This window comes from Chryseomicrobium excrementi (genome assembly GCF_002798305.1).
GTDB classification, from domain to species: domain Bacteria; phylum Bacillota; class Bacilli; order Bacillales_A; family Planococcaceae; genus Chryseomicrobium; species Chryseomicrobium excrementi.
The window spans coordinates 398,170-455,840 of the sequence record NZ_PCGR01000002.1 but is presented as its reverse complement, the minus strand read 5'-3'; the positions used below and the strand labels follow the sequence as shown (position 1 = coordinate 455,840).

60 protein-coding genes (2 of these 60 only partly in view) are annotated in these 57,671 nt (G+C 46.4%); 6 read left to right on the top strand and 54 right to left on the bottom strand.

The window, feature by feature from the left end; translation table 11 throughout:
• A protein-coding gene (locus CQS04_RS06915) for a LysM peptidoglycan-binding and 3D domain-containing protein (RefSeq protein WP_100353426.1) crosses the window boundary here: on the bottom strand, positions 1–230 show its 5' portion. It extends 529 nt beyond the left edge of the window; only the first 230 of its 759 coding nucleotides appear in the window; the start codon lies at positions 228–230; its stop codon lies off the left edge, out of view.
• A 316-nt stretch (positions 231–546) separates the two neighbouring features.
• Between CQS04_RS06915 and CQS04_RS06910 the strand changes: the two genes are divergently transcribed.
• Entirely contained in the window at positions 547–1,008 is a 462-nt protein-coding gene (locus CQS04_RS06910) for a hypothetical protein (RefSeq protein WP_100353425.1), read from the top strand.
• Here CQS04_RS06910 and CQS04_RS06905 read toward each other — a convergent pair.
• From CQS04_RS06905 to CQS04_RS06835, 14 genes are all read right to left on the bottom strand, one after another.
• On the bottom strand, positions 1,005–2,129 hold the full coding sequence (locus tag CQS04_RS06905; protein WP_100353424.1) for an NADH-dependent flavin oxidoreductase: 1,125 nt from the start codon (positions 2,127–2,129) through the stop codon (positions 1,005–1,007). The genes CQS04_RS06910 and CQS04_RS06905 overlap by 4 nt on opposite strands.
• Positions 2,130–2,295: 166 nt before the next feature.
• Positions 2,296–3,417 carry an acetylornithine transaminase gene (locus tag CQS04_RS06900; protein WP_100353423.1) on the bottom strand — a complete coding sequence of 374 codons (1,122 nt, stop codon included), beginning with the start codon at positions 3,415–3,417 and terminating at the stop codon, positions 2,296–2,298.
• Positions 3,410–4,219 (bottom strand): acetylglutamate kinase, encoded by an 810-nt coding sequence (argB, locus tag CQS04_RS06895; protein ID WP_100353422.1) that lies wholly within the window; start codon positions 4,217–4,219, stop codon positions 3,410–3,412. The genes CQS04_RS06900 and argB overlap by 8 nt, the downstream gene beginning before the upstream one ends.
• A complete protein-coding gene (gene argJ / locus CQS04_RS06890; RefSeq protein ID WP_100353817.1) occupies positions 4,182–5,405 on the bottom strand; it encodes a bifunctional glutamate N-acetyltransferase/amino-acid acetyltransferase ArgJ in 1,224 nt (407 codons plus the stop codon). Before argJ ends, argB begins: the two co-directional genes overlap by 38 nt.
• Before the next feature lie 27 nt (positions 5,406–5,432).
• Positions 5,433–6,467: an N-acetyl-gamma-glutamyl-phosphate reductase gene (gene argC / locus CQS04_RS06885; RefSeq protein WP_100353421.1), complete on the bottom strand. Its 1,035-nt coding sequence runs from the start codon at positions 6,465–6,467 to the stop codon at positions 5,433–5,435.
• 418 nt (positions 6,468–6,885) lie between these two features.
• Entirely contained in the window at positions 6,886–7,791 is a 906-nt protein-coding gene (locus CQS04_RS06880; protein ID WP_100353420.1) for an anti-sigma factor domain-containing protein, read from the bottom strand.
• Positions 7,788–8,498: an RNA polymerase sigma-I factor gene (gene sigI, locus CQS04_RS06875; protein ID WP_100353419.1), complete on the bottom strand. Its 711-nt coding sequence runs from the start codon at positions 8,496–8,498 to the stop codon at positions 7,788–7,790. Before sigI ends, CQS04_RS06880 begins: the two co-directional genes overlap by 4 nt.
• Before the next feature lie 458 nt (positions 8,499–8,956).
• Positions 8,957–9,919, bottom strand: a complete 963-nt coding sequence (locus tag CQS04_RS06865) for a hypothetical protein (protein WP_100353417.1) — start codon at positions 9,917–9,919, stop codon at positions 8,957–8,959.
• A 473-nt stretch (positions 9,920–10,392) separates the two neighbouring features.
• Complete coding sequence (locus tag CQS04_RS06860; RefSeq protein WP_100353416.1) at positions 10,393–11,313, bottom strand: DMT family transporter; 921 nt, start codon at positions 11,311–11,313, stop codon at positions 10,393–10,395.
• Between the two features lie 16 nt (positions 11,314–11,329).
• On the bottom strand, positions 11,330–12,772 hold the full coding sequence (panF, locus tag CQS04_RS06855; protein WP_100353415.1) for a sodium/pantothenate symporter: 1,443 nt from the start codon (positions 12,770–12,772) through the stop codon (positions 11,330–11,332).
• Positions 12,769–13,032 (bottom strand): YhdT family protein, encoded by a 264-nt coding sequence (locus CQS04_RS06850; protein WP_100353414.1) that lies wholly within the window; start codon positions 13,030–13,032, stop codon positions 12,769–12,771. The genes panF and CQS04_RS06850 overlap by 4 nt, the downstream gene beginning before the upstream one ends.
• Before the next feature lie 242 nt (positions 13,033–13,274).
• Positions 13,275–14,591: an efflux RND transporter periplasmic adaptor subunit gene (locus CQS04_RS06845; protein WP_100353413.1), complete on the bottom strand. Its 1,317-nt coding sequence runs from the start codon at positions 14,589–14,591 to the stop codon at positions 13,275–13,277.
• Complete coding sequence (locus tag CQS04_RS06840; protein WP_100353412.1) at positions 14,588–15,265, bottom strand: hypothetical protein; 678 nt, start codon at positions 15,263–15,265, stop codon at positions 14,588–14,590. Before CQS04_RS06840 ends, CQS04_RS06845 begins: the two co-directional genes overlap by 4 nt.
• Before the next feature lie 306 nt (positions 15,266–15,571).
• Positions 15,572–16,015: a transcriptional regulator gene (locus CQS04_RS06835; protein WP_100353411.1), complete on the bottom strand. Its 444-nt coding sequence runs from the start codon at positions 16,013–16,015 to the stop codon at positions 15,572–15,574.
• A 566-nt stretch (positions 16,016–16,581) separates the two neighbouring features.
• Between CQS04_RS06835 and CQS04_RS06825 the strand changes: the two genes are divergently transcribed.
• The 3 genes from CQS04_RS06825 (at position 16,582) to CQS04_RS06815 (ending at position 21,319) form a co-directional block, all read left to right on the top strand.
• Positions 16,582–16,992, top strand: coding sequence for a helix-turn-helix domain-containing protein (locus CQS04_RS06825; RefSeq protein ID WP_165775477.1), 411 nt, complete (start codon positions 16,582–16,584; stop codon positions 16,990–16,992).
• Between the two features lie 92 nt (positions 16,993–17,084).
• Entirely contained in the window at positions 17,085–18,653 is a 1,569-nt protein-coding gene (locus CQS04_RS06820; RefSeq protein ID WP_100353408.1) for a hypothetical protein, read from the top strand.
• An 11-nt stretch (positions 18,654–18,664) separates the two neighbouring features.
• The gene (locus tag CQS04_RS06815) at positions 18,665–21,319 is read left to right on the top strand and encodes a DEAD/DEAH box helicase (RefSeq protein WP_100353816.1); all 2,655 of its coding nucleotides are present in this window, start codon (positions 18,665–18,667) and stop codon (positions 21,317–21,319) included.
• Positions 21,320–21,401: 82 nt separating this feature from the next.
• Here the strand turns inward: CQS04_RS06815 and CQS04_RS06810 are convergent, their stop codons facing one another.
• Positions 21,402–21,794: a single-stranded DNA-binding protein gene (locus tag CQS04_RS06810; RefSeq protein WP_100353407.1), complete on the bottom strand. Its 393-nt coding sequence runs from the start codon at positions 21,792–21,794 to the stop codon at positions 21,402–21,404.
• 208 nt (positions 21,795–22,002) lie between these two features.
• Here CQS04_RS06810 and CQS04_RS06805 point away from each other — a divergent pair, with 208 nt between their 5' ends.
• The gene (locus CQS04_RS06805; protein WP_100353406.1) at positions 22,003–22,434 is read left to right on the top strand and encodes a YwpF family protein; all 432 of its coding nucleotides are present in this window, start codon (positions 22,003–22,005) and stop codon (positions 22,432–22,434) included.
• A gap of 175 nt (positions 22,435–22,609) precedes the next feature.
• Here the strand turns inward: CQS04_RS06805 and CQS04_RS06800 are convergent, their stop codons facing one another.
• The 36 genes from CQS04_RS06800 to CQS04_RS06625 all read right to left on the bottom strand — a co-directional run bounded on the left by CQS04_RS06800 (position 22,610) and on the right by CQS04_RS06625 (position 54,627).
• The gene (locus CQS04_RS06800; RefSeq protein ID WP_100353405.1) at positions 22,610–22,972 is read right to left on the bottom strand and encodes a hypothetical protein; all 363 of its coding nucleotides are present in this window, start codon (positions 22,970–22,972) and stop codon (positions 22,610–22,612) included.
• An 89-nt stretch (positions 22,973–23,061) separates the two neighbouring features.
• Positions 23,062–23,508, bottom strand: a complete 447-nt coding sequence (gene fabZ / locus CQS04_RS06795) for a 3-hydroxyacyl-ACP dehydratase FabZ (RefSeq protein ID WP_100353404.1) — start codon at positions 23,506–23,508, stop codon at positions 23,062–23,064.
• A 12-nt stretch (positions 23,509–23,520) separates the two neighbouring features.
• Positions 23,521–23,814 carry a DNA-directed RNA polymerase subunit beta gene (locus CQS04_RS06790; protein ID WP_100353403.1) on the bottom strand — a complete coding sequence of 98 codons (294 nt, stop codon included), beginning with the start codon at positions 23,812–23,814 and terminating at the stop codon, positions 23,521–23,523.
• 15 nt (positions 23,815–23,829) lie between these two features.
• The gene (mreB, locus tag CQS04_RS06785) at positions 23,830–24,822 is read right to left on the bottom strand and encodes a rod shape-determining protein (RefSeq protein ID WP_100353402.1); all 993 of its coding nucleotides are present in this window, start codon (positions 24,820–24,822) and stop codon (positions 23,830–23,832) included.
• 298 nt (positions 24,823–25,120) lie between these two features.
• A complete protein-coding gene (gene murA / locus CQS04_RS06780) occupies positions 25,121–26,416 on the bottom strand; it encodes a UDP-N-acetylglucosamine 1-carboxyvinyltransferase (RefSeq protein WP_100353401.1) in 1,296 nt (431 codons plus the stop codon).
• Positions 26,417–26,705: 289 nt separating this feature from the next.
• A complete protein-coding gene (locus tag CQS04_RS06775) occupies positions 26,706–26,942 on the bottom strand; it encodes a DUF1146 family protein (protein WP_100353400.1) in 237 nt (78 codons plus the stop codon).
• A 167-nt stretch (positions 26,943–27,109) separates the two neighbouring features.
• Positions 27,110–28,087: a nuclease-related domain-containing protein gene (locus CQS04_RS06770; RefSeq protein ID WP_100353399.1), complete on the bottom strand. Its 978-nt coding sequence runs from the start codon at positions 28,085–28,087 to the stop codon at positions 27,110–27,112.
• A 565-nt stretch (positions 28,088–28,652) separates the two neighbouring features.
• Positions 28,653–29,057 (bottom strand): F0F1 ATP synthase subunit epsilon, encoded by a 405-nt coding sequence (locus tag CQS04_RS06765; RefSeq protein ID WP_100353398.1) that lies wholly within the window; start codon positions 29,055–29,057, stop codon positions 28,653–28,655.
• Between the two features lie 24 nt (positions 29,058–29,081).
• Positions 29,082–30,497: a F0F1 ATP synthase subunit beta gene (gene atpD, locus CQS04_RS06760; protein WP_094943640.1), complete on the bottom strand. Its 1,416-nt coding sequence runs from the start codon at positions 30,495–30,497 to the stop codon at positions 29,082–29,084.
• 22 nt (positions 30,498–30,519) lie between these two features.
• Complete coding sequence (gene atpG, locus CQS04_RS06755) at positions 30,520–31,377, bottom strand: ATP synthase F1 subunit gamma (RefSeq protein ID WP_094943638.1); 858 nt, start codon at positions 31,375–31,377, stop codon at positions 30,520–30,522.
• Between the two features lie 36 nt (positions 31,378–31,413).
• Entirely contained in the window at positions 31,414–32,922 is a 1,509-nt protein-coding gene (atpA, locus tag CQS04_RS06750) for a F0F1 ATP synthase subunit alpha (RefSeq protein WP_100353397.1), read from the bottom strand.
• Between the two features lie 28 nt (positions 32,923–32,950).
• Positions 32,951–33,487, bottom strand: coding sequence for a F0F1 ATP synthase subunit delta (locus CQS04_RS06745; RefSeq protein WP_100353396.1), 537 nt, complete (start codon positions 33,485–33,487; stop codon positions 32,951–32,953).
• The gene (gene atpF / locus CQS04_RS06740) at positions 33,484–34,005 is read right to left on the bottom strand and encodes a F0F1 ATP synthase subunit B (RefSeq protein WP_100353395.1); all 522 of its coding nucleotides are present in this window, start codon (positions 34,003–34,005) and stop codon (positions 33,484–33,486) included. The genes CQS04_RS06745 and atpF overlap by 4 nt, the downstream gene beginning before the upstream one ends.
• Positions 34,006–34,155: 150 nt before the next feature.
• On the bottom strand, positions 34,156–34,380 hold the full coding sequence (atpE, locus tag CQS04_RS06735; protein ID WP_094943632.1) for a F0F1 ATP synthase subunit C: 225 nt from the start codon (positions 34,378–34,380) through the stop codon (positions 34,156–34,158).
• Between the two features lie 63 nt (positions 34,381–34,443).
• Positions 34,444–35,178: a F0F1 ATP synthase subunit A gene (gene atpB, locus CQS04_RS06730; RefSeq protein WP_174688392.1), complete on the bottom strand. Its 735-nt coding sequence runs from the start codon at positions 35,176–35,178 to the stop codon at positions 34,444–34,446.
• The gene (locus tag CQS04_RS06725) at positions 35,162–35,554 is read right to left on the bottom strand and encodes an ATP synthase subunit I (protein ID WP_100353393.1); all 393 of its coding nucleotides are present in this window, start codon (positions 35,552–35,554) and stop codon (positions 35,162–35,164) included. Before CQS04_RS06725 ends, atpB begins: the two co-directional genes overlap by 17 nt.
• 494 nt (positions 35,555–36,048) lie before the next feature.
• A complete protein-coding gene (gene wecB, locus CQS04_RS06715; protein WP_100353391.1) occupies positions 36,049–37,161 on the bottom strand; it encodes a non-hydrolyzing UDP-N-acetylglucosamine 2-epimerase in 1,113 nt (370 codons plus the stop codon).
• A 75-nt stretch (positions 37,162–37,236) separates the two neighbouring features.
• On the bottom strand, positions 37,237–37,467 hold the full coding sequence (locus CQS04_RS13760) for a hypothetical protein (protein ID WP_165775476.1): 231 nt from the start codon (positions 37,465–37,467) through the stop codon (positions 37,237–37,239).
• A gap of 7 nt (positions 37,468–37,474) precedes the next feature.
• The gene (gene upp, locus CQS04_RS06710; RefSeq protein ID WP_100353390.1) at positions 37,475–38,104 is read right to left on the bottom strand and encodes a uracil phosphoribosyltransferase; all 630 of its coding nucleotides are present in this window, start codon (positions 38,102–38,104) and stop codon (positions 37,475–37,477) included.
• Between the two features lie 59 nt (positions 38,105–38,163).
• Positions 38,164–40,353, bottom strand: a complete 2,190-nt coding sequence (locus CQS04_RS06705) for a bifunctional diguanylate cyclase/phosphodiesterase (protein WP_100353389.1) — start codon at positions 40,351–40,353, stop codon at positions 38,164–38,166.
• A gap of 117 nt (positions 40,354–40,470) precedes the next feature.
• Positions 40,471–41,706, bottom strand: coding sequence for a serine hydroxymethyltransferase (glyA, locus tag CQS04_RS06700; RefSeq protein ID WP_100353388.1), 1,236 nt, complete (start codon positions 41,704–41,706; stop codon positions 40,471–40,473).
• 12 nt (positions 41,707–41,718) lie between these two features.
• Positions 41,719–42,267 carry a TIGR01440 family protein gene (locus CQS04_RS06695; RefSeq protein WP_100353387.1) on the bottom strand — a complete coding sequence of 183 codons (549 nt, stop codon included), beginning with the start codon at positions 42,265–42,267 and terminating at the stop codon, positions 41,719–41,721.
• 31 nt (positions 42,268–42,298) lie between these two features.
• Positions 42,299–42,742 (bottom strand): ribose 5-phosphate isomerase B, encoded by a 444-nt coding sequence (rpiB, locus tag CQS04_RS06690; RefSeq protein WP_100353386.1) that lies wholly within the window; start codon positions 42,740–42,742, stop codon positions 42,299–42,301.
• A 43-nt stretch (positions 42,743–42,785) separates the two neighbouring features.
• Complete coding sequence (locus tag CQS04_RS06685; RefSeq protein ID WP_100353815.1) at positions 42,786–43,217, bottom strand: low molecular weight protein arginine phosphatase; 432 nt, start codon at positions 43,215–43,217, stop codon at positions 42,786–42,788.
• 496 nt (positions 43,218–43,713) lie between these two features.
• Complete coding sequence (locus tag CQS04_RS06680; RefSeq protein ID WP_100353385.1) at positions 43,714–44,733, bottom strand: L-threonylcarbamoyladenylate synthase; 1,020 nt, start codon at positions 44,731–44,733, stop codon at positions 43,714–43,716.
• Between the two features lie 6 nt (positions 44,734–44,739).
• A complete protein-coding gene (locus CQS04_RS06675) occupies positions 44,740–45,216 on the bottom strand; it encodes a stage II sporulation protein R (protein ID WP_165775475.1) in 477 nt (158 codons plus the stop codon).
• 49 nt (positions 45,217–45,265) lie between these two features.
• Positions 45,266–46,123, bottom strand: coding sequence for a peptide chain release factor N(5)-glutamine methyltransferase (gene prmC / locus CQS04_RS06670; protein WP_100353383.1), 858 nt, complete (start codon positions 46,121–46,123; stop codon positions 45,266–45,268).
• Positions 46,107–47,186, bottom strand: a complete 1,080-nt coding sequence (gene prfA / locus CQS04_RS06665; protein ID WP_094943612.1) for a peptide chain release factor 1 — start codon at positions 47,184–47,186, stop codon at positions 46,107–46,109. The genes prmC and prfA overlap by 17 nt, the downstream gene beginning before the upstream one ends.
• Before the next feature lie 404 nt (positions 47,187–47,590).
• Entirely contained in the window at positions 47,591–48,163 is a 573-nt protein-coding gene (locus tag CQS04_RS06660; protein WP_094943610.1) for a thymidine kinase, read from the bottom strand.
• A gap of 282 nt (positions 48,164–48,445) precedes the next feature.
• Entirely contained in the window at positions 48,446–48,661 is a 216-nt protein-coding gene (gene rpmE / locus CQS04_RS06655; RefSeq protein ID WP_100353382.1) for a 50S ribosomal protein L31, read from the bottom strand.
• A gap of 174 nt (positions 48,662–48,835) precedes the next feature.
• Entirely contained in the window at positions 48,836–50,119 is a 1,284-nt protein-coding gene (rho, locus tag CQS04_RS06650) for a transcription termination factor Rho (RefSeq protein WP_100353381.1), read from the bottom strand.
• A 157-nt stretch (positions 50,120–50,276) separates the two neighbouring features.
• Positions 50,277–51,239: a class II fructose-bisphosphatase gene (gene glpX, locus CQS04_RS06645; protein WP_100353380.1), complete on the bottom strand. Its 963-nt coding sequence runs from the start codon at positions 51,237–51,239 to the stop codon at positions 50,277–50,279.
• A 47-nt stretch (positions 51,240–51,286) separates the two neighbouring features.
• Positions 51,287–52,576, bottom strand: coding sequence for a UDP-N-acetylglucosamine 1-carboxyvinyltransferase (locus CQS04_RS06640; RefSeq protein ID WP_100353379.1), 1,290 nt, complete (start codon positions 52,574–52,576; stop codon positions 51,287–51,289).
• Positions 52,577–52,584: 8 nt separating this feature from the next.
• Entirely contained in the window at positions 52,585–53,232 is a 648-nt protein-coding gene (gene fsa / locus CQS04_RS06635; RefSeq protein WP_100353378.1) for a fructose-6-phosphate aldolase, read from the bottom strand.
• A 63-nt stretch (positions 53,233–53,295) separates the two neighbouring features.
• A complete protein-coding gene (locus CQS04_RS06630) occupies positions 53,296–54,153 on the bottom strand; it encodes a class II fructose-bisphosphate aldolase (protein ID WP_100353377.1) in 858 nt (285 codons plus the stop codon).
• Between the two features lie 111 nt (positions 54,154–54,264).
• Positions 54,265–54,627, bottom strand: a complete 363-nt coding sequence (locus tag CQS04_RS06625) for a response regulator (protein WP_100353376.1) — start codon at positions 54,625–54,627, stop codon at positions 54,265–54,267.
• A gap of 158 nt (positions 54,628–54,785) precedes the next feature.
• Between CQS04_RS06625 and CQS04_RS06620 the strand changes: the two genes are divergently transcribed.
• Positions 54,786–55,310, top strand: a complete 525-nt coding sequence (locus CQS04_RS06620; protein WP_100353375.1) for a DUF2529 family protein — start codon at positions 54,786–54,788, stop codon at positions 55,308–55,310.
• Between the two features lie 566 nt (positions 55,311–55,876).
• Here CQS04_RS06620 and CQS04_RS06615 read toward each other — a convergent pair.
• Both CQS04_RS06615 and rpoE read right to left on the bottom strand, forming a co-directional pair.
• Complete coding sequence (locus CQS04_RS06615) at positions 55,877–57,484, bottom strand: CTP synthase (protein WP_100353374.1); 1,608 nt, start codon at positions 57,482–57,484, stop codon at positions 55,877–55,879.
• A gap of 171 nt (positions 57,485–57,655) precedes the next feature.
• Positions 57,656–57,671, bottom strand: partial view of a DNA-directed RNA polymerase subunit delta gene (rpoE, locus tag CQS04_RS06610; protein WP_100353373.1) — the 3' end only. The gene runs 545 nt beyond the window's last position; 16 of the gene's 561 nt are visible here — the last part of the coding sequence; its start codon lies off the right edge, out of view; the stop codon is at positions 57,656–57,658.

Genomic DNA, 57,671 nt, shown 5'->3' with positions numbered 1-57,671 from the left:
GCTTTCGCTGCTGATGCTTCAATCGCTAACTTTTGGTTAGGATAGATTAGATCAGACGAAAGGTTATTCCAGTCTTGTAAGTTTTGAACTGTTACATTGTATTTTTGAGAAATAGACCAAAGTGTGTCTCCGCTTTTAATTGTGTACGTTTCTTCTGCTGCTGATGCTGATGTCGCGGCTCCGAATAGTAAGCCTGCGAAAGCGGTTAGTGCAACGATTTGTTTTTTCATAGTATGAATTTCCTCCTTTTCACTAACGAGTACTATCGTACCACGTTACTATTTCAGGAGAATAACAGAATCATTGCAGTAAACTTTCAATTTACGTGCTATTTTATGTGAAATAGGTCACACAGTTATCTAATATTACAAGAGTGTTACAGAAAACGAGTTTCATAGACTCCATTTAATGTTTTGTAACACAAAGTTAGGGTAAGTTACGACTTTTGAGCGGGATAGGATGTTCGGTTTCTCTTTTTGAGATGTTGCTGTGGTTAGGTTGTGTTGTGTTTGAAATGCCATTTTCTTTCTGCTTGAAGTCCTTGGGATGTTCTTTGAGGTCCGCGGAGCAACCTTTGAAGTCCGCGCAAACCCTCGCGGAGTCCGAGGAACACTCCTTAAAGTCCTGGTAAAGCTCGAAGTCCGAGGAACAACCTTTGAAGTCCGCGCAAACCCTTGCGGAGTCCGCGGAACATTCTTTAAAGTCCTGGTAAAGCTCGATGTCCGCGGAACAGCCTTTGAAGTCCGCGCAAACCCTTGCGGAGTCCGAGGAACACTCCTTAAAGTCCTGGTAAAGCTTGAAGTCCGCGGAACAGCCTTTGATGTCCGCGCAATCCCTCGCGAAGTCCGAGGAACATTCTTTAAAGTCCTGGTAAAGCTCGAAGTCCGCAGAACAGCCTTTGATGTCCGCGCAAACCCTCGCGGAGTCCGAAGAACACAACCTCTTGTCCTCGCAAGTACGGATTTCATAGAAAAAAGACAAGCGCGCAGGCTTGTCTCCTCCAATTAATACTTTTCAGTTGGTTGCTTGACCGGGAACCAGCCCGTTACGTTTAAAATCTTCTCCCATAGAGCGTCTGGAATATCAAGTGCATCTTGGTTGGTTGGGTCGATTTCTGTCAGCAACAAGTCTTCTTTGCCTTCGACTAGTTTTGGATACCATTCTGGGTCCGTCACGATCGGTCGTCCGATGGCGAACAGCTCTGCGTAGCCGGAAGCAGCCGCTTGGTCGATTTCGCTCTTCGTATTGAGAGAGCCGACGCCTACTAGTGGAGTTCGGCCAGCAATGATTTCAGCAAATCGTGCGATTCGAGGTGTGCCCGTTTCGTCCGTATAAGATTGATCGAAGAACTCTCCAAGCGAGATATGAAGATAATCTAAGTTTTCGTCAGCTAGCTTGTCGATCAGCGCGAGCTTTTCTTCTATTGTAAAGCCCGGGTCCGTGTTCTCTTCTGGCGAGAAGCGATAACCAATAATGAAGTTGCTTGGCGCGAGCTCTTTTGCAACGCGTTTCACTTCTGCAACGACTGCAAGCGGGAATGCCGAGCGGTCTTCGCCCCATTTGTCAGTGCGACGATTCGAATGTGGCGAGAAAAACTGGTGGATCAAGTAGGTGTTGGCACCATGGATTTCGACGCCATCAAATCCTGCTTCGATGGCACGACGAGTGGCTTCACCAAACGCACGGATCGTTTCTTCGACTTCGTCTGCTGTTAGTTCGCGCGGTGTTTCTGCCCCGTCTCGAGGATATGCGACTGCACTTGCCGATACAGGCGTGCCCCCATTTAGCACTTTGCTGTTTGACTGGCGACCCGCGTGGAAAATTTGCAGGATGGCTGTGCTTCCGTTGTCTTTGATTGCAGAAGCGAGTCTTTTCAAGCTTGGAAGGCGGTCGTCGGATTCTGCACCGATCGAATAGATGAAGCCCGCTCCTTGTGGCTGAACGTAAGCGCATGCTGTGATGACAGCACCGATTCCGCTTTTCGCACGGCGAGCATAATAAGCTAGTTCTTGGTCAGAGACATCTCCGTTAATTTCTGAAGAATAGGTCGTCATCGGAGCCATCATAATGCGGTTTTTAAGTGTCGCTCCGTTTGGTAATGTGAGGGGGTGTTGCCAATTGGTAGTCATGTGCGTCTCTCCTTCATAGATGTTGTTGATTTTAGCGTACTGAAGTGAGGCACGGAGTTCAAGTGAGGCGACTCGAATTATTCGGATTTCGAAGGAATTGAAAAAGGCGCCCCGAAAGGCACCTCCTGGTGGATAGCGGTTCACAGAGCGCTTTAATCCAAAATTATTAAGCTAACAAGATGGCAGCTGCTTGATCGAGCTCTTCGTACGATACGTTTAGTGGTGGCAGCAAGCGGACGACAGCTGGTCCTGCTGGCACGACCAGCAAGCCCTTAGCCTGCATTTCCGCTGCGAACGCTGCGCTATCCCCGACGACGAGCCCCATGAGTAGGCCCATACCGCGCACTTCGTATTTAGCTGAGAGCTTGTCAGCAAGGTACGCTGCTTTTTCTTTTACTTCTTGTAAGAAAGCTGGTTCAAAGACTGTAGATACGACAGTGTGTGAGACAGCCACACCTAGAGCGTTTCCGCCATATGTTGTTCCATGCGAACCAGGTGTCAGCGAGACGCCGACTTCTGCTGTCCCAAGGATGCCTCCGATTGGGAAGCCGCCTCCTAGACCTTTCGCAAGAGACACGATGTCCGGTTTCAAAACGGTTTGCTCGTACGCGTAACGCGTGCCAGTGCGGCCGATTCCTGTCTGCACTTCATCGACGATCAGCAAGATGCCATTGTCGTCGCAGAGCTGTTGGATGGTCGCCGCGAATTCTGGGGTCGCCGGGTTGACGCCCCCTTCGCCTTGAACGATTTCCAGCATGATGGCGGCCGTGTCTTCCGTGACTGCAGCTTTCAAGGCTTCTGCATCGTTGAAAGGCACATGTGTGAACTTCGAAACAAGCGGTCCGAAGCCATTTTGAATTTTATCTTGCCCAGTTGCGGACATTGCACCGAATGTGCGACCGTGGAATGAGTTGTTGAATGTGATAATGTGGTGCTTGCCAGTATGGCGGCGCGCGAGTTTGATGGCCGCTTCGTTCGCTTCTGCTCCACTGTTACAAAAGAAGGCGTGTTCGAAGTGTGTGCCTTCTGTAAGAACCTCCGCTAAACGTTCTTGCCCACTACTTTCGAACAGGTTCGAGACGTGCCACAGCTTTTCAGACTGTTCATGAAGTGTGGCGTTGATTTTTGGATTCGCGTGACCTAGTGCGAGCACTGCGATTCCAGCGATAAAATCTAAGTATTCGTTGCCGTCTGCATCCCAGACTTTCGTGCCTTGTCCTTTGACTAGTTCAATCGGACGGCGCGCGTAGTTTTGGAACAGGCGGCTTTTGGTTGTTGTTTCAGGCATTCGTGTGAACCTCCTTGATAGGTCGCGTGAGTAGTGGGTTGACGGCCTTTACAGTGGTGCCCATGAGCGTGTCGTCGGTGATCTGCACCGCACGAACCCCTGCTTCTAAGCAATCGAGTGCAGCTTGCACTTTCGGGATCATCCCCCCATAAATTATACCATTCGCTATCCACTTTCGAATTTCCTGCTCACTCACGGAACGAACGGTTTCCCCGTCTTTCTTGATTCCTGGGGTGTCGGTGACGAGTAATAACGATTCCGCTTGAACGCCTGCTGCGATGCCGGATGCGAGAGTGTCTGCGTTGATATTGAGTGGAGTTCCTTCTATTGTAGTACCTACACACGCGACGACCGGAATGATGCCGGCTTTCAGAAGCAACTGGAACTTCTTCGCGTTGACTTCTGTGACGACACCTACCTCGCCGTACGTCTGGTGGTCGAGGTAGTTTGAAGCAAAGACTCCGTCAAAACCGCTGAGACCTGCCGACGAGATACCCGATGCATTCATCTTCCCAACGAGACGCGCATTGACGTCCCCGATCAAGATGTTGCGAATGGTGTGGATCATCTCAGGAGTCGTGACGCGGATGCCGTTCACAATTTCAGAGACGATGCCTTGTTCAGCAAGCGCACTGTTGATGTCGGGCCCGCCCCCATGGACGATAATCAGGTTTTGTCCGGCATCTACGCGTCGTTTCAAGCTCTTGATAAAGGCTTGCGACAGATTGGCGAGCGTGCTACCACCAATTTTGATTACGTGGCAATTAGGAACGATAGCTTGCGTTGATTTGGACGTAGTCATACGTTAAATCGCACCCCCATGCACGACCTTCGCCTGACCCGTGGTGCAAGTCGACGGAAATCGAGATCTCGTGCTGCTTCAAGTAGTTCATCGCTTGGTCTTCTGAGAACTTCACCGGTTCGCTGTCTTCGACGACCAAGATGTCTCCGAGCTTGATGGTGATGGTATCCGGATTGATCTGCATGCCGCTATAGCCGACTGCAGCGATGATGCGACCCCAGTTCGCGTCGCAGCCAAAGACGGCTGTCTTCACGAGTGGTGACCCGACAACGGTCTTCGCAATCTTGCGTGCTTCTTCGTCTGAGACCGCACCGGTCACGTTCACTTCAATAAGTTTCGTCGCGCCTTCCCCGTCTTTCGCAATGAGTTTCGCTAGGTCTTGTGAGACCATTTCAAGGGCATCTACAAAAGTCGACCATTCTGGATGAGTTGGTGTTAGTGTATTGTTGCCAGCTAAACCGTTCGCGAGAACCAGGACCATGTCGTTCGTCGATGTGTCCCCGTCGACCGTGATGGAGTTGAACGTTTTTTCTGTGACGCTAGAGAGTGCTGCTTGCAGGTCTTCCGATTCGATTGCAGCGTCTGTCGTGATGAACCCGAGCATCGTCGCCATATTCGGCTCGATCATGCCGGAGCCTTTTGCGACACCTGCGATAACGATTTCTTTACCGTCGATAGTTGTTGCATAAGACGTACTCTTCATGACCGTGTCCGTCGTCATGATGGCTTGCGCGAAATCAAGCGCTCCTGTCAGTTCATCGTTTGCTTTCAACTTCGAAACACCGTGGATGATCGGTGCCATTGGAAGCGGTTCGCCGATGACTCCCGTTGATGCGACGCCAATCAAGTTTGCCGCGATGTTGAACTGGTCTGAAGCGAGCTGCTGCATCGCGAGGGCATCTAGATGACCTTGCTTCCCTGTACAGGCATTGGCATTTCCCGAGTTCACAAGGATGGCTTGCATCTTTTTCGTGTTGTAGACGACGTCTTTTGTGACTTTTAATGGTGCCGCTTGAATAGCGTTCGTTGTGAAAACTCCTGCTACCGATGCCGGCACGTCACTGATGACGACGGCTAAGTCCTTTTTCTTATGCTTGATACCACAGTGTATGCCCGTTGCCGTGAAGCCTTTCGGCGAAACAAGCGATTTGCGTTCGATTTTTTTAAGTGTTGGGGTGATGGTCATTTCCATAGTAGGTGCTCCTTTTTGTAGCTAGATCATGAGAGGCACGACAGTCAGACCTGCCTTCTCATCTAGTCCACACATCAGATTCATATTTTGAACGGCTTGTCCGGCCGCGCCTTTCATCAAGTTGTCAATCACGCCGATAATTGTTGCCCGGTTCGTCCTCGGGTCGACAGCGATTTGGATGTCGCAATAGTTCGAGCCGTACACTTGTTTCGTGCTGAACACCTGCTTGTCTTCGAATACCCGGACGAAAGGTTCGTTGTCGTAAGCGACGTGCAAGGCTTCAGTCAGATGTTTCTCCGTGGTTCCTTTCGTGAGCGGTGCATAACTCGTCGCCATAATACCGCGTGTCATCGGGACGAGATGGGTGTTGAAAGAAAGAAGCGGCTCGCTTCCCGCAATCGTGCGAATCGTCTGCTCGATTTCTGGGATGTGCTGGTGCTGATTGATTTTATAGATCGAGAAGTTCTCGTTCAGTTCGCTGTAATGGGTCAGTTGGGACGGCTTGTTGCCTGCTCCGGATACGCCACTTTTCGCATCCGTATAAAGTTGCGAGGCATCAATCAAGTTTTCTTTGAGTAGCGGCAATAGACTGAGCAATGTAGCCGTCGGATAGCAACCCGGATTTGCGATGAGCTCGGCTTGCTCGATTTGTTGCCGGTTCCACTCGGGAAGTCCGTAGATGGCTTGCTGTACGGCATCTTGTGGTGCTGCAGGCTTTCCGTACCATTGTTCATATATGGATGGATCTTGAATCCGGAAATCTCCGGACAAGTCGATCAGTTTGGGTCCTGTACCGAGAAGTTTCGGGAGAATGGTGGAAGCGACTCCAGCCGGAGTGCCTGTAAAGACGACGTCTAGCTTGCTGAGCGCTCCTGTTTCGATGGCTTGAAGTGGTTGTTCGAGAATATTCGTTAGATGTGTATATTTATGCGAAATTTGTATATTTTCTCCCGAGGAGGAAAACACGTGGATTTCATCGACATGAGGGTGATTGGTGAGAAGGCGAATAAGTTCGAGCCCTCCGTATCCGGTAGCCCCTATAATTCCAATTTTCATAGCGAGATCAGCTCCGTTGTCAAACAAGTTATTTTCTAGTATACGACTGCATAATTATAAAGTCAATTGTATTTTAATCCTCAGATGTGAAGAACGCTGCTCTAGAAATCTTGTGAAAATCGGGCATGTCCGTAGAGGCGTTTTGTGCCTCTATGGATGTGATCGATTTTTGCGGGGATTTCTGGCGTTCGCAACTCGATTACTCTAGATGTGGAAACATTTCCCTATCTGGTACCTGTGCATCGCACAATTCTGATTATGAACGACAATTGCATAGAGATACAAAAACTACCTTGGTAGATCAAGGTCGCCTGGATAATTATAGAATTGTAGTGTATTGTGCGATGCACAGGTACATTACAAAAAACATTTCTCCTTCACACAAAAAAAGAAGCGCCGAGGCGCTTCTGGTATCCAATCATTTGTCGTCATTTTTATTTTGTTGCCCTGGAGCCGACTCGGACTTTCCTGGTTTATCTGTGGATCTCTCAGACTCGTCCTTGTTTTTGTGGGACTTATCTTGTGAGTTTCCAGGCTTGTCTTTTGAGTTTCCATTCTTGTCTTTTGATTGCCCCGGGTTGTCACCAGATTTGCCGGGTGTTTTTCCCGACTTTCCTGGAGCTTCCCCAGATTTTCCAGGAGGCTGCGCTCCATTTGCTGGAGTCTGTCCTGATTTACCGGGTGCTATTCCCGATTGGCCAGGTGTTTCGCCCGTTTGGCCAGGTGCTTTTTCGGAGTTGCCTGGCTTGTCCTCATCTTCAGGTTTTGTAGCTTGCTCTTCATCTGTTTCGACTGGTTCTGAAGTGACTGGCTGAATTTCTTCAGCAGGCTCCTCGTTGGTTACAATAGCTTCTTCTGCTTTTTCGATGGCTGTAGTGAGTTGACGCTCGACGGCGCCATCACGTGGTTTGTCGTAGGTGATCTTCGCTTGAGGCTTTTCCTTAACGATTTCGACTAAAACTTTAGAGAGCGCCTTGTCTTCCCACGAATGCTCCTCGACTCCTTCGACATAAATGACGGTTCCCTCTTTATCAATTCCGAGCTCGATTCGTTCACCGTTCTCGAGCTCCACAAACGCATAAGCTTCCGGAATGTCACTGAATGATGCACCAAAGATAAGGACCATGGTAGCCGCAATAGCTAGAATTGGAGTAAGTGCAGGAGATTTGGTCAATTTGAAAGGCGCTTTGTATTCTGTGAAATGCGCGTATTCTCCAACTTCAGCGTCAGAAGCTGGAATGCCCTTCATGAATTCGCCGTCTTCTGTTAAGAAAATTGAGTAGTCTTCCTTTACGTCCATTACAATTCCAAAGTGCGTCATCATTCTGTCCCTCCTTTCACGATATGCTGGATTGTGGTGAACTCGCCTGTAAGTAGGACGACCAGTGCGATAATGTATTTCCTGTGGCGCTCGAGTGTCTTCCTTGAGACATCGACGAGCTGCTCGATTTCTTTTAAAGGCAACGTCCGCTTCGCCTCTAAATGCTCGACGAATTCCGGAATATCTGCGATGATGCGGGCTACGGCAATCATCGTCCGCCTGGAGTCCTCATGCTTCGGTGCGATGCGGCTGAGCTCTTCAAAGGTTAAGTTATATGGGAAGAGCGCTAGCTGGTAGCTCGCTATATCTTCTTGGCGTTGTGTTTTCAGCTGATGTTCGCTGTAGGCGTCCATGGCTTTACGGGTGAGCTCGATATCTGCAGCTTCTCCCGATACCGCTTGGGCCACGCGCACTTCTTTGCGAATGAAATCAATGATGCGCCGCTTGATGATCAGATGGGCAAACGTCGTCAGTTTCGCTGAAGCGCCCGGCTCGTAGTTTTCAACGGCCTCATGGAAAGCTTGAAAGGCGATACTAAATTCTTCGTCTTGCTCATCGATGGTTCGTTTGCATACGAACGAAGCGGTCTTTTTAATAAAAGGGGTGTGGGTAACGAACAAGTCGTGCAGAGCCTGTTCGTCCCCTGCTTTTGCTTGTTGCACGAGGTGCAGCTCGTGTTTTTCATGGTTTGTAAACAAGGCGAAACGCATAGCACCCCTCCGTTCTGTTAAAATCACGTCTCTTCTATTTTAGCATAGAAGCTTGTGGTGAAAAGAACAGAACTGTGTTGGTTGTCAAATTGAGTCGCTCAATAGACCGCACCTTCAATGTGATATTTGAATGGATCTACATAGTACTATTCGATTAGGTTGTGGGGTTTTTGGGGGTGGTTCAAAAAAAGTGAAACAGGCTGTTTAGAAACTCTTCGGGAATCGGGCGTGCCCAGTGAGACGCTTTTTGTCTCATTGGGTGCGATCGATTTTTGAATGGGTTTCTTGCCTGCGCAACTGGATATGAAGAAAAATGGAAAGTTTTTTGCTCCCAGGGAAGCCGGAAGCATTCTTCATCATTGGAGCTATAGGTTTAGAGCGAGTAAGAGGAAAGGGTTCCCAGGGAACGTAAAAAGAGGCGCCGAGGCGCCTCTTGGAGTAGGAGTGAGTTGGTAATTTTAATTGTTGCCTTTACCCTTTTTCTCTTCTGCTTTAGCTTTCTTTTCTTCAACTTTTGCTTTTACTTCTGTTACTTTTGCTTCTGCCTTAGCTTTTGCTTCCTCGGCTTTTGTTTGAGCCTCAGCTTTCTTTTCTTCTGCTTTCGCTATAGCTTCTGCAGCTTTTGCTTCTGCCTTCGCTACAGCTTTATCCGCTTTCGCTTGGGCTTTCGCTACTTTTTCTTCAGCTTTTGCTTGAGCAGCAGCTTTCTTTTCTTCAGCTTTCGCTTTACCTTTTTCAGCTTTTGGAGCAACTACTGCCTCAGCTTCTTCAGTTGATTCTTCAGCAACTGGCTCTTCGATTACAGGTTCTTCAACGACTGGCTCTTCTTCAACTGGAGCTTCTTCATTCAATGCATCCAGTTGCGCTTGGAACTTGTCGATGTTTTTCTGGATAGCGGCACGTGCTTGGTCGCTTCCAACTTGATCATACACTTTAGTCATGATGGCAATTTTGAATGCCAATTGTTCTTTCTTCATTTCAAGCTCTGTTTCTTCATCAACAGGCTCTTCTTCTACTGGTTCTTCGACTGGAGTTTCTTCGTCGTCACCTGGCTCTTCGACTTCAGTATCGTCGTCGCCTTCATCTGTTCCAAGCTCTTCAATCTTTGCTTCGAAACGTTCGATGGCTTGTGTCAACAATGCAGAAATTTCTTCGTCATCGATCATAGCAATCAATTCGTTCAATTTGGCAATGCGCTCTTCGTAAACTGCGATGAGTTCTTCAGAAGTTGGCGCTGTCTCTTCGTATAGGTTGTCGTTTTCAACGTCTACTGGATCCACAACTGGAGTCTCTGTTACGTCTTCTACGTCATTTACTGAAACGGATTTAAATTCGTCTGCCCATGCATACGATGCGCCTGTTACTGTCATAGTCGCGATCATAGCTGCAGCTGTCATGCGTTTCCACTTACGATTTTTCATCTTCCATCACCTCATAGAGAGAATTTCACCGCTTGAACGGTGCACGCGTATCTATTCGTGAGGTCCTAGAAAGTTTTTGGGGGTAATATTGAATTTTCAGGTAATTCGACTCACTTGGTTTGTATAATCTGCGTGTAGCGACCTATGATAATATGATTATTTTACCTTTTTGTGGAAACAAAATCCTTTTTATTCTTTTAAGTCCTTTCTAGAAAGTCTTTTGAGTCTTAAAGCCCTTACTAGTAAGACCTTAAGACATTTCTAGAGCGGCGTCCTTCACTTTTCCGATTCTATCGAGTTGCAGGCGTTAGAATGCCTTCCTCATCTAAAACTTGTCTAGTTGCGAACGCCAGAAATCCCTGCAAAAATCGTTCGCATCCATAGAGGCAGAAAGCGCCTCTACGGACACGCCCAATTTTTACAAAATTTCTAGATCGGCGTTCTTCACTTTTCTAAATAAAAACCCACCCCCATCAGACGACAGGAGTGGTGCGTTTCACTTTTTGCTTTTTGTAGAGGTCTTCAGCAGCTCCGGAGCCAAGCATGACGCCCGCTACGATGAACAAGAAGCCGATTATGTGGCGAAGTGTCAAGATTTCGCCTAGGAAAATGCTAGAAAGAATCATTGCAAATAGCGGGTTCAAGTTCATGAAGATGGCGGACTGGGTAGCCCCCGCCTGACCGATCGCATAGTTGTAGATCATGTGGCCGAGAGCAGTCGAGATCAGACCCGAAGCTAGGAACAGAAGCCAGAACAGTGGCGGTGCATCGAGAAATTCGACCATGCCTCCTGGTTCCAGAATCAGACTCGTAACGATGAGCCCAATTGACCCAACTCCCATCATATAAGCTGTCATCACGCGCGGGTCGAGAGTTCGGGCGGCTTTTACGACGACCATATAGCTCAGTACTTGCGAGAAAATCGAGATGAAGATATACAGGTCGCCGATATTGGTATCGAGCCCTGTTGAGCCGACGAGCACCGCAATCGTGACGCCTGAAATCCCAAGAAGCAAGCCCAGCCACTGCAGCTTCGATGGGAAGTACTTTAAAAAGATGGCTGCTGAGATGGCTGTTAAAATCGGCCCCATGCCAAGGATTAACCCTCCCGAAGTTGCGGAAGTGACCGCTAGCCCGAGATTTAAGAACAGGTGGTGCAGCAAAACGTTCGTCAATGAGCCCACCAAGATGTATTTCCATTCACGCTTCGTAGGAAGTCGTAATATTTTTAAGAACTTGAGAATCAAGAACACGGCTAGGCTCGCCATCAAGATTCGAATTCCCGTTACGGTGACTGGCGGCACATGGGTTCCGATGAACTTTAGCATCGGGACATTTGCGCCCCAAGCGAACATGACACCGACGAGCATCCAGTAAATTTTCGCTCTGCTCATGGTCCGCCTCCTTTCTTTAGTAGCGATAAACTTCGCGCTTAATCGCTAGACTGAACACGATGTAAGCAATGAGCGACAGCACGACCGGAATGACCACAGTGTGAATGTCGAGCAAATTCCCGTTCGCTGTATTGTAAAAGTGCAGTGCAATATAAGTACCAATACCGGTCACCATCGAAGCGATAGCTCCGTACTTGTTGCCGTACTTCCAGTAGAGACCGAGAACAATCGGCCAGATGAACGCTGCTTCTAGACCCCCGAATGCAAACAGGTTCAAGAAGATGAGTAGCTCTGGAGGGTTCACAGCTAGCAGGAAGACAATCGTACCAAGCACAGCAGTGACTCCAAAACTCATTCGCTTTACCGTTTTCATCGACGCGTTCGGTTGAATGTAGCCTAAATAGACATCTTTTACGACAGATGAACTGACAAGCAGCAGGAGCGAATCGACTGTCGACATGATCGCAGCAAGTGGTGCGGCAAGCACAATCCCAGCAAGCCACGGCGGTAAGATATCGAGTGCAATGACCGGTATAACCGTATCTGCGACTTCAATTCCTGGCTTCACGGCACGTGCGAACACACCGATCAAGTGCATGTTCAGCATAATGAAACCGGTCACGATGGTTCCGATGACAAGCGCTCGGTGCATCCCGCGAGACGTTTTATACGACATCGCTCGAACCGCAATCTGTGGTAGTCCGACTACCCCGACACCAACTAAGATCCAAAAAGAGGACACATAAGCAGCTGATAAGTTACCGTCACTTCCATATGGCGTGACGAGATTCGGATTTTCAGTCAGCAAGTCTTGCATGATGTTAGGTACTCCGCCCCCTGCGATGATGACCGCAATGAGCAAGATCGTAGTTCCGATGACCATGATAGTTCCTTGCACCGCATCCGTCAGGGCCACAGCTCGGAAACCACCTGTCGTCACATACACAAGAACAGAAATGACAAAAATAAATAAGGCCGATGTATAGCTCAGTCCAGTGACTGTCTCAATCAGACGTGCTCCCCCGACCCACTGCGCTGTCATAGCCGAGAACAAGAAAATCACGATGGCGAAGGCAGAAAGAATGGCCACAACCGGGCTGTTGTAGCGAGCTTTTAAAAAATCAATGAGCGTCACGGCTTGGTATCGTCTCGCTAGAATGGCGAACTTCTTCCCTAAAATCAGCAGAACGAAATACCCGGTCACCACTTGCGTCATCGCAAGCAGTACCCAACCAAAGCCCATCGTGTAAGCCGTTCCAGGTCCTCCTAAGAAACTCGAAGCACTACCATATGTAGCGACCATGGTCATCGCCAGGACGAAGCCACCAAGTTCACGCCCCCCAAGGAAATAATCATTTAAAAATCCTGATGACTTGTCACGTTGCCGGCTGGCAATCCAGCCTGTCGCAAAGATAGCCACTAAAAAGAAAACGAGTGGTGCAATCACTTGCCAATTCATCGATCTGCCTCCCCGTCTTCTTCAAACGACACTTCTTTCAGCACAAACTTCGTGACGAAAACAATCGTGATAGAAATTAAAATAAATCCTACGATGGCGCTATAGAAGAACCAATCTGGAAAGCCCCAGATGTAGCGGTACTGTTCGACCGGTCGGCTTCCGAGGCCATAGGCGAAACCGAACCACCACAGGAAGTGGGCTATCGCAATCCCGACACCAATCTTCGCTTCCCGGTGCGCAATTTTAAAACGCGGATCCATGACGTCCCTTCTTTCGTTTGTCTAAATTTGTATGTAATGTTGTCAGTATACTCTTTTTGCCCTAGATGTGGAAGGCGTTGTTCAGAAATGCTTCGGAAATCAGGCGCCCCAATTGAGGCGCACTTTGCCTCGGTTGGGGTGAATGATTTGTGAATGTATTTCTAACGCCTGCAACTCGATATCACCTAGATGTGAAAGGCGCCTAAAACAAAAACCACCTTCAAAAGAAGGTGGCCATCTAGTTATTCTACCGGCTCTTCGACCGGAGCGTCTTTGTATTGATGGAGAAGGAATGCCAAGTAGTCACGCCAACCCAGAGCTTTCACGCTTTCCCAGCTTGGTAGCTCAAATGGATGCGGCAAGAAAGCAGGTGCGTTATTGCGACGGAATTTGTCGTCGAGCACAAGTTGGCCGTTCACCAAACCATCGCTCACGATGATCGATTGCGTTTCAGGCATATCGAATGCAATCGTCACAGGAATGCGACCGATAGTGCCTTGTTGCGAGATCGAATAGATTTCAGCGTACTCGAGATCACGTACAATCGTCCAATCGTCTCGAAGGCGCATCGCATTAGTGGCTTCATCGATTGTGATTGTCACGTTGACATTCGCACCAAATGGCAACTCCGTAATGGTTTCACTAGGAGTAATCTGTACTTCGTAAAGTGGCAAGTCCGGTTGTTCTTCGAATTGCCCGTGGATTTCTTTCCAGCGGTTATCTGTTACGGGAACGGTGCCTTTAGCAGCCGTTTCAGCTGAATAGAATTTTGCCAGATGGGTAGAATAGGCTTGAACCGGTTGAGTGGGTTCAATCTCATGCCAGTTTTTCTCTTCGACGAAGGTCACGAGTGTCGCTTCGTTTGGAGTGATGTGAACGATGACTTGTGTTTCGTATTCTTCAACCTTTTCGACGACACCGTCAATCGGGCTGACGAACTCTGGAGCTTCCGATGTGCTTGTGAGCTGGGCATCCACGACAGCCAGTTCACGCTCCACTTCTGCAATTTTTTCTTCGATGGCTGCCATTGCACTGTCATAGGTAGCATCTTCAGAAATCTCGACGTCTACGTTGGAGGTGACGGTCACATCTACCACTTCATCAGTAGAGCTTCCGCGGCCTGTTGAAGTCCCGCGAGCTGAAGTCGTCGAGTTAGAACGGCTCTTAGCTGTTCGAAGTGTGGAGAGGACGGAATTCAACTCTCGAAGCTCTGCTTCATAAGCTCCCGAACGTGCATCCCACTCGGCACGTTGTTGGTCGATATCTGTCGTATCTAAAGTAGCGATAGGCTGCCCGTTTGTGACAGCGTCTCCTTGTTCAACGAGGACGTCTTTTAATTCTTCTCGATTTACAGCTAATGCAAATGAAGTCGTCGGCACTGCCACCGCTTCTTTTTCAAGCTCGCGCTTGTAGTCCCCTTCTGCTACTCGTACATGATCTTCTATGTAGTAGTTGCGAGACACGATGCTGTCTTCTTTAAATACCAGAATGGCATTCGCTGCGACAAAAGCCGTGATGGCAATGGAAAGACCAATTATGTACAATCGTGTCTTCATCATAGCGCACCTCCTGGCAACAAGCGGTCAATCGGAATGACACTGATGAGAGCGACGACTGCTGCAAACAGGATGGTCATCCCAATCAGAATGACTAATAAGACTTTTGTAGAAACTGTTGTGAAGCGGCGTAAAAATTGGAGTTGGATGGCAATAACAACGCCCGTAAATACTGAGAATTGATTAAAGAAATAATGGAAATAGCTATGATCTAAAAATTGGGCAGCTAATGGGCCAAAGGACAGGAACGACAAATGCGTCGTATATCCGACCAAAGCGAACACGAAAAACAGTAAGGCCTTCTCGATCACTAGAGTGGCAATCACGTAAAGCTGCATGACGGCGGCAATCCGAACTGGAATTTTCGTGAGGAGATGCAACAAATAACTGACTCCAAAGAAATGAAAACTGAAATAGACGAGTGCCCAAAGGATGACCGCAAACAGCGAGACCCAGCGCGCAATCGCGTATGTATCTGAGAAACCAAGTACGTAAATAGATGTGAGTGAAGTGGTTGTCATCCCCCACACGTCCATGAGTATGTATAACGCTATAGTACACGCCAGCAAAATGCCCACGCGTTTTTTTAAGCCTCGAATGGTTTCAGTTTCAGCGAGGTTCTCTAACAAGTAGCCTCTGGTGAAAAAATACCGCCAAAAATGAAATTCTAAAAACATGATAGACCTCCTCATCCATAAGGATAATTCTAGCATATTTTTGATTCAAGGGACGTATGTAAAAGGGTTCAAAAATGAAATTAATTTTCGTGAAACTTTTGAGTGGCTGAAACGACTACTTTACTAACAGAAAGGGGCGGATTATTATGCGGCAATGGCTCGACTTGTCGTTCAGTTGGGGGGATATCGTATTTGGAGTAGTGGGCTCCACGGTTTCGGTGATTCTCTATCACTTGTTCTCATAAAACAGTAAAAGCATCTATCTAGCGGCGGTTCGTCCAGATAGATGCTTTTTATTGAGTTAAATTACACATAGCTACCTCCATCATGTTGTGTGGCTAATAATTGGTAGAACAAATCGAGGTCTCGGTGCGACAAGGCGTCGTCCATTAGACGTTCGAAGTTTTCACGCTCGAGTGCATGGATCAATTCCATGACTTCTTCACTGTTTTCTTGTTCTGCGACGGGTTCAATCAATGTCTTTAGATGGTCATGAACGTCCGAGACTAAGAGCAGTTGATAGAGTGGCAGGCGAATGAAGCGGTTGCCTTTTTGGAACACAAACACTTCTGACAAGTTTTCCACTTGAAGCGTGTCCCGATTCAGGACGATTTCCTTTCCTTCAACCGGAATGAAGCTGAACACTTCATCGTCTTTACGCAGTGAGAAGTATTGGTAAGCAAATACGAGTCGAATCTTGTTATCCTTGACTTCAGTATGGAACGGTTTCATCATCTCAACATGTAGCATGTTCTCCCCCTCCTTTAATTTAGAATATTCTGTTTTTATTAGTGTATCATATTCCCTTATTCTTGTGCATAAAAACATCTTTGTTCACAAAATTATAATAAAACAGCCTAGGCGATCGCCTAGGCCATTGTCATTTAATGGCCTCTCTTTTAGGGGGTCGACCTTCTAAAAAGAACCCTATCCCCTTATCATGTCGAATCGACACTTTTTTATAAGGAAGGTTGTCGATCTCTTCTTTTGATAATTGTCGATTAGTTTCGAGGATGAACGTTGGAGTTTCAAGTGTGAATTGAAGTTCACTTTTATAAAGACACTCTTGTGCCTCTGCCTTGTTGCAGCGCTCAATCAGAATTTGTACGTTGGTGTGTTCGTGGTGGATGGGGTGTAGTTTGAAAAAAGTAGCATACCGTGTCATTTAGGATCTCTCACTTCATAGAAATTTTTTCCTGCAATTTGGTTATATACCAACTAAATTGGATTTTATTTCTTTTTACCATTTTGGTAATTAACAACTTCACATCGTGCCGTATCGCTATTCTGACGATAGTAGAGTAGAGGTGATTACGTTGAAGTTTCATGAGAAATTACGCGCATTTCGCGATGAACAACTGAATATTTCACAGAAAGAAGCGGCCCTTCTCTTGGAGGTCTCAAACGTCAATCTCTCTCGTTACGAAACTGCTGAACGGCAACCAAGTCTAGAGTTTTTGCACCGCATACGTACCAAATACAAGATGACAGATGAACAGTTCCTAGACTTGCTAACAGAAGATACGACTGTCAGAAAGCCGATGGAAACGTTCCTTGAACAAGCCCATGAAACGCAAAGTCGTTATTATAGTCAGTTTTCGGAATTGCTTGCTGAATTGATGGACGAAAAGAGTTTCCGCTTGCTGCTTCTTTATCTGCGAGATCTTTCAGAAAAAGAACGCAAAGAGCTCCTGGCACAAGTTGTCGAACAAATAGAACAATCGTAAACATGGATGTGAAATTGCACATCCATGTTTTTTCTTTGCTTAAAAGACGTTATAATGAAGGATAGTCTTTTAGAAATGTGTGGTGAACCCCTGTGAAAGGGATGACAGTTCAGCGTCTTTTGACGTTCTATGAAGAACCTGTTCAAGATTTTATGAAACAACTGGATCAGGACCTACTTGCAGGTGTGGCTCAAGACGATTCTCTTGTGCGAAGTGCCCAGTCCTTTGTACGTAATGGCGCTGTGCAACTGGTCGACTATGCACCTGTGCGTCACGAAGCGGATTTTGTCGTGCGAGATGTACAGGATGCCTATGTTCATGTCTCGTTTTATGAGCAGCTCTCCTGCTCTTGCAGCGGACGAAAGACGTGCCGCCACCAAGCAGCTGTACTTTTCTATTTGTATCAACATATCGATTCTCTCAGTGAGTGGGTGAAAGCTTGGCGTTCTAAAGCAGACCGTCAGTCCATCAGTGAAATCCAAAACAATCGAACCCCTCTTGCTTGGGAACAATATGCGAATACCCTACTCAACCAGCTCGTCATCCAAGATCATGCATCGAGCTTTTTCTTGATGGAGTTTGCACTTGGAGATTACAAACGCCAGATGCAGCGCATCCGTCCATTAGAACGGGAGTGGCATGTCCTGTTTGATTCAAGCGTGACACTGATGACCTTGATCAAGCTGTGGCCGACATTTAATAGCTTTAGCCGCGAAAATGAGCGAGGACGTGTTCGCTATTATTTGGATGAGACCATCCAAGACTTGAAACACCAGTTCAAACAACTGCACGGGCAACCCCGCTTCTTTGCCGCTGACCCGTTTTATGAGCGCATCGAGCGCTACGTAAAATACTTGCTGACAGATGCTGAAGGGTACTTTTCACAGCGCAGTGAGCTGTATACGCATTACTGGACAGAGCTCGGCACGCAAAAACAAGCTCGCGTTAAAGAACTCGACTTTTTAGAGAAGCATAGCGAGACGAAAGACGGCCACTCCCTGTTGCAGCTTCGTCAGCTGTTTTATTTCCAGCTCGGACAGACCGAACGTTTACTTGCGACGATGAAAGATGTTCCGGCTGAAGAGGTCAGCAGTTACTTATCTCTCATCCAGTTCGCTATCGAACAGCACGAGATTCAAATGGCAACACAGTTGTTTGAGCGCTTGCTCCCTGCTATTGAAACCTTTTTAGATACAGAAGTCCGGGCATCTCGCTTGATTTACACATTGCGAACGATGGAACGTCAGCTTGACCTGTCAGATACGGCGAAGCTTCAGTTCTACCGCATGTTGATTCCGTTCACGCTCGAACCGTATTCAGGCTATCTAATTGATAACGAGCGCTACGAGGAGTGGGCCGACTTGCATCTCTATTGTCAAAGCGGCATCACGTATGCAGAGACATGTGGCCTTGACCTTGTAAAGGAACACGCCCCATTTGTTGTGATGCCTCTTTACCATCTAAATGTAGTTCGTGAGATCAATGAAAAGAAACGCGATAGCTACAAGCAGGCGGTTCGTCATCTGAAGAAGATGAAACAGCTTGCAAAAGCTGCCAACGAGACGGTCTACTGGAATCAATACGTACAAGAGATCCGTGAAAAATTCCGTCGCTTGCGGGCCTTCCAGCAAGAAATGGAGAAAGGAAATCTAGCACTGTGAAACTTTTTTCGATGCCACTTTATGTGGAAAAACTAGATGGGGGCTTCGCTGTGTCGAGCCCTGAACGACCTGACCGTTTGAAGACCTTATTATATGGAAAACACCGTGACAGCTATTTTGGCCTACCCGTCGAAGATCAAAAGGGCAAGTTTGTCATGTCATGCCTCGATGCCATCGATTTGTTACCGAATCCTTCCAACGTCTTTGAATTTTATGGTCACGACCCGGCATCTGCCGCTCAGCTCGCGGCAATCACAGAAGCGGCTTCCATTTGGAACCGAACAGACCTTTGGGAACATGTGGAGTTTGATGTGAATAGTCTTTTTGTAACGGCAAGTCAAGATGAGGCTGTGACTTCAATTGTCGAGACAGCCATTTTACAGAAAGCACGCCAGGCTGCGTTTTCCTATGATGACTTAGTGAGCTTACAGGACTATTTCAAAAATGGTGGCTGGCCGATCCATAAAGTAAAACAACATCCAGACATTCATGTAGCACTTCGACTCATGGAGCCTGAAGACCCTTCAGACGATTGGATCCTCGAGACTGTCGTACGTGGTGTGCGCAGTTCTAGCTACTGGACACCTGCTGCGAAAAAACGATTCCTCTCTATTGAAGAAGCCTTACCACCAAAATGGGCAGACCTTGGTGACGTCATCCGGAACTTTCAGCGAGGCATCATCCCATTTGTTTCGGTCGTCGATGAAGAAACGGATTCGTTTTACTACGTTCCACTTGATGATCAGCAAGTTCGAGACTTCTTGCGTCATGACCTTGCAAAGCTTCAAGCATTCGGCTACGACGTCGTGCTCCCTGCATGGCTCAAAGAAATCAAAGAGACGAAGATGCAGGTCCGTGCTTCAGCAAGTACCGGTCGCTATAAATCAGCAGCGGGCCTCGAGCAGATCATCCAGTTCAACTGGAACTTCTCACTTGGTGACCAGGAAATCAGTGAAGAACAGTTCCGCCAGATGGTCGAAGAAAACCGTTCGTTCATTCGTTCAGGCGACCAGTGGTTCCAGATTGATGCGCAGTGGATTCAAGAGATCCGCAAGCTACTCGACCGCTCCGAAGAAGAAGAGTGGACCGTGCGGGATCTGTTGTTCCAAGAGCTACCGGAAGAATTGACGCTACCGGCTGAAGATGAGGACGACGATGATCCGTTAATCCAGTTCCAGTTGCACCAGTCTTTAGAGAGCTACCTGACACAACTTCAAGAGAAAAAGGCATTCCCGGAAGTTCCTCCTTCCCCACGCCTGTTGACAGAGCTCCGACCGTACCAGCAGCTTGGTCTGAACTGGCTCGCTTTCATGCGAAACGAATCGTTCGGCGCTATCTTAGCGGATGACATGGGACTCGGGAAGACTGTTCAATTGATTGCGTATTTGTTACACGTTCACGAACAACAACCTGGTGGCAAGCCTTCTTTAATCATCTGTCCGACGTCTGTACTCGGGAACTGGCAGAAAGAGCTTCAGAAGTTTGCTCCTTCCCTTCGCGTCTCGACTCATTACGGGTCCAACCGCGGCGAAATCACGACAGACGCTGATGTCGTATTGACGACTTACGGAATTGCCACTCAAGACGCCGAAACGCTCCAGCAGATTGCTTGGAGCTCGGTGACGCTTGATGAAGCGCAAAATATTAAAAATATGCAGACGAAGCAGTCGCGCGCGATTCGCAAGTTGCGAGGAGTGCACCATATCGCTTTGACAGGTACGCCGGTCGAGAACCGCTTATCTGAGCTATGGGCGATCTTTGATTTCATTCATAAAGGCTATCTTGGTTCGTACAAGTCATTCCAAGAGACGTATATGGCCCCGATTGAACGGGATGAGGACGAGCAGGCGAAGCACCGCTTGCGGATGAAGATCCAGCCGTTCTTGTTGCGCCGGACGAAACGAGATCCCGACCTGCAGCTCAACTTGCCTGAGAAGCTTGAACAGAAAGAGTATTGCGCTCTGACGACCGAGCAGGCGGCACTCTATGAATCGTTGATCCAAGAGTCCGTAAGCCAGCTCGGCAATCTGAGCGGGTTTCAGCGGAAGGGGTTGGTCCTCAAGATGCTGAGCAAGTTGAAGCAGTTATGTAACCATCCAGCGCTTTACTTGAAAGAACCATTTGATGATGCGGAGACCATGCTAGAGCGATCCGCGAAGCTTGCGGGTATCGTGTCGCTTGCGGGTGAAATCGCTGCGAGAGGTGAACAGTGTCTGATTTTCACGCAGTATATCGGCATGGGACATCTACTGCAACACTGTTTCAGTGAACTCTATGACATTGACAGCCCGTTCCTGACGGGTAGTATGCCAAAAGGACAGCGCGATCATTTGGTCGCATCGTTCCAGGCGGGAGAGTTTCCGATTTTCTTATTATCGCTCAAGGCTGGCGGAACGGGACTCAATCTGACAGCTGCTACTCATGTGCTTCATGCCGACCGCTGGTGGAATCCAGCAGTCGAGAATCAAGCAACAGACCGTGCGTATCGCATCGGCCAACAACAGTTTGTGCATGTGCACAAGTTCTTGACGATTGGAACAATTGAAGAAAAAATCGACACGCTCCTTGAACAGAAACAATCGTTATCGGACGAGTTGATCCATTCAAGTCAGTGGATCACGGAACTGAGTGACGATGAACTGACAGACCTGTTGACACTTTCCTGATAATCATATGACGCGGCTTGTTATCCCCATACCAAGCCGCGTCACATACGAGATGAGCAACACATGGCGACGTATTTTTTCATCAAACTGGAGTTGTATTTGGTGTAAAATCAGCAGGAATCTCAAAACGGTCTTCAGCTACTTCGACTCGGTCAGCGGGTTGTTCTTCCTTGCGTTTCGTTGCCAAGAATCGTATTTCTTCTACAATGACTTCGGTGACATAGATGCGCGTGCCTTCTTTTTCATAGAAGCGCGTATGTAGCCGCCCGGTCACGCCGACTAAGGAGCCTTTCCCGCAATATTTGACGGTCAGCTCTGCCAGCTTTCCGTAGATGGTACAATTGATGAAATCTGCTTCATCTTTTTTGTAGCCATTGGGAACTGCCATGCTGAAAGATGTCACGCTCTTCCCTTCCGATAAGGTACGGAGCACAGGGTCCTTCGTCAGTCGGCCGATTAATGCAACCTTGTTCACATGTCTCACCTCCCTTCTGCACACAGCATACGGGAAATGGATCCGGTGTGGCAAATCGGTAAAATGAAATTATCTGACGGAATTCGCTAAGATAATTTGTCAAATGGGCGTGAAAATTTCATTTTGAAGCCAAAACCGCCCACACAATTTAAAGATGACCTGATTGACCATTTTTTGAAACTTTTTTCTAGAAAGGTTGGGACAGTCTATGAAAACATTCAAAGTGATCGAGGCGTCCATCTTAAGTGAGCATGAATCCAAGCTGATTCCGCTTGAAGATGGCATCATCATCAACCAAGAAAATGAGGCTCGCTCGTGGGCCATCGAGTTGTTCACGACAAAAGACTTGAAAGCGTATTTCGATGATCTTGTAGCTTCGCAAGAACTAGTGGAAGCTCGTGTCGTCATCTCTTACCCAGAGAATGAACCTGCGCCGTTCGAAATGATGGCGTACTCTGTGAAAGCTGTGGGGGATTCCATCTCCGTCCTGCTTCGTGGAACATTGAAGCGCGCTCGACGCAAATATGCGGAAGGCTTGCTTGCAGAGTTAATCGAGGACGGCTTTGAAGGAGACGATCTTCTTGTGCGCTTCGAGAAAGCGATGAAAGAGCGTCCGACGCTGAAAAAGGGCGAGGAATAGAGCTTAGCTTTAACGACCTTGACGGCTCAATTGACTCCCTTGACGCACTGATTAACGCCTTGGGTACTTTGTTTAAAGACCCTGAAACTCCCGTTAGCGACCCAAGTCATTTTATGGAAACCAATCACACACCAAAAAACAGGACTGGCCCACATGGCCGGTCCTGTTTCTCGTTCTACTCGTCTTGGTTGTCGCGATCCTTCATGTCGATGTCGTCTTCCATCAGGTCTTCGTTTTTCGTGTTCGGATCTTTCATCATGTCTTTATACGTGTCTGTGTTCTTGTCACGCTCGGTCGGGGAGACAACGTTGCAATTCTTAGGCATCATGTCATTATCGTTGCCGTTATTGTATCCGTCATTCCCGTTCATCTGGTCTCCATTCGTTTCCGGTGGCGTGACGTCTGGCACCATCTCCTGCGCTTCTTCTCGCACATCCTCCATCGGCGTCTCATTGGCTGGTGGAATCGTTCGGTCGGTTCCGCAGGCACCAAGGACAAGGACGGAGCTGGCAATTGCTGCAACTAGTGGCTTGCGCATTAAAAAACCTCCTTTCCGCTTCGACTGATCACTACACAAGTGACTGCTGATACTCTGTTACGGAAAGGAGGCTTTATTCGTTTACAAAATCAGTTTGTCGATTCCTCGACTTTTGGCCCAATTGCAAAAAGGATGTCTGCTTCACAAGCAATTTCCCCATCAACTGTTGCAATTGCATGACCTTTACCAATTTGGCCGCGTAGACGCGTTAATTCCACTTCAAGTCGAAGTTGGTCACCTGGCTTTACTTGGCGTTTGAAGCGGCAGTTGTCGATGCCTGTGAAGAACGCAAGACGTCCTTTGTATTCTGGCATTTGAAGAACTGCAGTTGCTCCGACCTGTGCTAATGCTTCTACAATCAAGACTCCAGGCATTACTGGATACCCAGGGAAATGGCCGTTAAAATAGTCTTCATTGATTGAAACATTTTTTAAGCCTACCGCACGCTTCCCTTCTTCGATTTCTAAAATGCGATCCACAAGTAAGAATGGATAGCGGTGTGGCAAAATAGCTTGAATCTGTTCTGTCGTTAACATATCAATTTCCCCCTATTTGCTCGTGCCGTTCATGATATCTAAAATATGCTGATAGGTTTCCCATTTAAGTGCGTCTGATGCATCGCCGCCGCCTAAAATCGCATAGCCGACTGTTAAACCACCTGCTACTGCACCTGCCACAAGCAGAAGAACGAGAAGTACACGAAGCCAAATTGGGAGTAAGCGAATTTGGACCCAGCGTGTTGGTTTTTGCGGTTTGGCAGTCTCCGTATTCTCTTGTCCCTCTTCATTTTTCGCACGCACGGCTTTCACCTGTTTGCGAGTTACTACTTTTTCTTCTGTCATTCTGTGAACTCCTTTTTACCGTTTATACGATTTCGGCATATTGTCTAACATCATACCGGTCCCAACAGCCACACAGTCCATTGGGCTTTCCGATAAGAATACAGGCACTTTTAGCTCTTCTGTAAGTAAATGATCCATTCCGTGAAGAAGTGCTCCGCCACCTGTTATGATCACACCACGGTCGATGATGTCAGCTGATAGTTCTGGTGGTGTTTTTTCTAATACATTTTTACAAGCTTGAATGATGACCGAAACGGACTCACGAAGAGCTTGTTCTACTTCCTGTGACGAGATGGTCACTACGCGTGGAAGACCTGTCACCATGTCGCGCCCGCGGATATCCATCGTCTCACTGCGGCCTTCTGGATAAACCGTCCCAATCTCAAACTTGATATTTTCAGCTGTTCGTTCTCCGATCAGCAATTTGTATTCACGTTTGATATACTGCAGGATGTCTTGATCGAACACGTCTCCTGCGACTTTAATGGACTCGGAAGTTACGATATCTCCCATAGACAAGACGGCAACATCTGTTGTACCGCCACCGATATCGACGACCATGTTCCCACTTGGTTGGAAGATGTCCATACCAGCACCGATTGCTGCTACTTTTGGTTCTTCTTCTAAGAAAACTTTTTTGCCTCCAGCTTTTTCGGCTGCTTCACGAATCGCTTTTTGTTCGACACTAGTAATATTTGTCGGGCAACAAATTAATATACGAGGCTTGCTGAACATCCCTTTGACGTTCAGTTTATTGATGAAATGCTTGAGCATCGCTTCTGTTACATCAAAATCAGCAATGACGCCGTCTTTTAGTGGACGGATCGCCACAATATTTCCAGGAGTACGCCCTAGCATTTGGCGCGCTTCAGTCCCCACAGCCAGGACTCGGCGCGTTTGGCGGTCAAGTGCCACCACGGATGGTTCGTTTAACACGATTCCTTTTCCTTTGACGTGGATCAGCACGTTGGCTGTTCCTAGGTCAATGCCTATATCTTTTGAAAACATTCTCGTAGGTTCTCCCTTCCCAAACTGTCTCTCTATCATGGGTTTCTCAACTTTTAATTTTATCACAGTTTTTGTCGAAACGTACAAATTATTTTGATAAAGGACATGCAAAAAGAGCGACCGAATGGCGCTCTCTTTTAAAATGCGATGTATTTGGCTGGATTGATGTACTGACCGTTTTCTTTCACTTCGAATAGTAAGTGATTGCCAGCTGTCGTGTTTTCATAGTTCAGTGTATGAAAAAAGCAGCTGTCCTATGCATTAGGACAACTGCTTGAATGATAAATTAGGAATGGAATTAGACCGGTTGTACTTCGCGTTCTACTGTCTCTGTACCAACTCGTTCAATGTCTGCACCTAACGCTGCTAACTTCTTGTCGAAATTCACATATCCACGATCTAAGTGTTTTAATTCTGTAACTCGCGTTACGCCGTCAGCCACAAGTCCTGCAAGGATTAATGCAGCAGCTGCACGTAAGTCGGTTGCTGCAACTTCAGCACCTTGAAGATCTGATGGGTTCTCCATGATGACAGAGCGACCTTCGATTTTCAAGTTCCCGTTCATGCGGCGGAATTCTTCTACGTGCATGAAGCGGTTTTCAAATACCGTTTCAGTGATGATTCCTGTACCGTGTGCTGTCATCATGAGTGACATCATTTGTGATTGCATGTCTGTAGGGAATCCTGGGTGTGGCATTGTCTTAATATCTACGGATTTCAGTTCGCCTTCTGCTTTGATGCGAAGACCTTGTTCTGTTTCCGAGATTTCAACGCCCATTTCCTGCATTTTAGAGATCAGTGCTGTCATATGCTCAGGTACTGCGTTCTCGATAGTTACATCACCACGAGTGATCGCTGCAGCTACCATGAATGTACCAGCTTCGATACGGTCAGGAATGATTGAGTGCTCAGCACCTGTCAGTTCCGCAACCCCTTCGATTTTGATAACGTCTGTACCGGCACCTTTTACTTTACCACCCATGTTGTTGATAAAGTTTGCAAGATCCACGATCTCTGGCTCTTTTGCTGCATTTTCAATAACTGTTGTTCCTTCTGCTAATGCAGCGGCAGTCATGATGTTTTCTGTAGCACCAACGCTTGGGAAGTCGAGGTAAATTTTAGCCCCTTGTAAACGACCTTCTGTGCGAGCTTCTACGAAACCTTGTCCGAAAGTGATAGTTGCTCCCATCGCTTCGAACCCTTTTAAATGTTGATCAATCGGACGACTTCCGATTGCGCATCCACCTGGCAATGCAACCCGTGCAAATCCGTTACGAGCTAAGATTGGCCCCATGACGAGAATTGATGCACGCATCTTGCGAACATACTCGAACTGCGCTTCACTGTTAAGTGTTGCTGTCGAATCTATGATGACTTGCTTATTCTCCGGTTTGTAGTCGATTTTTGTATTCAGGCTACGAAGAACCTCATTAATTGTTTTAACATCTGCTAGAGATGGTACTTCATTGATTGTATTGATTCCTTTTGAAGCTAGAAGCGCTGCTGCAAGTACTGGTAGTACCGCATTTTTAGCCCCTTCTACTCGTACGTTTCCAGTTAAAGCGCGTCCGCCCTTGACGATAATTTTATCCACTTTAGCTACCTCCGAAAAATTGACATGACATTCATATATAGGTTCACATTCTGGTAATTGTTGAAATTAGGGTATTAAAACACAATTTACATCATACAATGAAATGAGAAGTCTGACAAGTAACTTAATCCCCTAATTTCACAAGTCTAATTGCAACTATAGTATGTGTTTTCTCTCTCTAATGTTCAGCTAATTTCTAGATACCCTAGAACGTTTGAAATAAACATCGTTTGACAAGATATTTCCCGGGAAATACTTATTTCCGAATCGTGTCGAACTATTGGTTTACCTAGAATAAATACTGCAGCTGCGAAGACCAATTCATTAGCTCCACAAAGAAGCCTCCAGCTATGGATCCTAATACAAGACTGAGTAAAATCATCATGACTTGTACTTGAAAAACATGCCCTTTTTTGAACACAACTTCTAATCTCACACTCTGCAATGCGTAAAAGGCAATGGCAATAAAGAATAGATGGACCGCAATCGCAATAACGGATTGGATGGCCAAGTCTGCTAAAAACATCGCGCTCTCTCCTTTCACATACTTCCTATTATATCGGCTGAACATAAGAAATGGATGAGCGCTATTGACTAACTTGTGAATTTTCTTCACAATCTTGTCGGTATGTGTTGTGATTCGCTTGGGTGGGTTGTTTTGAGGGGGTTGCATGGAAATAAAGTGGGATTCGGTTAGGTTTTCGGGAGGGAATAACGAGTTGCTCTTGCTTTTCCTTTTTTAGAACAGCGGAGCTGGGCGAGGGCTTTGGTGACTCTATGTTTTGTTCGTATATCTAAATAGCGTTCAATATCCGATCTCTTTAAATCATTATGGAGAATATAGAATAGACTAGTAATAGTTTTAGATAGTACCTCTTTATCTATATGATCACAACTCTTACAATGATACGCGGTTGATTTTTCTGCTGGAACCATTATCTGCTCACAGCTATGACAGAAAATACCTTGTCGAAGCGCTAAAACATCAATCGAATATCTCACTGCCAAGGGAATCCTTTTAAAATTTCTATTAATAGTATTGACCGTTTTTACTAAATGAAGGTATTCATCTTTATTGCACTTTTCGGGCAAAGAGTTTAGTTGTTCAATATAGAAGTCTACTTGGTTTTTGTACAATATCTTTGCTGTCTTAGGATAATTGGAGATATGCGCTGATGAATGACAAAATACAATTGCAGAATAAATGGGGAGTTTTTGAGTAACAGTAAATACTATATTTTCGAGAGCCTTTTTATTTCTATTAAGTTGATGAATGGGACAATCTAATTTTTCTGTAACTCCTTCATAAGTGCGTATGATTTGATCAGGATTTTCATAGAATTCAATCTGACCCCTAATATTTTTTATTTCTAGAAGTAGAATATAACGATTGGTGATGATTAGAGTATCCATTTGAAAGAATGTGCCAAACTTCGATTGTGTATGAAAATCTGGGATGATTGTATGAAGCATGGGAAAAGGAATTCTTTCCAATATCCGATCTACTTTCACTTCTCCATCATGACCGGCTTTCGCCATTGCAAACTGTTTATTAAAAAACTGTTTTTGTTTTTCATTGGATACGGGAGTCCTAATAGCTAATTCTCTCAATGCGAGAAGTTCGTTTGAGTTGTTTCTTTTAATCGTTTTTGTTTTTTGATAAAGTGACATACCAATCCTCCTTTTTACATTAGTTTACATTAGGCTATTGTTTTTAGATAGAAAATTTTCATACTCCACTTGGTTATCGGGCTTTTTTTTGAAATCGATGATTAGTAGCACCTTTTGTAGTCACTACAATCCATCGATTAGCCAATATTAGAGAGGTATCTGCTGCAGTTGTTTGAGTATCTGCCGCAGTTTGCTTTTTTGCTGCTGCAGTTCACCAAATATTGATCACTCAAATTTTTTAGCTCTTTCTAGTAAGATCTTTTATGACTCCAAGCCCTTCCTAGTAAGACCTTCACCACTCTAAGCCCTTCCTAGTAAGACCTTCACCACTCCAAGCCCTTCCTAGCAAGACCTCCCCCACTCCAAACGCCTTTCACATCTAAATGGAATCGAGTTGCAGGCGTTAGAAATACATTCGAAAACCATTCACTCCAACCGAGACAAAGAGCGCCTCAATTGGAGCGTCTGGTTTACGAAGCATTTCTGAGCAAACGCCTTCCACATCTAAACATATAAAAAACCCCGCCCACCACACAAAGTGGTGACCGGGGTTTCTAATAACGACTTACATATTACCCTCTTTAACGTTGATACGATTCATGGCACGCTGTAACGCAAGTTCTGCACGCTTGAAATCGACGTTATCTTGTTTAGACTGCAAGCGCTCTTCGGCACGACGAAGTGCTTCTTTAGCACGAGCAGCGTCAATAGATTCAGCTAGCTCTGCAGAAGGTGTCAAGATTGAAACCTGCTGAGGGCGCACTTCAACAAAGCCGCCAGTGATTGCAACGTACTCGACTTTGCCATCACGTTTAAGCTTTACTGCACCAATTTCAAGAGGAGCTACCATCGGAATGTGTCCTGGCAGGATTCCGACTTCACCAGTTACCGTTTTCGCGATAACCATATCTACTTGAGCATCGTATACTGGGCCGTCTGGAGTGACAATATTGACTGTTAATGTCGGCATTTGTTTTCCTCCTGGTCCCTCGTATTAGGCTTCTACACCCATAGCTTTTGCTTTTTCCACTACTTCTTCAATGCGTCCAACTAGACGGAATGCATCTTCAGGAAGGTGGTCGTATTTCCCTTCAAGGATTTGTTTGAACCCTTGAACAGTTTCTTTAACCGGTACGTACGATCCTTGTTGCCCTGTGAACTGCTCCGCTACGTGGAAGTTCTGAGACAGGTAGAACTGGATACGACGAGCACGGTTAACCGTTAATTTATCGTCATCAGATAACTCGTCCATACCTAAGATGGCGATGATATCTTGTAACTCACGGTAACGCTGTAACGTAGACTGAACTTGACGAGCTACAGAGTAGTGCTCTTCCCCAACGATTTCAGGAGAAAGTGCGCGTGATGTAGACGCAAGTGGATCTACCGCAGGGTAGATACCCATTTCAGAAAGTTTACGCTCTAAGTTTGTTGTTGCATCTAAGTGAGCGAACGTTGTTGCTGGAGCTGGATCCGTGTAGTCATCGGCTGGTACATAGATCGCTTGGATCGATGTTACAGAACCTGTAGACGTAGACGTGATACGCTCTTGCAATTGACCCATCTCAGTAGCAAGTGTTGGCTGGTAACCAACGGCAGATGGCATACGACCTAGAAGTGCCGATACCTCAGAACCTGCTTGTGTGAAACGGAAGATGTTATCGATGAATAGAAGTACGTCTGCACCCTGCTCATCACGGAAATACTCAGCCATTGTCAAACCAGATAGAGCTACGCGCATACGTGCTCCAGGTGGCTCGTTCATTTGACCGAATACCATTGCTGTTTGTTTGATTACGCCAGAATCGCTCATCTCGTGGAATAAGTCGTTTCCTTCACGCGTACGCTCACCAACACCTGCGAATACAGAGATACCCGCGTGCTCTTGAGCGATGTTGTTGATAAGTTCTTGGATAAGAACCGTTTTACCTACACCGGCACCACCGAAGAGACCGATTTTACCACCTTTGATGTAAGGAGCTAAAAGGTCAACTACTTTGATACCCGTTTCAAGGATTTCAACTTCAGTTGAAAGGTTTTCGAAAGTTGGTGCTAGACGGTGGATCGGGTCACGACGTTCTGAAGTCGGGATTTCTTCACCTAAGTCAATTACTTCTCCTAATACGTTGAATACGCGACCTAGAGTTGCGTTTCCAACTGGAACAGAGATAGCTGCACCCAAGTCTGTTACTTCCTCGCCACGCTTCAAACCATCGGTAGAAGCCATTGCGATTGTACGAACTGAATCGTCACCTAAATGTAACGCTACTTCTAAAGTTAGAGTAGTAGGCGCTTCATTCGGACGTTCGATCGCTACAGTTAATGCATTGTAGATTTCTGGTAGTTGGCCGTTGCTGAACTTTACGTCAACAACCGGTCCCATTACCTGTAGAACATGTCCTTTGTTCACTACTGTTCCCTCCTGTCTTACTCTATTCTAATGCTGCCGCTCCGCCGACGATCTCCGTAATTTCTTGAGTGATCGCAGCTTGACGCGCACGGTTATATACTAATGTCAAACTATTGATTAAATCGGATGCATTGTCTGTTGCACTCTTCATCGCTGTCATACGTGCAGCATGTTCACTTGCTTTTCCGTCGAGTAACGCACCGAAAATCAAGCTCTCAGCGTACTGCGGAAGCAATACTTCTAAGATGGCTTCAGGAGACGGCTCGAATTCATACGATGCCGTTCCTGCTTCCGGTGTGATATCCGTTAATGGCAGTACCTTTTTCTCAGTTACTTCTTGAGAAATGGCACTGACAAAGTGGTTGTAGTACATATAAAGTTCATCATACGTACCGTCTGTGAACATACCAACAGCTTTGCGTGCAATCTCTTTAATGTCTGAGAAGGACGGTTGGTCAGGAAGTCCAACTTCCGACTCAATCACGTTCGCTCCGCGTTTTGCAAAGAAATCACGACCCATACGTCCGATTGCAAAGATGACGTACTCATCTGCTGAAGCATGACGAGTGTTGATTGCAGTAGTTACCGCACGTAGAACGTTCGCATTGTAAGCACCTGCTAATCCACGGTCAGATGTGATGACTAGGTAAGCAGTTTTTTGAACAGGACGAGACGTTAGCATTGGGTGAGAAGCGTCAGCTGAACCGGATGCGATAGCCGCTACGACCTCTTGAATTTTCCCCATGTACGGAACGTACGCTTTCGCGTTCATTTCTGCACGGTTCAATTTCGAAGCCGAAACCATTTGCATAGCTCGTGTGATCTGACTTGTTTTCTTTGTTGACGTAATTCGATTTTTTACATCGCGTAATGATGCCACTGGTATTTCACCACCTTATCGTTTTTTTATTCGAACTTAAACGCTTGCTGCAAATGTCTTTTTGAACTCGTTGATTGCGTTCACTAGATCTTCGTCTGCAGGAAGGTCTTTAGTAGTGCGAATGTGATCTAAAACGTTTGTGTGGTTTGAATCTAACCAGCTAAGAAGTTCGCTTTCGAAACGACGAACATCCGTTAATGCTACATCGTCAAGAAGTCCACGTGTTAGAGCGTAAAGAATCACAACTTGCTTCTCTACTTTAAGTGGAGAGTTCAAGTCTTGCTTCAATACTTCAACCGTACGTTGACCACGGTTTAGTTTCGCTTGTGTAGAAGCATCTAGGTCAGAACCGAACTGAGCGAATGCTTCAAGTTCACGGAAAGCCGCTAAGTCAAGACGAAGTGTACCTGCTACCTTTTTCATTGCTTTAATCTGTGCAGATCCACCAACACGTGATACAGAAAGACCCGCGTTGATTGCTGGACGTACGCCAGAGAAGAATAGATCCGATTGTAAGAAGATCTGACCATCTGTGATTGAGATTACGTTTGTTGGAATGTAAGCTGAGATATCCCCTGCTTGTGTTTCAACGAACGGTAATGCAGTGATTGAACCTGCACCTAGAGTTTCATTCAACTTCGCAGCGCGCTCAAGAAGACGGCTGTGCAAGTAGAATACATCCCCTGGATAGGCTTCACGACCTGGAGGACGTTTTAATAGAAGTGAAAGCTCACGGTATGCCGCAGCTTGTTTAGAAAGATCATCGTACACAACAAGAACGTGCTTGCCTTGGAACATGAATTCTTCCGCCATTGTTACACCCGCATATGGAGCTAGGAATAATAATGGAGATGGTTGAGATGCAGAAGCTGTAACAACGATTGTGTAGTCTAATGCGCCTTTTTTACGTAAAGTTTCTACTACGTTACGTACAGTAGACTCTTTTTGTCCAATAGCCACATAGATACAGATCATGTTTTGGTCAGCTTGGTTAAGAATCGTATCGATTGCTACAGATGTTTTACCAGTCTGACGGTCACCGATGATAAGCTCACGCTGTCCACGGCCGATTGGCACTAGAGCATCGATTGCTTTGATTCCTGTTTGTAGTGGTTCGTGAACCGATTTACGAGCCATAACACCTTGTGCTGGGCTTTCGATCGGACGAGTTTTTGTTGTTTCGATAGGACCTTGCCCATCAAGTGGCATACCAAGTGGGTTTACAACGCGTCCAATTAGAGCGTCTCCTACTGGTACTTCCATAATACGGCCTGTACGACGTACTTCATCGCCTTCTTTGATGTCTGTGTATGGTCCAAGGATAACGATACCTACGTTGTTTTCCTCAAGGTTTTGCGCCATACCAAGTACACCTGTTGAGAACTCAAGAAGCTCTCCAGCCATGACGTTGTCGAGACCATGAGCACGAGCGATACCGTCACCGACTTGGATAACTGTACCCACATCGCTTACTTTCATTTCAGATTCGTAGTTTTGAATCTGCTGCTTAATCAAGACACTGATTTCTTCAGCTTTGATGCTCATGTATGTCACCTCTCATATTTCTGTAGTATTAACCGATCAAGTTACGTTTCAAGCGATCAAGTTTAGAACGCAATGTGTTGTCGTAAATGCGGTTTCCGATTTGAATGCGTAGTCCACCGATTAGAGATGGATCTACTACGTTGTGAATGTTAAGAGAGCCTTTGCCCACTTCTTGTGCGAATGCAGAAGAGATGTGTGCACGCTCTTCGTCTGTCAATGCGCGTGTTGAGTAAACCGTTGCTTCTGCAATTCCTTGTGCGTTGTTAGACAAAGCACTGAACTCATCCACAATGGCAGGTAATTCGTGTAGACGTTTCTTTTCTACAAGTAGCTGGATCGTGTTCACGACAGCTGGGCTTGCAGAACCGAATACTGTACGAATCAATTCTTTCTTTTTATCAAGAGAAAGTTTAGGAGAAGCGAACAAGGCTTGAACGTCTGCATCTTGTTTCCAAGCTGCTTTGATTTCCGTTAGGTCATCGCGCGTTGTCGTCAATGTATCGTTTTCTCGTGCTAGTTCGAATAAAGCGATGGCGTAACGCTTTGCTACTGCAGATTTGCTCACTTCGCTTCGCCTGCCTTCGCAATCGTAGCCTCGATCAATGCACGATTATCTTCTTCCGTAACTTCTTTCTCAAGCACCTTAGATGCAGCAAGTACTGACAAGGAAACAACTTCCTCACGTACTGCAGCAATCGCGCGTGCTTTTTCAGTTTCGATTTCACGGACAGCAGACTCTTTCAAGCGAGTTGCTTCTTCACGTGCAGTCGTCATAATCTCTTCACGAGAAACATCGCCTTGCTTCTTCGCGTTTTCCACGATTGCCAATGCTTCCGTGCGTGCTTGTTTCAATAATTCACGCTGCTCGTCAAGTAGTTTCTGAGATTCTAAACGGCTGTTTTCAGCTGCTTCGATCTCGCTCGCTACTAACTGCTCACGTTCGTTCATGATACCCATAAGTGGACCCCATGCGAATTTCTTCAGTAATACCATCAATACGATGAAGAAGAATAATGTCGCGAAGATATCCAGTGTGTTAAACCCAGAGCCACCAGCCCCAAGTGCAAGGTAATCAAAAGACACGATTGTTTCACTCCTTTCAAACGCTATTCCGTCGTTTTCTTGCTTCTATCGAGTAAACAAAAACTTTGTTGTTTTCTGTGGTTGTGTTTCATAAAGGAAATGGCGGATGCACTCCGCCATTTGCGTTAAAGTCAAATGAACGATTATCGATTATCGGTTTAAAACGATGAACGCGATAACTGCTGCGATGATTGGAAGGGCCTCAACTAATGCAACCCCGATGAACATAACTGTTTGAAGTGCGCCACGAGCTTCTGGCTGGCGAGCGATCCCTTCAACTGTTTTTGAAACGATAAGACCGTTACCGATACCTGCACCAAGTGCTCCTAAACCGATTGCGATAGCTGCTGCTAATAAACCTACTGAACCTACCATTGTGTATTTTCCTCCTAATATGTTGGTTTTAGTTTTTTATACTGAAGTCCCCTTCAGTTTATATTAATGGTCATCCGACACTTTGTGTGCCATATACACCATCGTTAACATAACGAAAATGAACGATTGGATACCCCCGATGAAGATCGAGAACCCTTGCCATGCAAGTGCTGGGATGATGGCTCCCACGAATCCGAACATGCTTGATGTTGCTAAACCTGCGATCAATGCAAGGAGTACCTCACCTGCATAGATGTTTCCGTAAAGACGAAGACCGAGTGTCAACGTATTTGCGAATTCTTCAATGACTTTCAGCGGCGCTAAGAATGGAAGCGGCTTTGCAAAATCACTGATGTACCCTTTGAACCCTTTCGCTTTGATTCCATAATAGTTTGTCATTATGATAATCATCGCAGCCAGTGTCATTGTTACAGTTGGGTCAGCTGTTGGTGATTTCCACCATAAGTAGTCGTTGTAGATGATTGCAAATGGCAACCCGAGTACGTTGGCTACGAAAATAAAGAGTAGAAGCGTAATTCCAAGAATGTGGAAGCTTCCTCCTGTTTTCCAGTCCATGTTGCTCTTGATGATGCCTTTTACGAAGTCCATAATCCACTCCATAAAGTTTTGCATACCTGTTGGTTTGAGTTTTAAATTACGTGTCGAGAAATACGCAATCAAGAAAACAATCAATGTCGTGATGGCAAGCATCATCAAGGTTGATGTGTTTCCAGTCAGACCGAACAAGTGATATTCAGGACTTAAATGTTCCACTAGTAGTTCACCTCTCTTTCGCATCTTCATTTTGTTTGCGTATCGCAAATACTAGCTGTTCTATGACCAGTAGAACATACGGTATCATTAAGCCAATTACCGTACTGATCAAATGGAAATATTCAGGTAGCGATAGGGCAATCGCCACTGCCGCAATTCCTGAAGCAAAGCGTAATCCAGTACCGAGACTGACGCGCTTTTTTCCTTGATCAAAAGCACGGTCAAACTTCAGCATCCGACGCTGCAAAATCCAGAAATTGTAGAGTCCAAACACTGCTCCGAGTCCGATGCCCGCAAAAATGGTCGGTTGCGGCGTGAACGCTGCTCCGAGGACACAGGCTGCGAGCAAAAAGAGTATGTACTTTTTCTGCCGCTTGTAGATATGAAACAAATTGAGCATTGGAATTCTCCTGAATTTAGATTCGAATGGAAGCGAATTTTCGCTGGTTCTGGGGTGCTTCTCAAATGAAGACGCTAGCTTGCAGAAAGTGGAATAGACAGTCGAATTTCATTATGAAACCCCTATCATGATTATCCTTTGTAAGCATACAATAGCGCCTATTTCATGTCAATTGCATCCTGTGAAAAACATCACAAGACGAAGGGGTTCGACAAATTACGGACATAATTTTTTTGTTATGTTTTGGGGTTGGGGAAAAGAGAGGTTTTGGGGGGTTCTTTCCGCGGATTTTGAGAATCTTTTTCCGGACTTCATTTTGTTTTCCGCGGACTTCACGACTCTTTCCGCGGACTTCAATGTGTTTTCCTCGGACTTCATCGCTCTTTCCTCGGACTTCAACACGATGGCCAAAACCACAAAAAACTCCAGCAAGCTTAGCTTTGCTGGAGTTTCTACTATTATTATTGAGTTGTGATCGGTGGTGTTCTCCACATCTAGTCTTTATTAAGGAAGCGGCGCAGTGCCTCTACGATTTGTGCCGAAGCTGTTCCGTCACCATATGGATTTGACGCTTGTGACATCGCCTCGTAGGCAGCAGGGTCTGTGAGCAGTTCGTTCGTCAGTTCGAAGATGCGGTCTTCATCAAGCCCTGCGAGCTTCAACGTTCCTGCATCGATCCCTTCAGGACGCTCTGTCGTGTCACGAAGTACGATGACCGGCTTCCCAAGCGAAGGTGCCTCTTCTTGCACGCCACCTGAATCGGTCAGAATGATGTGCGATCGAGCTGCAAGGTTATGGAAATCGATCACTTCGAGAGGTTCGATCAAGTGCACACGTGGGTTGTTGCCAAGGACCTCGTTTGCAATCTCACGGACCACTGGGTTCATGTGGACTGGATAGACGACTTGGACGTCAGCGTGTGCCTCAAGCAGACGATTGATAGCGCGGAAGAAGTTGCGCATCGGCTCGCCTAGGTTCTCGCGACGGTGTGCTGTCAGCAAGATCATGCGGTCGTCGCCAATCGTATCAAGGATTGGATGCGTGTACTCATCCCGTACTGTCGTCTTCAAGGCATCAATTGCCGTGTTCCCTGTAATGACGATCCACTCTTCTGGCTTGTTCTCTGCGCGCAAGTTCGCTGCCGATTTTTCAGTCGGTGCGAAATGGATGTCAGCAAGGACGCCCGTCAGTTGACGGTTCATCTCTTCTGGATACGGCGAATATTTGTTACCAGTACGAAGACCCGCTTCGACGTGACCGATTGCGATCTGGTTATAGAACGCAGCGAGGCTTCCAACGAATGTCGTCGATGTGTCCCCGTGCACAAGCACGATGTCTGGCTTTGCGTCTTGCATGACGTCGTTCAATCCGTGCAAGACGTTTGTTGTGATATCGAACAATGTCTGGCGGTCCTTCATGACGTTGAGGTCATAGTCCGGCGTGATACCGAACGTCGTCAACACCTGATCGAGCATCTGACGGTGCTGAGCAGAGACCGCGACGATGGATTCCATATCCTCTTGTTTTTCAAGCTCCAGTACGAGCGGGGCCATCTTGATGGCTTCCGGACGTGTACCGAAGATAGTCATAACTTTCCACTTTTTCATGTGTTTCTCCTTTTTAAGAAAGAGACCTGTTTGACCAGGTCTCTTGTGTTGTATTGGGTTGTTGATGCTGGTTTCCTACTTTAATGACGCAGGGAACTTTGAGAAGTTGCCATGCAGATAAAATCCTTTGTCATGCACAACAAAACGAGCTTGATGAAGATGAAATCTCGTTTGACGTTCACTAATTTGCTTGAATGCAGAAGAAATCCACTTGGATGCATAACAAATCGAGCTTCTTGTAGAACAAACATCACTTGATGCAGAAGAACGACCGCTCACTTTACCGACGAATGGCGTTCTCCACATCTAAAACTTACTTCGTCCCAAACAAACGGTCCCCAGCATCGCCAAGGCCTGGCACGATGTAGCCATGGTCGTTCAACTTCTCGTCAAGCGCCGCAATGTAGACGTCTACATCTGGGTGCGCTTGTTGAAGAAGCTCTACCCCTTCTGGAGCGGCAATCAAACACATAAATTTGATGCTTGTGGCTCCACGCTTTTTCAAAGAGTTGATGGCTTCGATTGCAGAACCACCCGTTGCTAGCATCGGATCGACTACGATGAAGTCACGCTCTTCGACGTCTGCTGGCAATTTCACGTAATACTCAACTGGCTGCAGTGTTTGCGGGTCACGGTAAAGACCGATATGGCCAACTTTTGCAGCTGGAATCAACTTCAAGATTCCGTCTACCATTCCGATTCCTGCGCGCAGGATTGGCACGATACCCATCTTTTTACCCGCTAGCACTTTAGATTTTGTAACCGTTACTGGAGTTTCTACTTCTGTTTCTACTAGGGGCATGTCGCGTGTGATTTCAAACGCCATTAGCGTAGCCACCTCATCGACTAGCTCACGAAATTCTTTAGTTCCCGTCTCGACGCTACGGATATACGTTAATTTATGTTGAATCAATGGGTGATCAAATACGAATACTTTTGACATCCTCTTCACTCCTCTTCGTTTCATTCTGACCTATTATAGCAAAAAAAAGAGAAGACTTTCTAGGTCTCCTCTGTTTTGATTATTTCGTCTATTTCTTTAAGGGGAAGCGGTCGGTTAAAGTAGTACCCTTGACCGACAGAACAGCTCATTCCTCGTAGTAAAATCATCTGTTCATAGGTCTCAATACCTTCTGCAACGGCTCGAATATCGAGCTTATCCGCTAAGTCGATAATCGTTTGGACGACAGCTCGCGTCCCACTTTTGTGAATCTGCGAAATAAAACTGCGGTCCAGTTTGATTTCTGAAATTGGTAGTTCATGTAGGTAGCTAAGCGACGAATAGCCAATCCCGAAGTCATCGATGGAGCACATGATGTTGGCATCTGCGAGTCGCTGTAAAATCTCTTTAGCTTTATCCATGTCTTCTAAACTGATACTTTCCGTCAGTTCGATCATGATTGATTCGGGTGGTAAATTATACTCATCCAATAGATTCAAAATGGTTTCGACAAATCGGGCTTTATAAAAATGATTCGGCGAAATATTGACCGCTACTTGGTATGGCGTACGTCCAGCACGCACATAACTAGCCTGCCAACTCAGCACTTTGTTCAATATGATGGTCTCTAAAAGATCAATTTTTCCAACCTTTTCCGTAGCATCAATGAAATCGACAGGCGAGACCCAGCCAAGCTTGCTTGAATTCCAACGTGCCAGCGCTTCAAAGCTGATGATGCGGCCACTTTCCATATCCACTTTTGGTTGCAAATAGACGTCGAACTCTTCTTCTCGCAAGCCGATTTCAATGGCACTTTGGAGCTCCATATTGCTCTTGATCGATTCGTCCATTTCAGGAGAGTAATAGCATACCTGCTCCCCGTTACGCTTTCGTGCTTCCGAGAGGGCTAGGTCTGCACGACGAATCAGTTGATGGATTTCGTCTCCCCTTTCATAGGGAACGACTCCAATCTGAAGAGGGATGAAGATCTCCATTTGATCAATCTTGATTTGAGAATGACCTGCTCGCAGGAGAATCTCGAGTATATCCCGAAAATCATCCCGTTTCGTATTCCCAGCGAGAATCAGCGTCGTGCTTGTAAAGCGACTCATGACATACGTATAGTCATCCAAAATTTCATCTAAACGACGTCCCAGTTCTTTCAGTACGAGAGAAGCGATCTCCCTACCGAACATATCCACAATATCCGAATAATTGAACGGCGAGACCACAGCCACAAAGCCATTTTCCGCATCTTCATCCAATTCTTTGACTTCCGTCAAAAAATAGTTCATATTCGACAGTCCGGTCTCTTGATCTTGATAAGCTAGATGCAAAATCTTCTCCTGGTCTGCTGCATTGCGAAATGCAAGTAAGACTAACGGTACAATTTTCTGAATAAATGACATTTCCAGCTTCGTCGGGCTTGTGTGTTCTTTGAAATAGACACCAAACGTGGCAATCGACTCGCGCTGATGGTTGACAATCGGAAAACTCCAACAAGCTTTAAAACCAAATGGGTTGGGCCCTTCACCAGTATAAGGAATCCAATTCGAAGAGGTCTCCACATCTTCTGTAATGATCACTTGTTGGTGGTAAGCCGCTGCTCCACAAGAGCCGACATTCGGTCCAATGGCGAGACCTTCAATCCGTTTAGTATACTCTCGCGGGAGTGATTTTGAGGCAAGCGAAAATATACGGCCGTTTTTGACATGCATAATGCTGCACATGGTACCTTCGCGAAAAAATTGCTCCACTTTGTAGCAGATTTCTTGAAGGAGCGAACTGATAGCATACCCTTTTTCGATTCCTTCATAAATCTCAGCCTGCATCTCGATAATCGCTTCTTGTTGTTTCTGCACTGTGATGTCAGATTGAAACGCCACTTCGAATAACGGATTACCTTGCGGATCACTGAAAGTTTGCCCGATAATATCAAACCAAATTGGAGTTCCATCTTTACAGAAGTTCAATACTTCTCGTCGCACTGAGCCAATTTGATTGAGATCCGAATCGATTAACTCTTCTTTTTCAATGAATTGTTGGTTCCCGTGCAAAATGGTCACAGTTTTCCCTACTACATCTTGCAAACTGAAACCTGTCTTCCTGGTGAACGCATCATTTACATAAACGATGGGCTTGCCTGGACGGTTAGGGTCACGTACGATATAACTCGTGTTAAACTGGCTACCAATCTTTTTGATCCAATGCAACAACTCGGTACGCATTTTATATTCGATCTGTCGGCTCATACCCGCACTCCTCTGATGAATCTGAACAGTTTATGTATAGTTAGTCTTAGTTTACGGAAAATTTCGACAAAAAGCCACTTCTATTTCAAATAGAAGTGGCTCGGAGTTCCTATACAATTAAGCGTAAAGAGGATATTTATCCGTAAGTGCTTTCACGCGCTCTTTAGCAGAAGCAAGTGCTGCTTCGTCTTCATGATTCTTCAGAAGATCTGCAATGATTTTCCCGATTTCTTTCATCTCATCTTCTTTGAATCCGCGAGACGTGACTGCTGGCGTTCCGATACGGATACCAGAAGTGACGAATGGACTTTCTTGGTCGTATGGAATCGTGTTTTTGTTGACTGTGATCCCGACTTCATCAAGAACGTGCTCTGCCACTTTTCCAGTCAAGCCAAGGCCTTTGACATCGATCAAGAACACGTGGTTGTCCGTGCCACCTGACACGACGCGAACGCCTTCTTCTGTAAGCGTTGCTGCAAGAGCTTGTGCGTTATTAATGACTTGTTGCTGGTACGCCTTGAAATCGTCTTGTAGTGCTTCGCCGAATGCAACAGCTTTCGCTGCGATGACGTGCATCAACGGACCCCCTTGGATTCCAGGGAAGATCGTCTTATCGATTTTCTTAGCCCAGTCTTCAGTTGTTAAAATCAGACCACCACGTGGACCACGAAGGGTCTTGTGAGTAGTTGAGGTAACGAAGTGTGCGTGTGGCACTGGGTTTGGATGCAAGCCAGCTGCTACAAGTCCTGCGATGTGCGCCATGTCGACCATCAAGTAGGCACCGACTTCGTCTGCGATCTCACGGAATTTCGCGAAATCAATCGTACGAGAATAGGCGCTTGCACCTGCTACGATCATCTTCGGCTTGTGCTCAAGAGCCTTCTGACGAACATCTTCGTAATCGATAAGTTCATTTTCTTTATCTACGCCGTATTCGACGAAGTTGTATTGGATTCCGCTGAAGTTAACAGGAGAACCGTGTGTTAAATGTCCCCCATGAGACAGGTTCATCCCTAAAATTGTGTCTCCTTGCTCAAGAGCTGTCATATAGACTGCCATGTTGGCCTGTGAACCAGAGTGAGGCTGTACATTGGCGTGCTCTGCACCGAATAGCTCTTTCAAGCGATCGCGTGCGATATTTTCCACAACGTCCACGTGCTCACAACCACCGTAGTAGCGTTTTGCCGGGTACCCTTCTGCATATTTGTTTGTCAGAACGGACCCTTGAGCTTCCATTACGGCTTGCGATACGAAGTTTTCTGAGGCAATCAACTCGATGTTTGCCTGCTGACGTTTTTTCTCGTTTTCCATTGCTTCAAATACTGCCTGATCTTGCGCTTGAATGTTTTTCACTACACGTTCCTCCTAATTTCCATAAAATGCACGTCGGCCACCGATCAGCTTTGGACGTGTGGTTGCCGTGGTGACGATGGCGTCCCCAATCATCTTCACGGATGTTCGAACAGGTACAGCGACTTCTTTCAAATGCATCCCTATCAGCGTCTGGCCGATGTCAATTCCGGCATGAGCGCGGATACGTTCTACGACGACAGGTTCATGGAACTGTTCATAAGCGTACGCTGCCATAGAACCGCCTGCAGTTGGGACTGGTATGACAGAGACTTCTTCGAGCTGAAATTTTTCAGCGGTCTCGCGGCACATAGTGAGTGCGCGATTAATATGTTCACAGCCTTGAAATGCAAGATAAACACCTTTTCGTCTTGCAAATTCTTCGAGGGGCTCAAAAAGGGCCTCTGCCACTTCTCGTGCCCCGGCTGTTCCAATTTTCTTCCCTATGACTTCGGAGGTCGAGCACCCTACGACAAAAAGTGTAGCGGGTTTGATTTCGATGACTTGTTCCAGTTCACTAAGTAGCTGTTCTAATTCGGCTTGCCACTGTTTCGTTGGTTCCATCAAAACGCCTCCTCAAAGTGTGAAGTCTTGTTTAGTTTGAAGCTTCAATATCAGCGATTTTTTTGACGCGGTTTTCATGACGTCCGCCTTCAAACTCGCTTGCCAGCCATGTCGTCACGATTTCACGAGCAAGGCCCGCTCCGATGACACGTTCGCCCATTGCGATGATGTTCGAGTTGTTGTGGCATTTTGTCATTTTTGCTGAGAATACGTCATGCACTAGCGCACAACGAATGCCTTTGTATTTGTTTGCAGCAATCGACATGCCGATCCCTGTTCCACAAATCAAGATACCCGCTTCAAATTCTCCACCTGCGACTCCTTCACAGACCGGTTTTGCGTAGTCTGGGTAGTCAACAGAGTCTTTTGTCTGTGGTCCGAAGTCTGTCACTTGATGGCCAAGTTCTTCAAGAAGTGAACCGATCTCTTTTCGTAAGGTATTGCCGCCATGGTCAGATGAAATGGCTATGTTCACGTGTATTCCCTCATTTCTATAGCTTGTATTCTTCTTTATCATATCATTTGTTGAGGCGATTGAGTAGATTGTCCTTCAGTTGTTCTAGTTGATAAAGAGTAAATTGATAGTCTTGTAAAGTGCCCCCGAACGGGTCTGCAATCTCAAACGGTTGCTCCGGTTGTGCATACTCTGCGTAGGTGTGGATCTTTGTAGCTTGATCCGGGAATGCCTGGAGCAGTGCCTGTTTGTGACTCGTCGTCATCGTCAGCACTAAGTCGGCCCATTCTAACAATTCTCTAGTAACGGGTTGCGAGACGTGATCGGCATCGATGCCTTTTTCTGCGAGCGCACGCTGCGCATGAAGCGACATTTCCGAACCAAAGCTTGCATAGACTCCAGCGGATTGGATCTCGACTCCTTCGACCTGCTTCCAAATGGCTGCTGCCATAGGACTGCGACATGTGTTGCCTGTACATACGAATACGATGTTCATTCGGCTTGCTCCTTTCTTATTCGAATTGCGAACTTTATCTGAGAAGCCTTTTAGCTGAGAGCGCTTGGAAAAGAAACGCTTATCTTTTCCTTCACCCTCTCCCATATTAGTACCTGCAAAGAATGTTGCGAAGAAGCGTGCCGTAGATCTTGGTGCTGTTTCCCGAAGGATTAGGTCGATGCCGGATATCATCCGTGTCGCTTCACCCGTGAAGCGATTGGGAAGATTCGGCGCGGCCCTTCTGGAAGCAGTGCCAAGTCAGGCTCGATTCGAGCACTCTCTGCATACCTCTCAAAGATTTATTTGGCTTATTATAGAAGTTCCGAGGTTCTCCCCTTGGAAAACAGGTTTCTCAGGTGAAATTAGCATTACACAAAAGTCAGGCACGATTCTAGCATTAGAGCAGCGCTCTTCACATTTAAAGTAATCGAGTTGCGAACGTCTTCCACATCTATGTGAAATCAGCACTAAACAAAAGTTAGGCCCGATTCTATCATTAAAGCCAATTTCCACCCGCCGCTTTTTCAAGTCGGTTCATTAACGCTTTTCCGACACCTTCTGCTGGGTAAGCTGCCGCTACGATGACGTCGATTGGGAGTTGGTTGCACTCTCGAAGAGCGGCAAACAATCGACTACTCACCGCCTCGATTTCATCAGAGGCACCGAGTGAAACGAATGCATCATGAGGCAGGTGGCGGTAGCTGTCCGTTGCGACGAGTGCTACCCGCTTTCCCTGGCTTCGCAGTTGCTCGATCTTAGCAGCCACTTCTTCGTCATCTAGAAACGTGAGTAGCACCGGGGCTTCCGGTGCGTAGTGGGTATATTTCATTCCAGGTGCTTTCGGCGCTTGTTCTTCTCGTATGCGTCCTGCCCCTTGTAGGTCTCCTATGACAGCGACCAACATCTCTTCCGTGATAGAACCGGGTCTTAGTAATGCCGGTGGTTCTACCGTAAAGTCAACAATTGTCGATTCCAGTCCTGCTGTAGCTGGGCCGCCATCCAGTACATACGGGATGCGTCCCTCTAAATCTTCTAATACGTGCGAAGCAGCTGTTGGACTCGGTTTCCCGCTTCGATTTGCGCTCGGTGCTGCAATCGGCATATTGGCTAGCGTTAACAGATCTCTTGCTACAGGGTGCGATGGCATGCGAACTCCGACTGTGGATAACCCAGCCGAAACATTTTCTGCAAGCGCTGCTGGTTTAAGTGGCAAGATCGCCGTGAGAGGCCCTGGCCAAAACGCTTTAATTGCAAGCATTGCTTTCTCAGGCACATAGTCGATGAACCCTTGCAGTTGCTCGATTTGTCCGATGTGGACGATTAATGGATTGTCTGAAGGGCGTCCCTTCGCTTCGTAGATTTTCGCAATAGCTTGTGCGTTTCGCGCATCTGCTCCTAGTCCATAAACCGTCTCTGTCGGAAAGGCAGCCACCTCGCCACGAAGCCAATTATCCACAATCTGTTGATACCTTTTTGTGTTATCCCCATCTCTATCCACATGCACACAGTTCGTCATTTCGCGTCATCCTTCTTGTAAAGTCAATTTATCCCCATCCTGTGGATGAGTGTCGCCCTCATCTGTGGAAAACCACTTGTTCCACAACGTGACAAAAAATGATTTGGGCTGTTCAACATCTTGCTCTTTGTAACAGCTATTTTTCACGAGAATACACCAAAAGTTATCTCCTCGTCCATCTTCAAGTTGCCAGTCTTTACTTGGATACATTCCTTGTGGAGCTACAGAAAACCCGATTCGTTTCGGAGGATACAACACATCTTCTGTCTGATTCAGCGTAATTTCCTGTACCTGCAGTTGTTGCGTGAACTGCATTTTTTCAAGCTGCGCCTGTTCTGAATTGTTGGCCGCCTTCACTCGAATGCGTTCTTCGCCTTCGTGCTCCTCACCTAGTACTAGTAGTGCCACCATTAAAGCTAATACGATCCACAATAGTTGCTCCACTGCATCCAATTGATTTAAACGTTTTTGAAAATGAGTCATCCCGATTCCTCCCTTTGAAATCAGCATGACCCATTCTCTAGCATTCTATTCATAAAGTTGCAATAACCATTCGGTCGCGTCCATTTAAGTCTTGAACCACTTCGACCGTTGCCTTTGGTAACGCTGTCTCCAGTAAACTTTTGACTGCTGGACCTTGCAAATAGCCAATCTCAAATGCGACAAGAGCGCGTTCAGCAAGAAGCTCTGGCAACTTCTCTATCATCTTCTTATAGAAATAGAGACCGTCTTCTTCAGCAAACAATGCAATATGTGGCTCGTGATCGAGCACGACGTCATTCATTTGTTGTTTTTCAACGTCTGCAATATAAGGGGGGTTTGAGACAAAGATGTCCCACGCCTCTCCTTCGATAGGAGCCGTCATATCGCCTTCTAAAAACGTCACATACGCTTCGAGATTCAATGCGTTTTGTTTCGCTACTTGAATCGCAGCCCGCGAGATATCCACTGTTGTGACGTCTGCTTCCGGAAGCTCACATTTCAATGTAATGGCGATGCAACCCGAACCTGTTCCGATATCAACAATGCGAACGGGCTTGGCTCCAAATAGCTCTTGTTTCCGGCGAAGAATCTGTTCAATCAGTTCCTCTGTCTCCGGTCTTGGAATCAGTACATCGGGAGTCACTTGGAACGTACGGCCGTAAAATTCTGCGAAGCCACTGACGTATTGATACGGCGTTCCTTGTGCGATTTTCTCAACTCCCGTGAAAAAGCGGTCCATGACTTCTTCATCAAGCGGGTCGAACTGCTTCATCATCAAGTCCGAAGACGACCATCCGAGAAGGTCTTGCAAAAAAAATCTCGCAGCCATCGGTTCTCGCGCATGATCCTGTAAATACGAAGAAGCCCATGAAAGGGCCTCTTGTACGTGCTTAAATTGTGCTTTCATTCATCTTGTCCATCTTTTCAGCTTGATCTTCGATAATTAGCGCTTCGATGACTTCATCCAGCTTGCCTTCCATGATCTGGTCGAGCTTTTGGATTGTCAACCCGATGCGGTGGTCTGTCACACGGTTCTGCGGGAAGTTGTACGTACGGATTCGCTCCGAACGGTCTCCTGTCCCAACAGCTGATTTACGAACGGCATCATACTCCGCTTGCGCTTCTTGACGGTACTTGTCCGCAACACGCGCGCGAAGTACTTTCATCGCTTTTTCTTTGTTCTTGATTTGAGACTTCTCATCTTGACACGTTACGACTGTATTCGTAGGAATGTGTGTCAAACGAACTGCTGACATCGTCGTGTTAACGGACTGTCCGCCGGCACCTGAAGAAGCATATGCATCAAATCGAATGTCTTTGTCATGAATTTCGACGTCGACTTCTTCTACTTCAGGAAGACACGCGACTGTTGCCGTAGAAGTATGAATACGTCCACCAGACTCTGTTTCAGGGACACGTTGCACGCGGTGTGCACCGTTTTCATATTTCAATTTCGAATAAGCGCCATTTCCGGCAATCATGAAGACGACTTCTTTGTAGCCGCCAAGACCTGTTGGTGACGAGTCCATGACGTCGATTTTCCAACCATTTGTCTCTGCATAGCGGCTGTACATACGGAATAGACTGCCCGCAAATAGTGCAGCCTCGTCTCCACCTGCTGCTCCGCGGATCTCCATGATGACGTTTTTGTCATCGTTCGGATCTTTCGGAATCAGTAAGATGTGCAGACGTTCTTCTAACGCTTCGATTTGTTTTTCTAGGTCATTGACTTCTTCTTTGACCATTTCTTTCATCTCTGCGTCCAACTTGTCTTCTAGCATTTCTTTAGCTTCGGCAAGTTGTTCTTTCGCTGCTTTATACTCACGGTATGCGTCGACCGTCTCTTGCAGGTCGGACTGCTCTTTGGAGTACTGGCGAAGTTTGTTGGTATCGTTGACGATATCTGGATCAGACAGCATTTCATTCAGCTTGTCGTAACGGTCTTCAACGGCTTGTAAGCGATCAAACATAGGGGCACCTCCTGGGTGTTTTGGTTTTATGGTTTTCCTAGTAAGGGTTTGGGTCATTAGGGTGTTGCTGGTTGTGAGCTCGCGAATTAGTTTCTATAAGTGCAGGAGTGGCATAGTGAGCTCGGCTAATGTCAGAGTGAAGCAACTTAATGTCAGAGTTAGAGCACTTAATGTAAGAATCACCCAACTAAAGTATTTCCCTACTGTGTCCAATCGCAAAGAGTGCGCTTTTTGTTGGTTAAGAACTTTCTAGTAAGGACAGTCGGCTCCACATCTAAAGTAATCGAGTTGCGAACGCCAGAAATCTCCACAAAAATCATTCACCCCAACCGAGGCAAAGAACGCCTCAATTGGTGCGCCTGATTTTTATGAAATTTCTTGAGCGGCGTTCTCCACATCTAAAACTAAAGTGGCGGGTTAGCGTGACATTTTCGGCAAACCGGATAGTAGCTGTCATTGCCACCGATGACAATTTGAGCACCTGTTCGAACAGGCTTCTTGTTTTCATCTACGCGAAGGTTCATCGTCGCTTTACGGTGACAGAACCAGCAGATGGTTTTCATTTCTTCTATTTTATCGGCGTAGGTTAACATGTAGCGGCTTCCTTCAAACAGCTCGTTCATGAAGTCATTCTTCAGTCCAAAGCCCATGACCGGAATGTTAAGCTCATCGACGATTTGCGTCAGTTGAAGCACATGTTCTTTGCTAATGAATTGCACTTCGTCGATCAACACACAATAGATCCGCTCGTTTTGATTTTTGACATAATCGAACAGATTGGTATCGTCATACACCGGAATCGCTTGGCGTTTGAGTCCAATACGGCTTGCGACCGTTCCGACTTCGTCGCGCGTGTCGATAGCTGGTGTGAAGATGATGACCGGTTTGTTTTGTTCTTCATAATTGTGTGCAACTTTGAGGATCTCGATAGATTTCCCGCTGTTCATTGCACCGTGTTTGAAAAATAGCTGTGCCATGTAGTTACCCCTTTTACATAGTGTCGTATATCGAATTGGTGAGATTGTAGGTTAGTTGCGAACGCATTTTGCATCTAGAGTAATCGAGCTGCGTTCTCCACATCTAAGTGGTATCGAGTTTCGCCTCCTAGAAACACACACCAAATATCATCGCAACCGATGAGGCACAAAACGCCTCCCCGGTCACGCTGACATTTGGCGGAGTTTCTGGGCAGTCGGCTTCACATCTAAATATCTAAAAAAAACACCTGTAAGGCAGGTGCCCCACAGGTATTTAGGTTCTTAGTTTTGTTGCTCTTCTTTAAGACCGTATTTTTTGTTGAAGCGATCAACACGACCATCCGCTGCTGCGAATTTCTGACGTCCTGTGTAGAATGGGTGACACTCGTTGCAGAACTCGACGTTGATGTTTTCTTTTACAGAACCTGTTTTGAATGAGTTCCCACATGAACAAGTTACTGTTGCTTCTTTGTAGTCTGGATGAATTCCTGATTTCATCTAATTTCTCTCCTCTCGCCCTGAACCATCTGGAACAGAGTTGGTTATGAAAAACTGATACCTTACATGGCCCGGTATGTCAGCCACATATGTAACAGAAATAGTAAAACTTACAACGTATAGAATACCATGTATCGGACCTGAATTCAAGTAGTTGGCTTGAAAAAAATCAGCTTACAAGGATGCTTTTTTCGACTTGTGCGCCTTCATTTCTTCCGCTAATTGTTGGAAGAAGGCATCGTTGTCTTTTGTTTGTTTCAGTTTGCGCATGAAGCGTTCTGTGAAGTCTGGAGAATCTGAGAACGTCTTGCGGATTGCCCACAATTTGTCGAGTTGCACTTTCGGAATAAGAAGCTCTTCTTTTCGAGTCCCTGAACGGCGGATATCGAGTGCTGGGAAGATGCGACGCTCTGCCAGCTGACGATCCAGGTGAAGCTCTAAGTTCCCTGTTCCTTTGAACTCTTCATAGATGACTTCATCCATACGAGAGCCCGTATCGACTAAAGCAGTAGCGAGAATGGTCAAGCTACCTCCCTCTTCGATGTTCCGAGCAGCTCCGAAGAAACGCTTTGGACGGTGGAACGCAGCGGGATCGATACCACCGGACAACGTACGGCCACTTGGTGGAATAACTAAGTTATACGCACGTGCAAGACGTGTGATCGAGTCCATCAAGATGATGACATCACGCTTGTGTTCTACAAGACGCATCGCACGTTCTAATACTAGCTCTGTCACTTTCACATGGTTCTCAGGAACTTCGTCGAATGTCGAGCTGACCACGTCTGCTTTTACAGAGCGCTCGATGTCCGTTACTTCCTCTGGACGCTCATCAATTAACAGGACAATCAGTTCTGCATCTGGATGGTTCGTCGTGATGGCATTCGCAATTTCCTTCAATAGCATAGTCTTCCCGGCTTTTGGAGGAGCGACGATCAACCCACGCTGTCCGAAACCGACTGGTGCGACTAGGTCCATGATGCGAGTCGATAAACGTTCTGGTGTCGTCTCGAGTTTCAACTGACGGTCCGGGTATAGTGGCGTAAGCGCTGGGAAGTGGACGCGTTCTTTTGCAGTTTCCGGGTCTTCGCCGTTCACTAATTCAACATGGAGAAGACCGTAGTAGCGTTCGCTCTCTTTTGGAGGACGTACTTTTCCTGTTACTTTGTCTCCGTTTCGAAGATCGAAGCGACGGATTTGAGACGCCGAAATGTAAATATCTTCTGAACTCGGCGAGTAGTTGATCGGACGCAAGAAGCCAAAGCCTTCAGACGAGATGATTTCAAGAACCCCTTCCATGAAGAAGAAGCCTTCTTGTTCCGCACGGGATTTCAAGATGGAGATGATGAGTTCTTTTTTCGTTAATTTGCTGTAGGACGCGATTTTGTATTTTTTTGCGAGCTCATAGAGTTCTTTTAATGTCATGTTTTCCAGTTCGTTCATTGTATGCTGGGTCATTTAGGCACCACACTCTTATTTATTTTTAGTATTGGGATTGCGTTTGTTTTGGAAGTTGGTAGTTAGAGAAGAGGTCTTGGTAGTGTGTCTACTAGGAGTCTAAACCTTCTTAGCGAAAAACGGGCAGAGCCCGTTTTCCCTATAAGAAGTCTACAAATTATAAAACAAGATTCGGCTTTTTCTTCAAGCTGTGACGGCCTTCAATGAAGCGGACCGTCCCTGATTTTGCACGCATAACAAGTGAATGCGTCTCTGCGTAACCTGCTTTGAACTGGACGCCGCGCATCAATTCTCCGTCTGTCACACCTGTTGCAGTGAAGATGGCGTCATCTCCACGAACGAGGTCTTCCATACGTAAGACTTTGTTGACATCGAGGCCCATTTTGATGCAGCGCTCAAGCTCACCTTCTTCGTGTGGCACTAAGCGTCCTTGGATTTCTCCACCCAGACACTTTAGACCTACAGCAGCGATAACACCTTCTGGTGCGCCACCCATTCCGAAGAGGATATCAACACCGGTTTCGTCAAATGCCGTATTGATGGCACCTGCTACGTCTCCATCGTTGATTAGCTTGATGCGAGCACCTGAAGCACGGATCTCATCAATGATGTGTTGGTGACGAGGGCGGTTCAAAATAGTTGCCACTACGTCTTGGATATCTTTGTTTTTGGCACGAGCAACGGCCTTCAGGTTATCGATGACAGGTGCATCAATATCGACCATTCCGACAGCTTCTGGACCTACTGCTAGTTTGTCCATGTACATGTCCGGTGCATGAAGTAGGTTACCACGGTCTGCGATTGCAAGAACCGCTAAAGCGTTCCAGCCACCTGACGCGACGATGTTCGTTCCTTCTAGTGGATCAACGGCCACATCTACTTGGGGACCGCCGATTCCTAGGCCCAATTTTTCACCGATATACAGCATCGGTGCTTCATCCATCTCACCTTCACCGATGACGACGACACCTTCCATAGGAATTGTATCGAAAACGGAGCGCATTGCCGTCGTAGCGGCATCGTCCGCCTCGTTTTTCAAGCCGCGCCCCATCCAGCGCGCAGATGCAATTGCTGCCGCCTCTGTTACACGTACTAATTCCATTGATAAACTTCGTTCCATCGTTTCTCCTCCTGCCACGCGATTTCTAAACCTGTCTTATTGTACCATTACAGCGCGTTGTCTGCATTGGAAATTTCGACTGGTTCTAGAGTCACACGTCGAATATCCGCGCCGAGGGCTGTGAGTTTCTTGATCAGTTTTCCATAGCCACGTTCGATATGATAGATATCGTGAACTTCTGTTTCACCGTCTGCAATGAGACCCGCCAGAACTAAGGCGGCCCCTGCACGCAAGTCGCTTGCACGAACACTTGCTGCTTCTAGTGGCGTCGGACCTTTGATAATAGCCGTGCTACCTTCTACACGACCGTCCCCATTCATACGACGAAGCTCGTCGATTTGCTTGAAGCGAGCCGAGTAAATCGTGTCCGTGATGACGGATGTACCATCTGCTTGTGTCATGAGGACCGTGAACGGCTGTTGAAGATCCGTTGCGAATCCTGGATACACGAGTGTCTTCACATCGACACTTTTCAAGTGCTCGACACGTGGAATAAAGAGTGAATCTTCACGTTCTTCTATGACAACGCCCATTTCTTGAAGCTTCGCAATGAGCGCTTCTAAGTGAAGTGGGATGACATTATCGATTTGCACACCGTCTCCGATTAAAGCAGCCATGATCATGAATGTACCGGCTTCAATACGGTCTGGAATGATGGTATGGTTGGTTCCGTGCAACGCATCGACTCCTTCGATACGAATGATGTTGGTACCCGCACCTTTAATGTTGGCACCCATGTTCGAAAGGAGGGTCGCCACATCAATGATTTCGGGTTCTTTTGCTGCATTCTCAATAATCGTACGGCCTTTGGCACGCACGGCTGCAAGCATGATGTTGATTGTTGCACCAACGCTGACGACATCTAGGTAGACTTTCGTCCCTTCGAGCTGTTCAGCGCGCAAATAGATGGCTCCGTGTTCGTTCGATACTTTCGCACCAAGAGCTTCAAAACCTTTGATATGCTGATCAATTGGACGCGGACCTAAGTGACAGCCTCCTGGGAGACCGATGGCCGCGTGACCAAACTTGCCGAGCATAGCGCCCATCAAGTAATACGAAGCACGTAGTTTTTTAATGTTACCGTTTGGTAATGCCATGTCTTCGACGTGTGTCGGATCCACTGTCATCGTGCCATTTTCAAATGTCACTTTAGCTCCGACTTCTTCTAAAATTTCTTTTAAGATATACACGTCTGCAATTTCTGGGAGACCTTCAATAGTTACAGGTGAATCTGCTAAAAGGGTTGCGGGGATAAGTGCCACCGCACTGTTCTTTGCACCACTGACTTTGATGGTCCCTTTTAACCGATTGCCGCCTTTGATTTTATATACATCCATAGGGGCACCTACTTCGCTTGGCGATTGTTCCAGTCGTTTAAGAATGCTTCAATCCCTTTGTCAGTCAGTGGATGATTGAAGAGTTGTTGCAATACTTTAAATGGTGTTGTCGAAATGTGTGCACCGTTTAATGCCGCATCCGTGATGTGTTGTGGATGACGGATCGACGCTGCGATGATCTCTGTATGGATGTCATGGATTGTGAAAATGTCTGCAATCTTCGCAATCAACTCCATTCCGTCGTGACCGATATCGTCAAGACGACCTAAGAATGGCGATACATATGTAGCACCTGCACGAGCTGCTAGTAAAGCTTGGTTCGCACTGAAGATCAATGTCACGTTCGTTTTGATGCCTTCTGCACGGAAAACAGAACATGCTTTTAAGCCTTCCGGAGTCATTGGAAGTTTTACCGTGATATTTGGTGCGATAGCTGCTAGTTCGCGGCCTTCTTTGATCATACCTTCTGCATCTAATGCAATAACTTCCGCAGAGACAGAACCATCAACTAGCGCTGTGATTTCACGAAGACGGTCGTGGAACGAGATGTTTTCTTTTGCTACTAAAGACGGGTTTGTGGTAACGCCGTCGATGATGCCCCAAGAGTGGGCTTCTTTGATTTCTTCAAAGTTTGCTGTGTCGATAAAAAATTTCATTATAAAGTTCCTCCAATTAGTGAAATGGGAGAAGCACTAAAGGCTTCTCCCGTAGATAGTTTATTACGCTTGGCCTGAGCTGCCGAATTCACGCATTTTTGCTTTCACCGTTTCACGGATCGCATCGCGCATTGGCGTCAAGTATTTACGTGGGTCATACTGTTCTGCGTCTTTGTTTAAGAAGTCGCGAACCGCTTTAGTCCCGGCAATTTGGTTTTCAGTGTTGACGTTGATTTTCGAAGTACCTAATGAAATCGCACGTTTGATGTCTTTTGTTGGGATTCCAGTACCACCGTGAAGTACTAGTGGAAGGTCCGCAAGTTTAGAGATCTCTTCCATCTCTGCGAAACCAAGGTTTGGTTCGCCTTTATATGGTCCGTGTACAGAACCAAGTGCTGGTGCTAGGAAGTCGATGTTAGTGCGCTTCACAAGCTCTTCACACTCTTTAGGATCTGCGTAGATGACACCGTCAGCTACTACATCGTCTTCTTGACCGCCAACTGTGCCAAGCTCCGCTTCAACTGAAACACCTTTAGAATGTGCATAGTCAACGACTTGTTTTGTTGTTTCTACGTTTTCTTCAAATGGATGGTGAGACGCATCAATCATAACTGATGTAAAACCAGCGTCAATCGCTTCTTTACATTTGTCAAAGCTTGATCCATGGTCTAGGTGAATAGCGACTGGCACTGTTGTACCGAAGTCCATCATTAATCCTTTCACCATATGCACCACCGTGTTAAAGCCGCCCATATAGCGTGCTGCACCTTCAGATACACCTAGGATAACTGGTGATTTTTCTTCTTCAGCAGCTTGCAGGATTGCTTGTGTATATTCAAGGTTGTTAATGTTAAATTGCCCAACTGCATAGCCCTCACGTTTGCCTTTTTCAAGCATCTCTTTCATTGATTCTAATGCCATGAATGGACCTCCTCTAAATGGTGATAGCTGTAATTTAGGGTGACCTGCTATCTATCCTTCAGTGTACCAAAAAAAGACGGGGTTTTCCACACCCGTCCTCTCTAGCACTACTTATGATGCCTGGAGCTGCTCGATGACCGCACTGCGGACCTCAAAAATATCGAAAGGCTTTGTGAAATAAAGGGCTGCTCCAAGCTCCTTCGCCTCTTCAATCAGATTCAGTTCCCCATAAGCCGTCATCATCATCACCGGCACATCTGGCTTTTCACGCTTCATATGCTTCAAAATCTCAATACCGTTCATGCCAGGAATCTTCATATCCAATAGTACCCCATCTACCTGTTGCGCTCGGAACATCTCAAGTGCTTCTTCCCCATTAGCAGCAATCGAAACCGTGTATCCAGATTGTTCGAACACTTCTTGCAACAACATGCGAATTCCCATTTGATCATCCACAATCAATAAATGTGTCACCCATTCCATCTCCCTTTGTTACCGAAATATTCGAATCTTCTATTTCCTTATTATCCATCTCTTGGTAGTTCTATTCAATCTTTTTCCTATGAAACAATTCGACAAAGTTGCGTGACCAAACGACTGTTTGTATACTGTGTCATGAGGTGAACGACCAAATGAAAATGTTAACGACTCAACTAGCAGGTCTCTTGCAACGCATCGCGACTTCTCAAGAAGAGGCCATCGAAGAAACAGCGCGTCTCGTCGCGCAAGCAGCGGTAGGTGAAGGCAAGATCTATTTTGCTGCGTTTGGCGAAATGGACGCCGTTTATGCGAACGCACAAGCATCTGGACTGTTCCCACGACTGGCACGCTGGACGCCCGATACGGAAGTCACGTCTGCAGATCGTGTGTTGATTCTCACACCTTCTGCCGCGAGTGAAAAGGCACTCCAACTTGCGAAGCAACTAAGCGATGCCTTTATCCCGTTTAGTGTCATAGCACCAGAGAAACAAACGGAGGACAATGAACTTGCAGAGCTTGCCTATACGTATGTCTCGCTCGGTTTCACGAAAGGTTTGCTTCCAACCGATACAGGTGAGCGAATCGTCTTGCCGTACGCTTTTGCAGCATTGTTCGTTTATGAAGCCATTCTCATGGCGGTTCGTGAGATGACGGATGAGGACGAGGAAGAACTTTAACTAATGCTGATTTGTGTTGTCAGATTGAATTCTAGTAGGACTCATCTTATCTGTTAATCAAAGATTAATTCTTGAATAGGAATCTGAGAGTAGTCGGGCTACGCTGGGGCGGGCCCGTCACTAAAAAAGCGAAGTCACAGTCCAGTCAGCAGGAAAGTAGTTGTAACTAATGAGACTACTTGAAGTGTACTTCTTAATGATACAACCTCAGGGGTTGAAATTCTGCTGTCACGTCTGCACATTCGCTGTCCTAGACTGTGATTTGAAACTCTATCTATCGGGCCTTGCCCCAGCACAGCCCCGCCTCCTTCCAGTTTTATAGAGCGTATCAATAAGTTCTGCATTTCCGTATAGAGGCAGAGCCGAAACAAAGACTCTGAGTTTCCACAACTTCCGGAAAAGTAATTTCAGACTGGTCTTTTAACAATATAAGATGTGGATTTTCTCCCGTACGATGAAGAAAGGTGCAGGATTCGCTCGATAAGCGAATCCTGCACCTTTGGTTTATTGTTCTAAGAGAAGGTCCATCGTCTCGTTTGAGAAAAGAACAGTCTGATATCAAACTATTACTTCGCGTCGCGTGCTTCCACAGATGCTTTAATGAATTCACGGAACAACGGTTGTGGACGCGTTGGACGTGAAACAAACTCTGGGTGGAACTGAGAAGCCAAGAAAAACGGGTGATCTGGAAGCTCGATGATTTCGACTAGACGACCATCTGGGCTTGTTCCAGAGAATACGAATCCTTGGTTCTCGAAATCTTCACGGAACTCGTTATTGAACTCGTAACGGTGACGGTGACGCTCGTATACCAAATCTTCGCCGTATGCTTCACGAGCTTTAGTACCTGGCTTCAACTTACATGGATACAATCCAAGGCGTAATGTACCACCAAGGTCCTCCACGTCTTTTTGTTCTGGCAACAAATCGATGATGGCGTGATTTGTTTCTGGGTTCAATTCCGTAGAGTGTGCGCCTTCTAATTTCAGGATAGAGCGAGCGAACTCAACTGTCGCAAGCTGCATTCCTAAGCAAATCCCTAAGAATGGAACTTGGTTTTCACGTGCGAACTGAGTAGCCAAGATCTTCCCTTCGACCCCACGGTCTCCGAATCCACCAGGAACTAAGATGCCATCTACATCAGAAAGCAATTCGTGTACGTTGCCGTCATTGACGTGCTCTGCATTGATCCATTTGATTTCGATGTCTGAATCGAATGTGTAACCTGCGTGTTTCAAAGCTTCTACAACAGAGATGTAGGCATCAGGTAGTTCTACGTATTTCCCGACCAGACCAATCTTCACTTTTCCAGATAGACCTTTTACAAGAGAGACAAGCTCTTTCCAGTCGCTCATATCCGCTTCTTTGTTTTCAAGTTTGAAGTGGTCTAGAACAATCTGATCTAGGTGCTGCTCTTGTAAGTGAAGTGGAATCTCATATAACGATTCTGCATCTAATGCTTCGATGACTTCTTCTGGTTTGATGTCACAGAACAATGCAATCTTGTCTTTCATGTCTTGCGGTACTGGTGCTTCTGAACGCACGACGATGACATTTGGCTGAATACCAAGTGAACGCAATTCTTTTACAGAGTGCTGTGTCGGTTTTGTTTTCATTTCGCCTGCTGCGCTGATGAATGGTAGTAATGTTACGTGGATGTACATCACGTTTTCGCTACCGACGTCACGCTTCATCTGACGAATCGACTCTAGGAATGGAAGAGATTCAATGTCTCCTACTGTTCCCCCGATTTCTGTGATGACGATGTCTGCGTGTGTTTCACGTGCAGCTAGATACAAGCGCTCTTTGATTTCATTTGTGATGTGCGGGATGACCTGCACTGTACCACCGTTATAGTCGCCGCGACGTTCTTTGCGAAGAACCGAAGAGTAGACTTTCCCTGTAGTAATGTTTGAGTATTTGTTTAAGTTGATGTCGATGAAACGCTCATAGTGACCAAGATCTAGATCTGTCTCTGCGCCGTCATCTGTAACGAATACTTCCCCGTGCTGGTAAGGGCTCATTGTCCCTGGATCGATGTTGATGTATGGGTCAAACTTTTGAATCGTGATGTTGAGTCCGCGGTTTTTAAGTAGACGGCCCAGTGATGCTGCCGTGATCCCTTTACCAAGTGATGAAACTACGCCACCTGTTACGAAAATATATTTTGTCATGTGTTGTCCTCCTGATTTGTAAATTGCCCGTACCGTGGCTGAAAATGAAAAAACAAAAAAGCGCCCTCCTGCTGCGGTGCAGGGGAGCGCGTTATGCACATTGGATGTCGTCTCTTTTTTGAGAGCCCAGTTAAATCTTATAGCGATTCGCCAGGGAAGTCAAGAATGAAATTAGCGGTCTTCGTCT

What these genes read in the sequence shown, in the direction of transcription:
- CQS04_RS06705 (WP_100353389.1), bottom strand. Translation starts at nt 40,353, where the DNA reads ATGAGCCGACAGATCGAATATAAAATGCGTACCGAGTTGTTGCATTGG.
- CQS04_RS06800 (WP_100353405.1), bottom strand. Translation starts at nt 22,972, where the DNA reads ATGCGCAAGCCACTAGTTGCAGCAATTGCCAGCTCCGTCCTTGTCCTT.
- CQS04_RS06805 (WP_100353406.1), top strand. Translation starts at nt 22,003, where the DNA reads ATGAAAACATTCAAAGTGATCGAGGCGTCCATCTTAAGTGAGCATGAA.
- CQS04_RS06860 (WP_100353416.1), bottom strand. Translation starts at nt 11,313, where the DNA reads ATGAGCAGAGCGAAAATTTACTGGATGCTCGTCGGTGTCATGTTCGCT.
- CQS04_RS06640 (WP_100353379.1), bottom strand. Translation starts at nt 52,576, where the DNA reads ATGGATGTATATAAAATCAAAGGCGGCAATCGGTTAAAAGGGACCATC.
- prfA (WP_094943612.1), bottom strand. Translation starts at nt 47,186, where the DNA reads ATGTTTGATCGCTTACAAGCCGTTGAAGACCGTTACGACAAGCTGAAT.
- CQS04_RS06835 (WP_100353411.1), bottom strand. Translation starts at nt 16,015, where the DNA reads ATGCTACATGTTGAGATGATGAAACCGTTCCATACTGAAGTCAAGGAT.
- CQS04_RS06905 (WP_100353424.1), bottom strand. Translation starts at nt 2,129, where the DNA reads ATGACTACCAATTGGCAACACCCCCTCACATTACCAAACGGAGCGACA.
- CQS04_RS06840 (WP_100353412.1), bottom strand. Translation starts at nt 15,265, where the DNA reads ATGTTTTTAGAATTTCATTTTTGGCGGTATTTTTTCACCAGAGGCTAC.
- argB (WP_100353422.1), bottom strand. Translation starts at nt 4,219, where the DNA reads ATGACTACGTCCAAATCAACGCAAGCTATCGTTCCTAATTGCCACGTA.
- CQS04_RS06865 (WP_100353417.1), bottom strand. Translation starts at nt 9,919, where the DNA reads ATGAAAAATCGTAAGTGGAAACGCATGACAGCTGCAGCTATGATCGCG.
- CQS04_RS06850 (WP_100353414.1), bottom strand. Translation starts at nt 13,032, where the DNA reads ATGGATCCGCGTTTTAAAATTGCGCACCGGGAAGCGAAGATTGGTGTC.
- mreB (WP_100353402.1), bottom strand. Translation starts at nt 24,822, where the DNA reads ATGTTTTCAAAAGATATAGGCATTGACCTAGGAACAGCCAACGTGCTG.
- CQS04_RS06770 (WP_100353399.1), bottom strand. Translation starts at nt 28,087, where the DNA reads ATGTCACTTTATCAAAAAACAAAAACGATTAAAAGAAACAACTCAAAC.
- CQS04_RS06775 (WP_100353400.1), bottom strand. Translation starts at nt 26,942, where the DNA reads ATGTTTTTAGCAGACTTGGCCATCCAATCCGTTATTGCGATTGCGGTC.
- atpB (WP_174688392.1), bottom strand. Translation starts at nt 35,178, where the DNA reads ATGCGAAAGAGAGGTGAACTACTAGTGGAACATTTAAGTCCTGAATAT.
- wecB (WP_100353391.1), bottom strand. Translation starts at nt 37,161, where the DNA reads ATGAAAAAGTGGAAAGTTATGACTATCTTCGGTACACGTCCGGAAGCC.
- rho (WP_100353381.1), bottom strand. Translation starts at nt 50,119, where the DNA reads ATGACCCAGCATACAATGAACGAACTGGAAAACATGACATTAAAAGAA.
- CQS04_RS06620 (WP_100353375.1), top strand. Translation starts at nt 54,786, where the DNA reads ATGAAAATGTTAACGACTCAACTAGCAGGTCTCTTGCAACGCATCGCG.
- fabZ (WP_100353404.1), bottom strand. Translation starts at nt 23,508, where the DNA reads ATGTTAACGACAGAACAGATTCAAGCTATTTTGCCACACCGCTATCCA.
- atpE (WP_094943632.1), bottom strand. Translation starts at nt 34,380, where the DNA reads ATGGTAGGTTCAGTAGGTTTATTAGCAGCAGCTATCGCAATCGGTTTA.
- CQS04_RS06790 (WP_100353403.1), bottom strand. Translation starts at nt 23,814, where the DNA reads ATGACAGAAGAAAAAGTAGTAACTCGCAAACAGGTGAAAGCCGTGCGT.
- CQS04_RS06615 (WP_100353374.1), bottom strand. Translation starts at nt 57,484, where the DNA reads ATGACAAAATATATTTTCGTAACAGGTGGCGTAGTTTCATCACTTGGT.
- CQS04_RS06695 (WP_100353387.1), bottom strand. Translation starts at nt 42,267, where the DNA reads ATGGAACCAACGAAACAGTGGCAAGCCGAATTAGAACAGCTACTTAGT.
- argC (WP_100353421.1), bottom strand. Translation starts at nt 6,467, where the DNA reads ATGAAAATTGGAATTATAGGGGCTACCGGATACGGAGGGCTCGAACTT.
- panF (WP_100353415.1), bottom strand. Translation starts at nt 12,772, where the DNA reads ATGAATTGGCAAGTGATTGCACCACTCGTTTTCTTTTTAGTGGCTATC.
- sigI (WP_100353419.1), bottom strand. Translation starts at nt 8,498, where the DNA reads ATGCGTTTCGCCTTGTTTACAAACCATGAAAAACACGAGCTGCACCTC.
- CQS04_RS06675 (WP_165775475.1), bottom strand. Translation starts at nt 45,216, where the DNA reads ATGACTCATTTTCAAAAACGTTTAAATCAATTGGATGCAGTGGAGCAA.
- atpA (WP_100353397.1), bottom strand. Translation starts at nt 32,922, where the DNA reads ATGAGCATCAAAGCTGAAGAAATCAGTGTCTTGATTAAGCAGCAGATT.
- CQS04_RS06910 (WP_100353425.1), top strand. Translation starts at nt 547, where the DNA reads ATGTTCTTTGAGGTCCGCGGAGCAACCTTTGAAGTCCGCGCAAACCCT.
- CQS04_RS06680 (WP_100353385.1), bottom strand. Translation starts at nt 44,733, where the DNA reads ATGACGAACTGTGTGCATGTGGATAGAGATGGGGATAACACAAAAAGG.
- CQS04_RS06660 (WP_094943610.1), bottom strand. Translation starts at nt 48,163, where the DNA reads ATGGCACAGCTATTTTTCAAACACGGTGCAATGAACAGCGGGAAATCT.
- upp (WP_100353390.1), bottom strand. Translation starts at nt 38,104, where the DNA reads ATGTCAAAAGTATTCGTATTTGATCACCCATTGATTCAACATAAATTA.
- CQS04_RS06685 (WP_100353815.1), bottom strand. Translation starts at nt 43,217, where the DNA reads ATGAACATCGTATTCGTATGTACAGGCAACACATGTCGCAGTCCTATG.
- CQS04_RS06880 (WP_100353420.1), bottom strand. Translation starts at nt 7,791, where the DNA reads ATGATGACGCACTTTGGAATTGTAATGGACGTAAAGGAAGACTACTCA.
- CQS04_RS06765 (WP_100353398.1), bottom strand. Translation starts at nt 29,057, where the DNA reads ATGCCGACATTAACAGTCAATATTGTCACTCCAGACGGCCCAGTATAC.
- CQS04_RS06630 (WP_100353377.1), bottom strand. Translation starts at nt 54,153, where the DNA reads ATGGCATTAGAATCAATGAAAGAGATGCTTGAAAAAGGCAAACGTGAG.
- CQS04_RS06900 (WP_100353423.1), bottom strand. Translation starts at nt 3,417, where the DNA reads ATGCCTGAAACAACAACCAAAAGCCGCCTGTTCCAAAACTACGCGCGC.
- fsa (WP_100353378.1), bottom strand. Translation starts at nt 53,232, where the DNA reads ATGAAATTTTTTATCGACACAGCAAACTTTGAAGAAATCAAAGAAGCC.
- glpX (WP_100353380.1), bottom strand. Translation starts at nt 51,239, where the DNA reads ATGGAACGAAGTTTATCAATGGAATTAGTACGTGTAACAGAGGCGGCA.
- argJ (WP_100353817.1), bottom strand. Translation starts at nt 5,405, where the DNA reads ATGACCATCACCCCAACACTTAAAAAAATCGAACGCAAATCGCTTGTT.
- CQS04_RS13760 (WP_165775476.1), bottom strand. Translation starts at nt 37,467, where the DNA reads ATGTGGAGAACGCCATTCGTCGGTAAAGTGAGCGGTCGTTCTTCTGCA.
- CQS04_RS06845 (WP_100353413.1), bottom strand. Translation starts at nt 14,591, where the DNA reads ATGATGAAGACACGATTGTACATAATTGGTCTTTCCATTGCCATCACG.
- rpmE (WP_100353382.1), bottom strand. Translation starts at nt 48,661, where the DNA reads ATGAAATCAGGAATTCATCCAGACTACAAAGAAGCAACAGTAACTTGT.
- CQS04_RS06815 (WP_100353816.1), top strand. Translation starts at nt 18,665, where the DNA reads ATGCCACTTTATGTGGAAAAACTAGATGGGGGCTTCGCTGTGTCGAGC.
- prmC (WP_100353383.1), bottom strand. Translation starts at nt 46,123, where the DNA reads ATGAAAGCACAATTTAAGCACGTACAAGAGGCCCTTTCATGGGCTTCT.
- CQS04_RS06725 (WP_100353393.1), bottom strand. Translation starts at nt 35,554, where the DNA reads ATGCTCAATTTGTTTCATATCTACAAGCGGCAGAAAAAGTACATACTC.